This is a genomic window from Aeromicrobium flavum (assembly GCF_007992115.1).
Taxonomy (GTDB): Bacteria; Actinomycetota; Actinomycetes; order Propionibacteriales; family Nocardioidaceae; genus Aeromicrobium; species Aeromicrobium flavum.
In genome coordinates, this window is record NZ_BJZQ01000005.1 from 110545 (window position 1) to 165801 (window position 55257).

54 protein-coding genes (2 of these 54 cut by a window edge) are annotated in these 55257 nt (G+C 70.1%); 22 read left to right on the forward strand and 32 right to left on the reverse strand.

Annotated elements, in window-relative coordinates:
• Both AFL01nite_RS07260 and AFL01nite_RS07265 read left to right on the forward strand, forming a co-directional pair.
• Window positions 1-317, forward strand: the 3' portion of a protein-coding gene (locus AFL01nite_RS07260; RefSeq protein ID WP_146826921.1) for a PadR family transcriptional regulator. The gene continues 7 nt to the left of window position 1, outside the view; the window shows 317 of its 324 coding nt (coding positions 8-324); the start codon falls outside the window, past its left edge; it ends in the stop codon at window positions 315-317.
• The gene (locus tag AFL01nite_RS07265) at window positions 314-1651 is read left to right on the forward strand and encodes a permease prefix domain 1-containing protein (protein WP_146826923.1); all 1338 of its coding nucleotides are present in this window, start codon (window positions 314-316) and stop codon (window positions 1649-1651) included. The genes AFL01nite_RS07260 and AFL01nite_RS07265 overlap by 4 nt, the downstream gene beginning before the upstream one ends.
• 1 nt (window position 1652) lies before the next feature.
• On the opposite strand, the gene AFL01nite_RS07270 is transcribed toward AFL01nite_RS07265, so the two are convergent.
• Window positions 1653-2306 carry a 4a-hydroxytetrahydrobiopterin dehydratase gene (locus tag AFL01nite_RS07270; RefSeq protein ID WP_146826925.1) on the reverse strand — a complete coding sequence of 218 codons (654 nt, stop codon included), beginning with the start codon at window positions 2304-2306 and terminating at the stop codon, window positions 1653-1655.
• 110 nt (window positions 2307-2416) lie between these two features.
• Between AFL01nite_RS07270 and AFL01nite_RS07275 the strand changes: the two genes are divergently transcribed.
• Window positions 2417-2980, forward strand: a complete 564-nt coding sequence (locus AFL01nite_RS07275) for a dihydrofolate reductase family protein (protein ID WP_146826927.1) — start codon at window positions 2417-2419, stop codon at window positions 2978-2980.
• A 4-nt stretch (window positions 2981-2984) separates the two neighbouring features.
• Here AFL01nite_RS07275 and AFL01nite_RS07280 read toward each other — a convergent pair whose 3' ends face one another.
• Genes AFL01nite_RS07280 through AFL01nite_RS07290 form a run of 3 tightly spaced genes read right to left on the reverse strand, consistent with a single transcriptional unit; the run spans window position 2985 to window position 4858 of the window.
• Window positions 2985-4004: an LLM class flavin-dependent oxidoreductase gene (locus AFL01nite_RS07280; RefSeq protein WP_146826929.1), complete on the reverse strand. Its 1020-nt coding sequence runs from the start codon at window positions 4002-4004 to the stop codon at window positions 2985-2987.
• A gap of 27 nt (window positions 4005-4031) precedes the next feature.
• Window positions 4032-4256 (reverse strand): helix-turn-helix domain-containing protein, encoded by a 225-nt coding sequence (locus AFL01nite_RS07285; protein ID WP_146826931.1) that lies wholly within the window; start codon window positions 4254-4256, stop codon window positions 4032-4034.
• Window positions 4256-4858 (reverse strand): DUF2975 domain-containing protein, encoded by a 603-nt coding sequence (locus AFL01nite_RS07290; RefSeq protein WP_146826933.1) that lies wholly within the window; start codon window positions 4856-4858, stop codon window positions 4256-4258. Before AFL01nite_RS07290 ends, AFL01nite_RS07285 begins: the two co-directional genes overlap by 1 nt.
• A gap of 99 nt (window positions 4859-4957) precedes the next feature.
• Between AFL01nite_RS07290 and AFL01nite_RS07295 the strand changes: the two genes are divergently transcribed.
• Together AFL01nite_RS07295 and AFL01nite_RS07300 are read left to right on the forward strand one after the other, a co-directional pair.
• Window positions 4958-5494, forward strand: coding sequence for a GNAT family N-acetyltransferase (locus tag AFL01nite_RS07295; RefSeq protein WP_146826934.1), 537 nt, complete (start codon window positions 4958-4960; stop codon window positions 5492-5494).
• A complete protein-coding gene (locus AFL01nite_RS07300; RefSeq protein ID WP_146826937.1) occupies window positions 5491-5901 on the forward strand; it encodes a DoxX family protein in 411 nt (136 codons plus the stop codon). The genes AFL01nite_RS07295 and AFL01nite_RS07300 overlap by 4 nt, the downstream gene beginning before the upstream one ends.
• Here AFL01nite_RS07300 and AFL01nite_RS07305 read toward each other — a convergent pair.
• The 3 genes from AFL01nite_RS07305 to AFL01nite_RS07315 are packed head-to-tail and all read right to left on the reverse strand — an operon-like array spanning window position 5867 to window position 8185.
• Complete coding sequence (locus AFL01nite_RS07305) at window positions 5867-6487, reverse strand: alpha-ketoglutarate-dependent dioxygenase AlkB (protein WP_146826940.1); 621 nt, start codon at window positions 6485-6487, stop codon at window positions 5867-5869. The two genes, AFL01nite_RS07300 and AFL01nite_RS07305, sit on opposite strands and share 35 nt — an antisense overlap.
• Window positions 6488-6540: 53 nt before the next feature.
• Entirely contained in the window at window positions 6541-7683 is a 1143-nt protein-coding gene (locus AFL01nite_RS07310; RefSeq protein ID WP_146826942.1) for a serine hydrolase domain-containing protein, read from the reverse strand.
• A 10-nt stretch (window positions 7684-7693) separates the two neighbouring features.
• Window positions 7694-8185, reverse strand: a complete 492-nt coding sequence (locus tag AFL01nite_RS07315) for a phosphoribosyltransferase (RefSeq protein ID WP_146826944.1) — start codon at window positions 8183-8185, stop codon at window positions 7694-7696.
• Between the two features lie 17 nt (window positions 8186-8202).
• On the opposite strand from AFL01nite_RS07315, the gene AFL01nite_RS07320 reads away from it, so the two are divergent.
• The 6 genes from AFL01nite_RS07320 to AFL01nite_RS07345 all read left to right on the forward strand — a co-directional run bounded on the left by AFL01nite_RS07320 (window position 8203) and on the right by AFL01nite_RS07345 (window position 13789).
• Window positions 8203-8847 (forward strand): MBL fold metallo-hydrolase, encoded by a 645-nt coding sequence (locus AFL01nite_RS07320; RefSeq protein WP_222593431.1) that lies wholly within the window; start codon window positions 8203-8205, stop codon window positions 8845-8847.
• Between the two features lie 79 nt (window positions 8848-8926).
• On the forward strand, window positions 8927-10465 hold the full coding sequence (locus AFL01nite_RS07325) for a UDP-N-acetylglucosamine 1-carboxyvinyltransferase (RefSeq protein ID WP_146826946.1): 1539 nt from the start codon (window positions 8927-8929) through the stop codon (window positions 10463-10465).
• Window positions 10465-11157, forward strand: coding sequence for a nucleoside/nucleotide kinase family protein (locus tag AFL01nite_RS07330; protein ID WP_146826948.1), 693 nt, complete (start codon window positions 10465-10467; stop codon window positions 11155-11157). Before AFL01nite_RS07325 ends, AFL01nite_RS07330 begins: the two co-directional genes overlap by 1 nt.
• Before the next feature lie 54 nt (window positions 11158-11211).
• On the forward strand, window positions 11212-11973 hold the full coding sequence (locus AFL01nite_RS07335; protein ID WP_246119630.1) for a glycerophosphodiester phosphodiesterase family protein: 762 nt from the start codon (window positions 11212-11214) through the stop codon (window positions 11971-11973).
• Complete coding sequence (locus AFL01nite_RS07340) at window positions 11970-13316, forward strand: MFS transporter (protein ID WP_146826950.1); 1347 nt, start codon at window positions 11970-11972, stop codon at window positions 13314-13316. The genes AFL01nite_RS07335 and AFL01nite_RS07340 overlap by 4 nt, the downstream gene beginning before the upstream one ends.
• An 83-nt stretch (window positions 13317-13399) precedes the next feature.
• On the forward strand, window positions 13400-13789 hold the full coding sequence (locus AFL01nite_RS07345; protein ID WP_146826952.1) for an RNA polymerase-binding protein RbpA: 390 nt from the start codon (window positions 13400-13402) through the stop codon (window positions 13787-13789).
• Here the strand turns inward: AFL01nite_RS07345 and AFL01nite_RS07350 are convergent.
• From AFL01nite_RS07350 to AFL01nite_RS07360, 3 genes are read right to left on the reverse strand one after another with little or no spacing between them, the layout of a single operon-like run.
• Entirely contained in the window at window positions 13779-14504 is a 726-nt protein-coding gene (locus AFL01nite_RS07350) for a polyprenol monophosphomannose synthase (RefSeq protein ID WP_222593432.1), read from the reverse strand. The two genes, AFL01nite_RS07345 and AFL01nite_RS07350, sit on opposite strands and share 11 nt — an antisense overlap.
• The gene (gene lnt / locus AFL01nite_RS07355; RefSeq protein ID WP_146826955.1) at window positions 14501-15961 is read right to left on the reverse strand and encodes an apolipoprotein N-acyltransferase; all 1461 of its coding nucleotides are present in this window, start codon (window positions 15959-15961) and stop codon (window positions 14501-14503) included. The genes AFL01nite_RS07350 and lnt overlap by 4 nt, the downstream gene beginning before the upstream one ends.
• Complete coding sequence (locus AFL01nite_RS07360; RefSeq protein WP_146826957.1) at window positions 15958-17037, reverse strand: M24 family metallopeptidase; 1080 nt, start codon at window positions 17035-17037, stop codon at window positions 15958-15960. The genes lnt and AFL01nite_RS07360 overlap by 4 nt, the downstream gene beginning before the upstream one ends.
• Before the next feature lie 85 nt (window positions 17038-17122).
• Between AFL01nite_RS07360 and AFL01nite_RS07365 the strand changes: the two genes are divergently transcribed.
• Both AFL01nite_RS07365 and AFL01nite_RS07370 read left to right on the forward strand, forming a co-directional pair.
• Complete coding sequence (locus tag AFL01nite_RS07365; RefSeq protein WP_146826959.1) at window positions 17123-18673, forward strand: M20/M25/M40 family metallo-hydrolase; 1551 nt, start codon at window positions 17123-17125, stop codon at window positions 18671-18673.
• Window positions 18674-18749: 76 nt separating this feature from the next.
• Complete coding sequence (locus AFL01nite_RS07370) at window positions 18750-19649, forward strand: 5'-3' exonuclease (RefSeq protein WP_146826960.1); 900 nt, start codon at window positions 18750-18752, stop codon at window positions 19647-19649.
• Here AFL01nite_RS07370 and AFL01nite_RS07375 read toward each other — a convergent pair.
• The 7 genes from AFL01nite_RS07375 to pafA all read right to left on the reverse strand — a co-directional run bounded on the left by AFL01nite_RS07375 (window position 19639) and on the right by pafA (window position 27721).
• Entirely contained in the window at window positions 19639-22359 is a 2721-nt protein-coding gene (locus AFL01nite_RS07375) for a DEAD/DEAH box helicase (RefSeq protein ID WP_146826962.1), read from the reverse strand. The genes AFL01nite_RS07370 and AFL01nite_RS07375 overlap by 11 nt on opposite strands.
• 19 nt (window positions 22360-22378) lie before the next feature.
• Window positions 22379-23221 (reverse strand): twin-arginine translocase subunit TatC, encoded by an 843-nt coding sequence (gene tatC, locus AFL01nite_RS07380; protein WP_246119631.1) that lies wholly within the window; start codon window positions 23219-23221, stop codon window positions 22379-22381.
• A 5-nt stretch (window positions 23222-23226) separates the two neighbouring features.
• A complete protein-coding gene (tatA, locus tag AFL01nite_RS07385) occupies window positions 23227-23448 on the reverse strand; it encodes a twin-arginine translocase TatA/TatE family subunit (protein WP_146826964.1) in 222 nt (73 codons plus the stop codon).
• Between the two features lie 10 nt (window positions 23449-23458).
• Window positions 23459-24421 carry a helix-turn-helix transcriptional regulator gene (locus AFL01nite_RS07390; RefSeq protein WP_146826966.1) on the reverse strand — a complete coding sequence of 321 codons (963 nt, stop codon included), beginning with the start codon at window positions 24419-24421 and terminating at the stop codon, window positions 23459-23461.
• Window positions 24418-25374: a helix-turn-helix transcriptional regulator gene (locus tag AFL01nite_RS07395; RefSeq protein WP_146826968.1), complete on the reverse strand. Its 957-nt coding sequence runs from the start codon at window positions 25372-25374 to the stop codon at window positions 24418-24420. The genes AFL01nite_RS07390 and AFL01nite_RS07395 overlap by 4 nt, the downstream gene beginning before the upstream one ends.
• Window positions 25375-25384: 10 nt before the next feature.
• Complete coding sequence (locus AFL01nite_RS07400; RefSeq protein ID WP_146826969.1) at window positions 25385-26263, reverse strand: FKBP-type peptidyl-prolyl cis-trans isomerase; 879 nt, start codon at window positions 26261-26263, stop codon at window positions 25385-25387.
• Between the two features lie 96 nt (window positions 26264-26359).
• Complete coding sequence (gene pafA / locus AFL01nite_RS07405) at window positions 26360-27721, reverse strand: Pup--protein ligase (protein ID WP_146826971.1); 1362 nt, start codon at window positions 27719-27721, stop codon at window positions 26360-26362.
• 168 nt (window positions 27722-27889) lie between these two features.
• On the opposite strand from pafA, the gene AFL01nite_RS07410 reads away from it, so the two are divergent.
• On the forward strand, window positions 27890-30754 hold the full coding sequence (locus tag AFL01nite_RS07410) for an immune inhibitor A domain-containing protein (RefSeq protein WP_146826973.1): 2865 nt from the start codon (window positions 27890-27892) through the stop codon (window positions 30752-30754).
• Here the strand turns inward: AFL01nite_RS07410 and prcA are convergent.
• The 11 genes from prcA to AFL01nite_RS07465 all read right to left on the reverse strand — a co-directional run bounded on the left by prcA (window position 30739) and on the right by AFL01nite_RS07465 (window position 39448).
• A complete protein-coding gene (gene prcA, locus AFL01nite_RS07415; protein ID WP_146826975.1) occupies window positions 30739-31431 on the reverse strand; it encodes a proteasome subunit alpha in 693 nt (230 codons plus the stop codon). The genes AFL01nite_RS07410 and prcA overlap by 16 nt on opposite strands.
• Before the next feature lie 7 nt (window positions 31432-31438).
• On the reverse strand, window positions 31439-32251 hold the full coding sequence (gene prcB, locus AFL01nite_RS07420) for a proteasome subunit beta (RefSeq protein ID WP_146827089.1): 813 nt from the start codon (window positions 32249-32251) through the stop codon (window positions 31439-31441).
• On the reverse strand, window positions 32251-32445 hold the full coding sequence (locus tag AFL01nite_RS07425; RefSeq protein WP_146826977.1) for a ubiquitin-like protein Pup: 195 nt from the start codon (window positions 32443-32445) through the stop codon (window positions 32251-32253). The genes prcB and AFL01nite_RS07425 overlap by 1 nt, the downstream gene beginning before the upstream one ends.
• 16 nt (window positions 32446-32461) lie before the next feature.
• The gene (gene dop, locus AFL01nite_RS07430) at window positions 32462-33964 is read right to left on the reverse strand and encodes a depupylase/deamidase Dop (RefSeq protein ID WP_146826978.1); all 1503 of its coding nucleotides are present in this window, start codon (window positions 33962-33964) and stop codon (window positions 32462-32464) included.
• A gap of 39 nt (window positions 33965-34003) precedes the next feature.
• Entirely contained in the window at window positions 34004-34234 is a 231-nt protein-coding gene (locus AFL01nite_RS07435; protein WP_146826980.1) for a hypothetical protein, read from the reverse strand.
• Between the two features lie 36 nt (window positions 34235-34270).
• Window positions 34271-34732, reverse strand: coding sequence for a VOC family protein (locus AFL01nite_RS07440; protein ID WP_246119632.1), 462 nt, complete (start codon window positions 34730-34732; stop codon window positions 34271-34273).
• Between the two features lie 19 nt (window positions 34733-34751).
• Window positions 34752-35204: a GNAT family N-acetyltransferase gene (locus AFL01nite_RS07445; RefSeq protein ID WP_246119633.1), complete on the reverse strand. Its 453-nt coding sequence runs from the start codon at window positions 35202-35204 to the stop codon at window positions 34752-34754.
• A gap of 14 nt (window positions 35205-35218) precedes the next feature.
• Window positions 35219-36868 (reverse strand): proteasome ATPase, encoded by a 1650-nt coding sequence (gene arc, locus AFL01nite_RS07450; protein WP_246119634.1) that lies wholly within the window; start codon window positions 36866-36868, stop codon window positions 35219-35221.
• A gap of 103 nt (window positions 36869-36971) precedes the next feature.
• Window positions 36972-37853, reverse strand: coding sequence for a tRNA (adenine-N1)-methyltransferase (locus tag AFL01nite_RS07455; RefSeq protein ID WP_146826984.1), 882 nt, complete (start codon window positions 37851-37853; stop codon window positions 36972-36974).
• A complete protein-coding gene (locus tag AFL01nite_RS07460) occupies window positions 37850-38767 on the reverse strand; it encodes a M50 family metallopeptidase (RefSeq protein WP_146826986.1) in 918 nt (305 codons plus the stop codon). The genes AFL01nite_RS07455 and AFL01nite_RS07460 overlap by 4 nt, the downstream gene beginning before the upstream one ends.
• A gap of 9 nt (window positions 38768-38776) precedes the next feature.
• Window positions 38777-39448: an HAD family hydrolase gene (locus AFL01nite_RS07465; protein WP_146826988.1), complete on the reverse strand. Its 672-nt coding sequence runs from the start codon at window positions 39446-39448 to the stop codon at window positions 38777-38779.
• A gap of 344 nt (window positions 39449-39792) precedes the next feature.
• On the opposite strand from AFL01nite_RS07465, the gene AFL01nite_RS07470 reads away from it, so the two are divergent.
• A complete protein-coding gene (locus AFL01nite_RS07470; protein ID WP_146826990.1) occupies window positions 39793-41583 on the forward strand; it encodes a hypothetical protein in 1791 nt (596 codons plus the stop codon).
• Here the strand turns inward: AFL01nite_RS07470 and AFL01nite_RS07475 are convergent.
• A complete protein-coding gene (locus AFL01nite_RS07475; protein ID WP_146826992.1) occupies window positions 41562-42182 on the reverse strand; it encodes a cation efflux transmembrane domain-containing protein in 621 nt (206 codons plus the stop codon). The genes AFL01nite_RS07470 and AFL01nite_RS07475 overlap by 22 nt on opposite strands.
• Window positions 42183-42267: 85 nt before the next feature.
• On the opposite strand from AFL01nite_RS07475, the gene AFL01nite_RS07480 reads away from it, so the two are divergent.
• From AFL01nite_RS07480 to AFL01nite_RS07495, 4 genes are all read left to right on the forward strand, one after another.
• On the forward strand, window positions 42268-43731 hold the full coding sequence (locus tag AFL01nite_RS07480) for an MDR family MFS transporter (protein WP_222593433.1): 1464 nt from the start codon (window positions 42268-42270) through the stop codon (window positions 43729-43731).
• Window positions 43732-43778: 47 nt separating this feature from the next.
• Window positions 43779-44945 (forward strand): epoxide hydrolase family protein, encoded by a 1167-nt coding sequence (locus AFL01nite_RS07485; protein ID WP_222593434.1) that lies wholly within the window; start codon window positions 43779-43781, stop codon window positions 44943-44945.
• Between the two features lie 104 nt (window positions 44946-45049).
• The gene (gene metH / locus AFL01nite_RS07490) at window positions 45050-48778 is read left to right on the forward strand and encodes a methionine synthase (RefSeq protein WP_146826996.1); all 3729 of its coding nucleotides are present in this window, start codon (window positions 45050-45052) and stop codon (window positions 48776-48778) included.
• 9 nt (window positions 48779-48787) lie between these two features.
• Window positions 48788-49636 (forward strand): PAC2 family protein, encoded by an 849-nt coding sequence (locus AFL01nite_RS07495; RefSeq protein WP_246119635.1) that lies wholly within the window; start codon window positions 48788-48790, stop codon window positions 49634-49636.
• Here the strand turns inward: AFL01nite_RS07495 and AFL01nite_RS07500 are convergent.
• Window positions 49603-50307, reverse strand: coding sequence for a hypothetical protein (locus tag AFL01nite_RS07500; RefSeq protein WP_146826998.1), 705 nt, complete (start codon window positions 50305-50307; stop codon window positions 49603-49605). The genes AFL01nite_RS07495 and AFL01nite_RS07500 overlap by 34 nt on opposite strands.
• Before the next feature lie 131 nt (window positions 50308-50438).
• Here AFL01nite_RS07500 and AFL01nite_RS07505 point away from each other — a divergent pair, with 131 nt between their 5' ends.
• Together AFL01nite_RS07505 and AFL01nite_RS07510 are read left to right on the forward strand one after the other, a co-directional pair.
• A complete protein-coding gene (locus AFL01nite_RS07505; RefSeq protein ID WP_186813861.1) occupies window positions 50439-51575 on the forward strand; it encodes a sensor histidine kinase in 1137 nt (378 codons plus the stop codon).
• On the forward strand, window positions 51572-52225 hold the full coding sequence (locus tag AFL01nite_RS07510) for a response regulator (protein ID WP_146827002.1): 654 nt from the start codon (window positions 51572-51574) through the stop codon (window positions 52223-52225). Before AFL01nite_RS07505 ends, AFL01nite_RS07510 begins: the two co-directional genes overlap by 4 nt.
• Before the next feature lie 11 nt (window positions 52226-52236).
• On the opposite strand, the gene mshC is transcribed toward AFL01nite_RS07510, so the two are convergent.
• Window positions 52237-53460, reverse strand: a complete 1224-nt coding sequence (mshC, locus tag AFL01nite_RS07515) for a cysteine--1-D-myo-inosityl 2-amino-2-deoxy-alpha-D-glucopyranoside ligase (protein WP_146827004.1) — start codon at window positions 53458-53460, stop codon at window positions 52237-52239.
• A gap of 47 nt (window positions 53461-53507) precedes the next feature.
• On the opposite strand from mshC, the gene corA reads away from it, so the two are divergent.
• Window positions 53508-54461: a magnesium/cobalt transporter CorA gene (gene corA, locus AFL01nite_RS07520; RefSeq protein WP_186813864.1), complete on the forward strand. Its 954-nt coding sequence runs from the start codon at window positions 53508-53510 to the stop codon at window positions 54459-54461.
• Window positions 54462-54470: 9 nt separating this feature from the next.
• Here the strand turns inward: corA and AFL01nite_RS07525 are convergent, their stop codons facing one another.
• Window positions 54471-55257: the 3' portion of an undecaprenyl-diphosphate phosphatase gene (locus tag AFL01nite_RS07525; RefSeq protein WP_146827008.1), read on the reverse strand. It continues 47 nt past the right edge of the window; the window shows 787 of its 834 coding nt (coding positions 48-834); its start codon lies off the right edge, out of view — the gene reads right to left on this strand; the stop codon is at window positions 54471-54473.

Genomic DNA, 55257 nt, shown 5'->3' on the forward strand with positions numbered 1-55257 from the left:
TGGGCAAGGACCTCGTCGCCGCCTCCGCGACCCCGATCGTGCTGGGCATCCTGGCCGACGGGGAGTCGTACGGGTACGCCATCCTCCAGCGCATCGCCGCGCTGTCCGACGGCGAGCTCGCCTGGACCGACGGGATGCTCTATCCCCTGCTGCACCGGCTCGAGCGGCTCGGCGCCGTGGAGTCGCGCTGGGACGTCGGCGGCAACGGTCGGCGGCGCAAGCACTACCAGCTGACGCCGGACGGGAAGGCGCTGCTGGCCGAGCAGCGCCAGCAGTGGCAGGTCGTCACGTCGACCCTGAGCCAGGTGTGGGCATGAGCACCGGGATCGAGGCGCAGATCGCCCAGTGGCGCGCGTTCCTCACCGAGCGCCCGGCCGTGTCCCCCGCCGACGCCGACGAGCTCGAGGCCCACCTGCGGGACCATCTCGACGCCCTGACGGCCGCCGGGCTCAGCCCCGACGAGGCCTTCCTCGTCGCCGCCCGCCGGGTGGGGGCCATCGACGACGTGGCCAAGGAGTTCGCCCGCGAGCACTCCGAGCGGCTGTGGAAGCAGCTCGTGCTCGGCCAGCACGACGGGCAGCCCAACGGCTTCGGCACCGCGCTCGCCTGTGCCGTGCTCGCCGCGCTCACGATCGTCTCCCCCGCGCTGTTCGGCTTCGGGATGACCGGCAACGAGCCGTTCTACACGGTGAACGCCGTGCCCGTGGTGCTCGCCTTCGTCACCGGGCTGCTCGCGATCCGACGGTCCGCGAGCCCTCGGCTCATCGCGGCGCTCGCCGTCCCGTTCGTCGTCACCGTCGCCGCCCTCAATGCGTACCCGTTCGAGGACGGCGGCTCCACCCAGGCCCTCTCGGTGCTGCACGGTCTCGTGCTGCTGTGGCTCGTCGTCGGCATCGCGTACAGCAACGGCCACTGGCGATCGACCCGGCACCGGATGGACTTCGTCCGCTTCACCGGCGAGTGGGTCGTCTACATGGCGCTCATCGCCCTCGGCGGCGGCGTCCTCGTGGGACTCACCCTGGGCGCGTTCGCGGCGGTCGGCGTCGACGCGGAGCTCGCCGTCGCGAACGTCGTCCTGCCCGGCGGCGCGGCCGGCGCAGCGGTCATCGCCACCTGGCTCGTGGAGGCCAAGCAGGGCGTCATCGAGAACATCACCCCGGTGCTGGCCCGCCTGTTCCTGCCGCTGTTCACCGTGTTCCTGACGGTGCTCGTCGCCACCGGCGTCGTGCAGCGCGACGTCGTGGGGTCGCCGCGGGGCCTGCTCATCCTCTTCGATCTCGTGCTGCTGGTCGTGATCGCGCTGGTGCTCTACACGCTGTCGTCGCGCGACCGCCTCGCTCCCCCGGGCTGGACCGACCGGCTCATGGTCGTGCTCGTGGCCGCGGCGATCATCGTCGACACGTTCGTGCTGGCGGCGATGCTGGGCCGCATCGGCGAGTTCGGCATGAGCGCCAACAAGGCGGCCTCGCTCGGGCTCAACGTCGTGCTCTGGGTCAACCTCTGCGGCACCGTCGCGCTGCTGGTGCGGTTCCTGCGCGGCCGGTCGCGCCACGACGCGGTCGAGCGCTGGCAGACCTCGTTCCTGCCGGTCTACTTCGCGTGGGCCGCGGTGGTCGCGTTCGCGTTCCCCGTGCTGTTCTCCTTCGCCTGAGTCAGGTGCGTTCGAGCACCGTGCACAGGCAGGCCTTGTTGCCCTCCGGGTCCTCCAGCACCACGAAGGACGGCGACTCGGAGTCGTCGACGACCCGGCCCCCTGCGGCGACGCCGGCCTCGATCCGGGCAGGCAGCTGGCCGGCGGGGATCCAGACATCGAGGTGGAAGCACATGGCGGGCACCCCGTCGCGCGGCGGCGTGGGCTGGAACCACAGCAACGGCACCTGACCCGTCGCGTCGGTGACCTGCTCGCCGTCGAACGCGTCGGTGTCGCCGGTCAGCACCGCACTCCAGAACGGACCGATGGCGTCGGCGTCCACGGCGTTCAGGGCGATCTCGAGCGCGGTCACGCGCCCGGGGTCGCTCTCGAGGCCGCGCTCGGCGGCGAGGTCGCTGATCGTCCGGGCCATAGCGAGGTCCCGATCTGTCACGGCCCCCGTGTCGTGGCTGGTGAGCGTGATGTCGACGTGCGTATAGGTCAGCTTGACGTCGGGGTGATGGTTCGCGTCCTCGGCCGCGGCGCCGATGTCGACGACGAACTCCAGGCCGGTGGCGAAGTCGCCCGTGCGGAACCGGGCATGGAGGCTGTGGACCAGGGGCCGCCAGTCGTCCAGACCGGCAGCGATGATCGTCGGGGTGTCGACGGCGCTCATGGAGCCAATATCGTCCTGCCGTGCCGTCGGCGCCAGCCCAACGACGCCGGAGTCTTCCGCGCCGTCCGTCCGCGGTCCTAAAATCGAACCTCCCGAGCGCGGAGGAACGCATGCGGAACGTGACGTATTCGATGGGAATCTCGCTGGACGGCTACACCGCGGGTCCCGACGGCACCTTCGACTGGGGCGCCCCCAGCGACGAGCTGTTCCGGTTCAGCATCGAGGAGATCCGCCGGGTCGGCATCCACCTGATGGGCCGGAACCTCTACGAGACGATGCGCTACTGGGAGGACCCGGACCACGAGGCGACGTTCGACGCCGCGCAGCGGGAGTGGGCGTCCCTGTGGAACCCCCTGCCGAAGGTCGTCTTCTCCACGACGCTCCCGCAGGTGCAGGGCGCCGCCCGACTTGCTGAGCGCAGCCTCCCCGAGGAGATCGAGCGCCTGCGGGCCGAGCCCGACGACAGCGACATCGCCATCGGGGGCCCGACCCTCGCGGCCGAGGCGGCCCGGCTCGGCCTCATCGACGAGTACTGGATCCGGGTGTTCCCGGTGCTCGTGGGCGGCGGCACGCCGTTCTTCCTGCACGAGGAGCAGCGCGTCGACCTGGAGCTGCTCGACGCCCGCACGTTCGGCCAGGGCGTCCAGTTCCTCCGCTATCGCGTCAGGCGCTGATGCCTCAGCGCCAGCCCAGCGCCGGTGCGACGTGCGTCAGCAGGCTCTCGATCACGTGGGCGTTGTAGCCGACCCCGAGCTGGTTGGGAACCGTGATCAGCAGGGTGTCCGCAGCGGCGATCGCCTCGTCGTCGCGCAGTTCCTCGACGAGCCGGTCGGGCTCCGCGGCGTACGTGCGACCGAAGCGCGCCGAGCCGCCGTCGAGGAAGCCCACCTGATCGGTGCTGCGCGACTCGTGGCCGAAGTACGCGTGATCCTGGTCGGACACCAGCGGGAAGATGCTGCGGCTCACCGAGACGCGCGGCTCGCGCTCGTGGCCGGCGGCCTTCCAGGCGTCGCGGAAGCGCTGGATCTGCTCGGCCTGCAGCTGGTGGAACGGCACCCCCGTGTCCTCGGTCAGCAGCGTCGAGCTCATCAGGTTCATGCCCTGCTCGGCGGCCCACTCGGCGGTCGCGCGCGACCCGGCGCCCCACCAGATGCGGTCGCGCAGACCGGGCGAGTGCGGCTCCAGCGGCAGGCGGCCCGGCGGGTTCGGGAACATCGGCCGCGGGTTCGGCTCGGCGAAGCCCTCGCCCTTGAGCACCTCAATCAGGACCTGCGTGTGCCCGCGAGCCATGTCGGCGTCGCTCATACCCTTGGGCGGTTCGAAGCCGAAGTACTTGTAGCCGGCGATGACCTGCTCGGGTGATCCTCGGCTGACGCCGAGCTGCAGCCTGCCGCCCGAGATCAGGTCGGCGGCCGCGGCGTTCTCGGCGAAGTTCAGCGGGTTCTCGTACCGCATGTCGATGACGCCGGTGCCGAGCTCGATCCGGCTCGTGCGCGCGGCCGCAGCGGCCAGCAGCGGGAACGGCGACGCCAGTTGGCGGGCGAAGTGGTGCACCCGGAAGTAGGCGCCGTCGGCACCGAGCTCCTCGGCGGCCACGGCCAGGTCGATCGACTGCAGCAGCGTGTCGGCCGCCGACCTCGTGGCGGAGTGCGGCGAGTCGGACCAGTGGCCGAAGGACAGGAACCCGATGTTCTTCATGTCCGGGTCAACGTCCCCCGGGCCGATTCATTCCGCCAGGACGAGCAGCTCGCCGATCTCACAGTCCAGCGCGTCGCACACCGCGGTGAGCGTCGTGAAGCGGATCGCCTTCGCCCGGTCGTTCTTCAGCACCGACAGGTTCACCACCGTGACGCCGACCAGCTCGGCCAGCCTCGTCAGGGTCAGCCCCCGCTCGGCCAGCAGCTCGTCCAGCCGGCAGTGCACCCGGTGCGCGTCGTCCTCCGGCGGCATCAGACCAGGCCCGCGGTCTCGCGCTGCAGCCGCTCCCCCGCATGGAACGCAGCTCCCAGGCAACCCACGATGATGGCGACGAACAGGTACAGGAACGAGAACTGCATGCTGACCGCCACGTCGGCAGCCTCTGGGCTCAGCCTCGCCAGCGCGCCGTTGCTGGCCATCGTCGTCGCGATCGAGCTGATGAGCCAACCACCGAGGATCACGAACGAGGTGGCCGTCACCAGCCGTGTGTTCGTCCGCGAGAAGAACTGCCCTGACGCCAGGTTGCGGCAGAACCAGGAGATGCACAGCATCACCGCGATCACCGCGCACGCGGGCACGATCACCGCCCCGAGGGCGGCCGCCAGACTGGCCGGCGGCAGGTCGGAGACGCGGACCGTGACGTGGTCCAGCTCGACCGGAATGCGCTCCCCCACGCCCGGGATTGCGACATCTTGGCGCTGCGCGTCGAGATAGACCTCGACGGGCACGTCGCGGTTCGGGAGGATCTCGGCGATCCGGGACACTGCGTCCACGATCGTGCCGACGATGACCACGACGCTGATCACGACCGCCGTCCACAGGTCCGACCGCGCCGCTCCGAACGGTTGCTTCATGGATCCCCCTCATATCGAGGGTCGATGGTATCGAAACACGATATGCACGAGCGGGTCAAGTGGCAGCGGCGGCGGCCGCCGAACTGCCAGACTGGCCGCATGGCCGTCACCCGCCTCGTCGCCACGACCGACGCCGAGCCGCTGGCGGACGTGCTGCGCCGCAACCGCGAGGCGATGGCCGAGCTGGAGCCGAACCGCCCGGAGGTCTACTTCAGCGCCAAGGGCCAGCGCGCGATCATCCAGGATGCGCTGCGGCGGTACGAGGACGGCGTGTCCTTCCCGCGCGTGATCCTGGGGCCCGACGACTCGGTCGTCGGCCGCATCAACCTCAACGAGATCGTGCGCGGCCCGTCACTCAAGGGCGCCCTCGGGTACTACGTCGACGAGGCCGAGCAGGGTCGCGGGCTCGCCACGACGGCCGTGGCCGAGGTGGTGAACCTCGCCTTCGTGCGACTGGGACTGCACCGGATCGAGGCCGCCACCCGGCTCGACAACACCTCCAGCCAGCGCGTCCTGGAGAAGAACGGCTTCACCCGCTTCGGCGTCGCGCGCGACTACCTGCGCCTGGCCGGCCGCTGGCACGACCACGTGCTCTACGAGCGGATCGCCGGCGACTCCCCTAGCGTCGACGCATGAAAACGATCGCCCGCATCCTGCTCGGCGCCATGCTCACGTTCGCGGGAGTGAGTCACCTGACCTTTGCCCGCGACGAGTTCCAGGCCCAGGTGCCGAAGAGCATCCCGGTGAACGAGGACTTCACCGTGGTCGCCTCGGGCATCGTCGAGATCCTCCTCGGCGCGGCCTTCATGGCCCTGCCGCGACACCGGCGCATCGTCGGGCTGGTGGGCGCGGCGTTCTTCGTGGCGGTCTTCCCCGGCAACGTCGCGCAGTACCTGAACCACGCGGACGGCTTCGGTCTCGACACCGACCGTGCCCGCCTGATCCGCCTGTTCTTCCAGCCGGTGCTGGTGGTCTGGGCGCTGTGGTCGACCGACGCGCTGCAGATCGTCAGCGAACGCCGGCGACGCGGTACTGCACGCTGATCCTGGGCCCGACCGCCCTGGCGGTCTTCAGCACCGCGTGCTCCCACGTGCGCTGACAGCTGCCACCCATGACCGAGAGGTCGCCGTGACCGAGGCTGAAGCCGGTCTGCGCCCCTCCCCCGACCGGTCGCAGGCTCAGCCGGCGCGGTGCGCCGAGCGAGAGGATCGCGACCATCGTGTCCTCGGTACGGCTCTTGCCGATGCGGTCGCCGTGCCAGGCGACCGAGTCGTTGCCGTCGCGGTAGTAGCACAGGCCCGCGGTGACGAACGGCTCGCCGAGCTCGGCCGCGTAGTGCGCCGAGAGCGCGTCGCGCGCCTCCTCCAGTGCCGGGTGCGGCAAGGGCCGGTCGACGCCGTAGAAGCACAGCAGCCGTGGCACGTCGACGACGCGCTCGTACATCTCGCGCCGCTCTCCGCGCCACGGCACCTCGGAGCGCAACGTCTCGAACAGCTCGTCGGCACCGCTGACCCAGCCGGGCAGCGTGTCGACCCACGCGCCGGCGTCCAGCCGGTGGCGCCGGACCTCATCCAGCGGCCCACAGCGCACCCCGGCGTCACCGTCGAGCAGGGATCCCTGGAACCACATGCCGCCAGATTACGCCGCCGCACCGAACATGCGTTCGACTGAACGCCGGCGTGTCACGCGTGGAGGCTGTCCCAGAAGGTCCCCAGGACCTCCGGCGGCTCGGGCGTGCCGAACCCCTGCCGGGTGAGCAGCACGCCACCCACGCCGGAGCCCGGATCGACCCAGAGGCTGGTGCCCGTGCCGCCGTCCCAGCCGAACCGTCCGGGATGCGACGACGGATACCGCGCCGCGAGGTCGATGCCGACCCCGAGCCCCCAGCCCAGGTCCGGCTCGAGGAACTCCTGCGCCATCGCCCGGGCGGTCTCGCCCATCGTGTCGGTGGTCAGCGCGGCGAACGACGCCGCGGAGAGGATCGGCCCTCGCGGCCCCTGGCCGCCGAGCAGCAGCATCCGGGCGAATCTCGCGAGGTCGGCCGCCGTCGAGAGCAGCCCGGTGGCACCGGAGCGGAACACGGGCACGTTCATGAGGCGCGGGTCGCCCGTGGGGGCGACCTCGACGAACTCGCCCCGCCGGTTCGGGAACCAGGAGGACGGCACGCGGTCGACGTCCTGCATCGGCACCGCGTAGCCCGTGTCGTGCATGTCCAGCGGCGCGAAGACCTTCTCGCTCAGCACGAGGTCGAGCCGTCGACGGGTGACCCGTTCGAGCAGGACCGCCAGGACGTCGAAGGAGAACTGGTAGAGCCACCCCTCGCCGGGCTGGTGCCTCATCGGCAGCGAGCCCGCGAGCTCGGCCCAGCGGTCGGGGCGCACCTGTGTGGGCACCCACGACGAGTCGAGGCCCCGGCGCTCGTACTCGGTGGTGAGCGGGTCGGTGGGGGTGGCCTGCACGTCCCAGCCCAGCCCGGAGCTCATCTGCAGCAGGTCGCGAACGGTCGTAGGACGGGTCGCCGGCACGGTGTCGTCGAGCGCTCCCCCGCGGTCGCGCAGGACCCGCCGGTCGCCGAACTCGGGAAGCCAGCGGTCGATCGGGTCGTCGAGCGCGATCAGTCCCTCGTCGACCAGGCGCAGGGTCAGCACCCCGATCACCGGCTTGGTGATCGAGGCGACGCGGAAGATCGTGTCGCGACCCAGCGGTCCGGCAGCGCCGATGTCGACCGTCTGGCGCGGGCCGGAGACCACGGCCCAGACCGCACCGGGAACCGGCATCCGGGCGGCAACGTCGCGCATCGCGCGGGTCGCGTCGGCGGTGGTCATGGTGCGCTCCTCAGGCGTCCAGGACGCCCGTGCGCGACGTGATGACCGGTTCGCTCGACCACGGGAAGTTGATCCACCGGTCGGTCTGCCTCCAGGCGTAGTCCGGCTTCAGGATCGAGCGGGGCTTCTCGTAGATGACCGCCGATCGCACCTCGCCGGCGTGCTCGGAGCAGACGCGCGCCACCAGCTCGAGGGTCTTGCCGCTGTCGGCCACGTCGTCGACGACCAGCACCGACAGGTCGTTGAGCTCGGCGAGGTCGAGGAACGGCGGCAGCAGCGTCGGCTCGTCACGGGTCGTGCCGACGCCGGTGTAGAACTCGACGTTCATGGTGAACAGGTTCTTGCAGTCCAGGGCGTAGGCCACCGAGCCGGCCGGGATCAGTCCGCCGCGGGCGATGCCGAGCACGATGTCGGGGACGAAGCCCGAGTCCGCCACCGCCTGGGCGAGGTCGCGGATCGCGGTCCCGTAGGTGTGCCAGGTCAGGATCTCGCGGTCGTCCATGCGCCCATCGTGGCACGATGACGACCATGCACGTCACCCGCTTCGGCCACGCCGCCGTTCTCGTCGAGGTCGGCACCACCCGCATCCTGCTCGACCCGGGCGTCTTCAGCGATCGCGCCTTCGAGCTGACCGATCTCGACGCCATCGTCGTGACCCACCAGCACCCCGACCACCTGGACCGCGAACGGATCGGCGCACTGGTCGAGGCGAACCCGCAGGCGCGACTGCTGGCCGAGCCCGAGACCGCAGCCACCCTCGACGGCTGGGAGCCGACGGGCGCGGACCTGACCTTCGAGGTCGGAGGGGTGACCCTCACCGGCGTCGGCTCGCAGCACGCCGTGATCCTGCCCTCGCTCCCCCGTGTCGGCAACGTCGGCATCCTCGTCGCCGCCGAGGGAGAGCCGACCCTCTTCCACCCGGGCGACACGTACGAGCACCGCCCCGAGGGGGTCGACATCCTGGCCCTGCCGCTCTCGGCGCCGTGGGCCAAGGTCAGCGAGACGGTCGACTTCCTGCAGGCCGTGGCGCCCCGCACCGCGTTCCCCATCCACGACTGCACCGTGGCCGAGGCCGCGTACGGCATCTACTGGATGCACGTCGAGGACCACGGTGGCGTCGACGACCTCCAGCGCCTGGCCCAGGACGGCGCCCTGCGGCTCTGACCGGTGTGGTGGTGGTGTTCACACGCGCCACGGCTCTCGCGGGCTGGCTTTATCTCACAGAAGATATACGCTGGAGAGCATGACCCAGAGCGACTCCTACCTCGCCCGGATCGGCACCCTGATCCGCGACGCCCGCCAGCACTCCGGCCTCACCCAGGCCCAGCTGGCCGCTGAGCTGAAGACCAGTCAGAGTGCGATCAACCGCATCGAGAAGGGCCAGCAGAACCTCACGCTCGACACCCTCGCCCGCATCGGCTCCGCGCTCGACTCCGAGCTCGTCAGCGTAGCCACCACCACCGGCCCGAGCCACCTGCGCGTCAAGGGCGGCACGACGCTCTCGGGCAGCATCGACGTCAAGTCCAGCAAGAACGCCGGCGTCGCGCTGCTGTGCGCCGCGCTGCTGAACACCGGCACCACGGTCCTGCGCAAGGTCGCGCGGATCGAGGAGGTCAACCGGCTGCTCGAGGTGCTCGAGTCCATCGGCGTCCGCACCACGTGGCTGAACGACCACAACGACCTCGAACTCGTCGTGCCCGAGACGCTCGACCTGGCCAAGATGGACGCCGAGGCGGCGCGCCGCACCCGCAGCATCATCATGTTCCTCGGCCCGCTGATGCACCGCATGGACGAGTTCGACCTGCCGTACGCCGGCGGCTGCGACCTCGGCACCCGCACGGTCGAGCCGCACATGACCGCGCTGCGTCCCTTCGGCCTGAAGGTCGTCGCCTCCGAGGGCAGCTATCACGCGTCGGCCGCCCGCGGCGTCGCGCCGGAGCGCCCCATCGTCCTCACCGAGCGTGGCGACACCGTCACCGAGAACGCCCTGCTCGCGGCCGCCCGCCACGAGGGCGTCACCGTCATCCGCAACGCCAGCCCGAACTACATGGTCCAGGACCTGTGCTTCTTCCTCGAGCGCCTCGGCGTGCAGATCGAGGGCATCGGCACCACCACGCTGCGCGTCACCGGCAAGCGTGAGATGCGCGGCGACGTCGACTACGCCCCCAGCGAGGACCCGATCGAGGCGATGAGCCTCATCACCGCCGCCATCGTCACCAGCTCCGAGATCACGGTCCGCCGCGTGCCGATCGAGTTCATGGAGATCGAGCTGGCACTGCTCGAGGAGATGGGCTTCCGGTACGACCGGTCCGAGGAGTACCTGGCCGAGAACGGCCAGACCCGCCTGGTCGACATCACGACGCACCCGTCGCAGCTGCGTGCGCCGATCGACAAGATCCACCCGATGCCGTTCCCCGGCCTCAACATCGACAACCTGCCGTTCTTCGCCGTCATCGCGGCGCAGGCCGAGGGACAGACGATGCTGCACGACTGGGTCTACGAGAACCGCGCGATCTACCTGACCGAGCTGAACAAGCTCGGCGCCTCGGTCAAGCTGCTCGACCCGCACCGGGTCCTGATCGAAGGTCCGACGCATTGGAGCGGCGCCGAGCTGGTGTGCCCGCCGGCCCTGCGTCCCGCGGTCGTCATCCTGATCGCGATGCTCGCGGCCAAGGGCACCTCGGTGCTGCGCAGCGTGTACGTCATCAACCGCGGCTACGAGGACCTCGCGCTGCGGCTCAACGCCCTCGGCGCCGAGATCGAGACCTTCCGCGACATCTGATGGTCCCGGTCGCCACGCGACGGCGCCGTGAGGTCCTCGGCGCCGTCGCACGCCACCTGCTTCCCCGACGCCCCGGGCATCCCCTGCGGGTCGGGATCGACGGTGTCTGCGGAAGTGGCAAGACCACGTTCGCTGCGGAGCTGGCCGCGCAGGTCGAGGCCCTCGGACGACCCGCGATCGTGGTCGACTCCGACGGGTTCCACCACGTGCGGTCGCGACGACGCCGACGGCTCGACGACCCGGCGCGCGGCTACTACGAGGATGCGTACGACTTCGACGCCCTGCGCGACCGGGTGCTGGTCCCGCTCGGCCCCGGCGGCACGCGTCGGTTCGCCGTGCGCGTCCACGACCTGGAGTCCGACGCGGTGATCACCGATGCGAACACCACCGCGCCCGTCGACGCCGTGATGCTCTTCGCGGCCACGTTCCTCCAGCGCGCCGGCCTCAGGGACCTGTGGGACGAGGTGATCCACCTGCACGTGGACCTGGAGGTCGCCCAGGCCCGCGGCGTCGAGCGCGACGCCGCGGCCCTCGGTGGAGCTGTCGCCGCGACTCGGGCCTACGAGGAGCGCTACCTGGCCGCGTGCCGCCTCTACGTGGCGGAGCAGGACCCCGCCCCCCGGGCGTCGATCGTCGTCGACAACACGGTCCTCGAGGCGCCGCGCCTCCTGCGGCCGAGCGACGACATCTGACGGGTTCGGCGCACCTGCCGCCCCCGCCGTCACCGGTGGCCTAGGTTTGGTCGCGTGAGGACACCGCCGTACCTCGAGCCGCATCCGCCAATCGCGTTCGCCCACCGTGGTGGCGCGATGGTCGAGGAGAACCTCGGGATCGAGAACTCGCTCGCCGCGTTCACGCACGCCTACGACCTGGGCTACCGGTACATGGAGACCGACGTGCGGTGCAGCCGCGACGGCGTCGTCTACGCGTGTCACGACGAGAAGCTCGACCGCCTGCTGGGTCACGACACGGCCATCGCCGACCTCACGTCCGCGGAGATCGACCGGGCCCTGCTCGGCGACCGCGAGCCGATCGTGCGGCTGCAGACGCTCGTCGAGTCCCTGCCCGAGGCGCGCTGGAACATCGACGTGAAGGCCGACGACTCCGTCGACGCCACCACCGAGCTGGTCGACAGCCTCGGCATCCTCGACCGCATCTGTCTCGCCTCGTTCTCGCACGCCCGCCTCGTGCGGATGCGCCGGGCCCTCCCCCGGGTCGTCACCTCCGCGTCGTCCCGCGAGGTCGCCCAGATGGTGCTGACCGGCCGCGTCCCGAAGGCGCCGCTGATCCTCCAGGTTCCGGTCCGGCACGGTCGCGCGCGGGTCATGACGCCGAGGTTCCTGCAGCGCGCCCACCGCACCGGGAAGTTCGTGCACGTCTGGACCGTCGACGAGCCCGCCGAGATGCACCGCCTCGCCGACCTCCGCGTCGATGGGATCATGACCGACCGCACCGACCTGCTCAAGCAGGTGCTGACCGAGCGCGGCCAGTGGAAGGACCCCGCATGAGCAACGACCTCGTCGCGACCCACCGCGATCGCGGCCGCGTCGTCGTCTGGGGGCTGTGGGACTGGGGCTCGGCCGCGTTCAACGCCGTCATCGTCACGTTCATCTTCTCGGTCTACCTCGTCGAGGGCGTCGGCGACGACGTGCCGGGGCCGTTCCGCGCCGCCACGTGGCTCGGGATCTCCAGCGCCGCCGGCGCGATCCTCATCGCCGTGATCGCGCCGGCCCTCGGCCGCCGCTCGGACGCCGGCGGGGCCCGCAAGAAGAGCCTGTTCTGGCTCACCGCCACGGTCGTCGTCATCACCGCGTCGCTGTTCTTCGTCGAGGACGACTGGCACTTCCTGTGGCTCGGCCTCGTGCTCATGGCGGCGGGCTCGGTGATCTTCGAGCTGGCGAACGTCCCGTACTTCGCGATGCTGCGCCAGGTCTCGACCCCCGACGACGTCGGCCGCGTGTCCGGCTTCGGCTGGGCGATGGGCTACTTCGGCGGCATCATCTTGCTGCTGATCTGCTACTTCGGCTTCGTCGCCGGCGACGGCGACACGCGCGGCTTCCTGGGCGTGTCCACCGAGGACGGCCTGAACATCCGGCTCATCGCCCTGCTGGCGGCCGTGTGGTTCCTCGTCTTCGCGATCCCGCTGTTCCTCAAGGTCCCCGAGCTGCCGCCCACGGCGAACCCCGACGAGCCGCGCGCGAGCATCGCCGACTCCTACCGGGGCGTCTGGTCCGACATCCGCCAGATGTGGCGCGAGGACCGCTCCACCCTCAAGTTCCTCGTGGCGAGCGCGTTCTTCCGCGACGGCCTGGCCGGCGTCTTCGCCTATGGCGCCGTGCTGGCGGTGTCGGTCTACTCGATCTCCAAGGACGACGTGATCCTGTTCGGCGTCGCGGCCAACGTCATCTCGGCCGCCGGCGCGCTGCTGGCGGGCCGCTACGACGACGTCGTGGGCCCGCGCGCCGTGATCGTGTTCTCGCTCGTGTCCATGCTGGCCTGCGGCCTCGTCCTGCTCTTCGTCGAGGGCCCGCGGAACTTCTGGATCTTCGGCCTCGGCCTGTGCCTGTTCGTCGGGCCCGCGCAGTCCGCCTCGCGCACCTACCTGACCCGGATCACCACCCCGGGCCGCGAGGGCCAGAACTTCGGCCTCTACGCGATGACGGGCCGCGCCGTGTCGTTCATGGCGCCGCTGATGTTCGCCCTCTCGATCTGGGCCGGGAACCTGGTGCTCGACACCGACACCGACCGCTGGGGCATCTTCGGGATCATGATCGTCCTCGCAGCCGGGCTGATCCTGCTGCTGCTCGTGCCGAAGGACGTCGAGGACCGTGCCCGGCGTCTCACTCGTTGACGGGTGAAACTCCGCTCTCAGGGGAATCTCACGGGATTGGGCTACGTTGGAATGGACGGACACCACCAGAAGGGGGACCGACCATGGCAGAACGAGCCTTGCGCGGAGCGCGGCTGGGAGCCCAGAGCTTCGAGGACGAGCGCGGAGTCGAGATGGCACCGCGTCAGCAGATCGAGTACGTGTGCGCCGATGGCCACACCTTCACCGTGACGATGTCGGACGAGGCCGAGGTTCCGGCCGAGTGGGAAGACCCGAAGACCGGCCAGATGGGCCGCCGCGTCGGCGGTGGCGAGCCGGACCGGAAGGAAGAGAAGGCCGTGCGCACGCACTGGGACATGCTCCTGGAGCGTCGTTCCGAGGCCGAGCTCGAGGAGATCCTCACCGAGCGTCTCGAGATGCTGCGTGGCGGCGAGATCGGCCCGCCGCACCTGCACCGCAAGAGCAAGTCGCGGAAGAAGTCCGTCAGCGCCTAGCGCCGAACGGATTCATCCGCTGGAGGCCCCACACGGTGACCCGTGTGAGGGCCTCTTTCACGATGTCGAAGCTCATCTTCGACTGACCGTGCACCCGCTCGACGAACGTCACCGGCACCTCGGCCACCGCGAGCCCGGCGAGCCGGGTCTGGCGGGTCATGTCGATCTGGAAGCAGTATCCCTGCGACTCGACCGCGTCGAGGTCGATCGCCTCGAGCGTCTCGCGGCGGAACGCGCGGAAGCCCGCGGTGGCGTCCTTGACGCCCAGGTCGAGCATCAGCCGGGCGTAGAGCGACGCGCCCCGCGACAGCGCCTCGCGACGCTTGGGCCAGTTGACGACCGAGCCGCCCGGCACCCAGCGCGAGCCGAGGGTCAGCGGAACCCCCGAACGGGCCGACTCCAGCAGCTTGCCGAGGTCCTCGGGCCGGTGCGAGCCGTCGGCGTCCATCTCGACGAGGATCTCGTAGCCATGGGCCAGGCCCCAGGCGAAGCCGGCACGGTAGGCCGCACCCAGACCCTCCTTGCCCTGCCGGTGCAGGACGTGGATGCGCGGGTCGTCGACGGCCAGCTTGTCGGCGATGTCGCCGGTGCCGTCCGGGGAGTTGTCGTCGGCGACGAGGATGTCGACCTCGGGCTGCTCGCGCAGCACGCTGTCGCAGATCCAAGCGACGTTGTCCGCCTCGTTGTAGGTCGGGATGATGATCAACGTCTTCATGTCCGCCGCTCCGCTCGTAACTTCCATTTACCGAGGGCCCATCCTGCCACGGACATGACGTAGATCACCACCGCCCACCGGTCTCCCCACGTCGTGGCGGGCGTCGTGCCGTGCGCGGCCTGCACCCGGGCGATGACGGTGGCGGGCTCCTTGGCGTCGGCACGGCCCTCGACGCGCCCCTGCGGGTCGACGATGCCGGTGATCCCGTTGGTCGACGCGACCGTGACCCAGCGCCCGGTCTCGATCGCCCGGAGCCGCGAGATCGCCCACTGCTGCTGGGGCTGCACGCCGCGGCCGAAGTCCATGAAGCTGGCGTTGCTGGTCTGCACCGCCAGCACCTCGGCGCCGAGGTCGACCGCGCCGTGGACGGCGCCGTCGTAGGCGATGTCCCAGCAGATCGTCAGCCCGATCGAGAGGCCGTCGAGCGTCATGACGCCCGGCTCGTCGCCGGCCACGATGTCGCGCGGGATGTCGCGGTCGAACCGAGGGACGAGCGACCCGAGCTGCTCACGGAACGGCACGTACTCGCCGTAGGGCACCGGGTACTGCTTGAGGTAGACGTCCTCGCGCGGACCGTTCTCGTCGACGAGCACCGAGGCGTTGTAGGCGGTGTCGTCGGTCGGACCGTTGAGGATGGCGCCGACGAGGATGGGAGCGCCGAGCCGCTTCGACAGGGCCACCACCTCGTCGCGCGCGAACGCGTTCTCGGTGACGTCGAGGTCCGAGCCGTTCTCGGGCCAGATCACCACGTCGACCGGCCGGTCGATGCGCTCGGTCTCCTTCACGTGGAGGCGGAAGATCTCGGCCCGCGGCCACTGCAGGAACGGACCGGGGGTGTTGCCCTGCACCACGGCCACGGTGCGCTCCTCTCCCCCGTCGGCGATCCCCACGGGCAGCGCCAGGCCGATCGCGGGGATCGCGATCGCGGCGGCGAGGGCCACGAGCCGGCGGTCGGTCACCGCCACCACGAGCAGCCCGGCCACCAGCGCCATCAGCCAGGACGTCGCGGGCAGGGCGACGAGTCGCACCCACCCCTCGAGCGGCGTGTCGATCGCCGTGTGGGACAGGCGGCCCCACGGGAACCCGCTGAGCGGAACGGCCCCGCGGACCTGCTCGCCCGCCGCCCACACGGCGGCGGCCCACACGGGCCAGAACGGGGCGCACACCGCGGCGCGCAGCACCCAGGTGATGCCGGCGATGAACAGCGCCTCGATCAGCACCAGCGCGACCCACGCCCACGGGTCGACGGCGTTCATCCACCAGATGAGCGGTCCCATGAAGGCCAGCCCGAACGCCAGGCCCGTCGCCAGCACCCACCGGACGGGAGCGTCCCGCAGCGTGCGGACCACCGCCAGGAAGCCCGCGAGGGTGAGGACCATCAGGCCCGGCACCGCGAGCGGCTCGAACGCCGCCGCGGACGCGGCCCCCAGCAGGGCGGCCGCGAGGACGTGTCTCACAGTCGGACGAGATCGCGCGGGGTGTTGTTGAGGACCTCGACGCCGTCCTCGGTGCACACGACGATGTCCTCGATACGCGCGCCCCACTGTCCCTCGACGTAGATCCCGGGCTCGATCGAGAACGCCATGCCGGCCTCCAGCTCGAGGGTGTTGCCCTCGACGATGTACGGCTCCTCGTGCGTCTCCTGGCCGATCCCGTGGCCCGTGCGGTGGATGAAGCGGTCGCCGTAGCCGGCGTCGGCGATGATCTGGCGGCCGACCGCGTCGACCGACTCCGCGGTCACACCCGGCCGGGCGTACTCGCGCTGCGCCTGCTGGGCCTGCTTCAGCACCTCGAGCATGGCGACGTAGCCCGGGTCGGGCTCGCCCCCGGCGACGTAGTTGCGGGTGGAGTCCGAGCAGTAGCCGGCGGGCGTCGTGCCGCCGATGTCGACGACGACCGGCTCCCCGGCACGGATCACTCGGTCGGAGACCTCGTGGTGCGGGGACGCGCCGTGGGGACCGGACCCGACGATGACGAAGTCGACCTGCTCGTGGCCCTCCTCGACGATGGCACGGGCGATGTCGGCGCCGACCTCTCGCTCGGTGCGACCCGGACGCAGCCACTCCCCCATGCGGGCGTGGACGCGATCGATCGCTGCACCGGCCTCGCGCAGGGCCTGCACCTCGGCGTCGTCCTTGACGGTGCGCAGGTGCGAGACCAGCTCGCCGCCGAGCACCAGCGTCGACTCGGGCAGGGCCTCCTGGAGCGCGAACACGCGCGACGCCCACATCTGGTCGTCGACCGCCACCACGTCGGCGGACCCGACGAGGTCGGCCACGACGGCGTAGGGGTCGTCGGTCTCGCTCCACGTGACGATCGGCATGGTCACCCCGGCCGCCTCGGCCGCCGCCCGCTCGAGTCCGGGGACCACGAGGTGGGAGCCCAACTGCGTCACCACCAGGCAGGTCAGCCGTTCGAGCGGTTTCGCGGCGTACCCGGTCAGGTAGCGCAGGTCGGCCCCGGGGGTCACGAGGAGGGCGTCGATGCCGTGCTGGCCGGCCAGGATGCGGGCGCTGTCGAGACGTTCGGTCACCCCCTGAGGCTATCTGGCGCTCCCGACGAAGCTGTGTGAACGTAGGTCATGTCTGTTCCATCACACCCACAAGGATCGGGGGTCCATGAAAAGGGCCATCATCGCCGCGTCTGCGGTTGTCCTCACCGCCGGCCTCGTCACCGCGTCACCCGCGGAGGCGAAGCCGGGACCGGCAGTACCGAAAGGTCAGACCACCAAGCTGACCAAGGCTGTCCAGGTCAACGGCATCCTGAAGCACCTGCGCCAGTTCCAGCGCATCGCGAACGCCAACGACGGCAACCGCGCGTCGGGCCTGCCCGGCTACGAGGCGTCCGTCGACTACGTCACGCAACAGCTGCGGAAGTCGGGTTACACCGTCAAGAAGCAGGCGTTCACCTTCCCGTTCTGGCAGGACCTCAGTCCGGCCACCCTGACGGTGGACGGGTCCACGGTCGAGACCGCGAGCTTCACCTACTCGGGCGACGGCAGCATCACCGGGCCGATCGTCCCGGCGAACGTCACGCTCCCGCCCACGGCTCCGCCGGGTGAGACCGAGTCCGGCTGCGCGGTCAGCGACTTCCAGCCCGCCCCGGCCGAGCCGGCGATCGCGCTGGTCCAGCGCGGCACCTGCCCATTCGGTGACAAGGTCGACAACGCCGTGGCCGCGGGCTACGACGCCGTGCTGATCTTCAACGAGGGCCAGGAGGGTCGCACCTCGCTGGTCGCCGGAACCCTGGGCGAGCCCAAGTCGGTTCCGGTCGCCGGACTGTCGTACGAGGACGGGGCGGCGCTCGCCACGGCCGAGAACCCGACCGGCACGTTGACGACCGACACCGAGTTCGACCCCGAGGCGACGACGTGGAACGTCATCGCCGACCTGCCGAAGAAGCGACTCAAGAAGATCAAGCACAAGGACCAGGTCGTCGTGGTGGGCGCCCACCTCGACAGCGTCGCGGAGGGTCCGGGCATCAACGACAACGGCACCGGCTCGGCGGGCATCCTCGAGATCGCCAAGCAGCTGCGCAAGACCAAGCTCGACCGCAAGCTGCAGCGGCCGGTCAGGTTCGCCTTCTGGGGTGCTGAGGAAGCCGGCCTGCTGGGTTCGGAGCACTACGTCGCGAATCTGTCCGAGCGCCAGCTGTCGAAGATCTACGCCAACCTGAACTTCGACATGATCGGCTCGCCGAACTACGCGCGGTTCGTCTACGACGGCGACGGCTCCGACGGCGACGCCGGTCCGGCCGGCTCGGGTGCGATCGAGAAGGTCTTCACGGGCTATTTCGACAGCAAGGGCCTGGCCAGCGAGCCGACCGCCTTCGACGGGCGGTCGGACTACGGCCCGTTCATCGCTGCCGGCATCCCGGCCGGCGGCCTGTTCACCGGTGCCGAGGGCGTCAAGACGCCCGAGCAGGTGCCGCTCTACGGCGGAACGGCCGGCGTCGCGTACGACGAGTGCTACCACTCCGAGTGCGACGACATCACGAACGTGAACGTCGACGCCCTCCACGAGATGGGTGACGCCGCGGCGTTCGCGGTCGCCACGCTCGGCCTGTCGAAGCGCGGCCTCTACCCCGACGGCAGCCGCAAGGCGGCCAAGAAGGGCAAGGCCACGGGTCAGGCCCACACCAAGGTGCACTCGCACGCGCCGGTGCGCTGACACCGCCCCTGAGTCGTCCCCGTCACCGTTCGCGGTGGCGGGGACGACCCGCGTCCGACGTGCCATCATGGGCGCCATGTCCTCGCGACTGCTGCTGCTCGACACCGCCAGCCTCTACTTCCGTGCGTTCTACGGCGTGCCCGACTCGATCAAGGCGGCCGACGGCCGCCCGGTCAACGCGGTGCGCGGCATCCTCGACTTCCTCGCCACCTTGCAGGCGCGCTACGAGCCGGCGGCCGTCGTGGCGTGCTGGGACGACGACTGGCGACCGGCGTGGCGGGTCGAGCTGCTCGACACCTACAAGACCCACCGCGTCGCCGATCCCGAGGCCGGGATCGAGGAGACGCCCGACCTGCTCGCCCACCAGGTGCCCCTCATCGCCGAGGCCCTGACCCTGGCCGGTGCCACGGTCGTCGGCGCGCCCGAGGCGGAGGCCGACGACGTCATCGGCACCCTCGTGCACCGCTGGGAGACCGGGATCGACGTCGTCACCGGTGACCGCGACCTGTTCCAGCTCGTCGACGACGCGCGCGACGTCCGGGTGCTCTACACGGCACGCGGCGTCAGCAAGCACGACGTCGTCGACGCGGCCTGGGTGCGCGAGAAGTACGGCATCGAGCCCGGACAGTACGTCGACTTCGCCGTGATGCGCGGCGACGCGTCCGACGGCCTGCCGGGTGTGCCCGGCATCGGCGACAAGACGGCGGCCACGCTGCTGCGCGAGTTCACGGACCTCGACGGCATCCGGGCGGCCGCGGCCGATCCGGGCTCGTCGCTGCGGCCGCGCATCCGCCAGTCGCTGCTGGACTCGGCCGACTACATCGACGCGGCCGTCAAGGTCGTCACCGTGCGTCCCGATCTCGACCTCGAGGACCCCGTGACGGGTGTCATGGACGTCGAGGCGCTGCGGACGTTCGGCGAGCAGTGGAACGTCGCCGGACCCGTCGAGCGGCTGCTCGAGTCCGTCACGACGTGACGCTGGAGTAGGCCACCACCCCGGTGCGCAGCTCGTCCAGCGCCTGCCGCGCCGTGTCCCGCACGGGCCCCGGACCGGACGCGTCGGCGATCTGGGCCACCGTGTCGATGAGCTGCTTCATCGCGCGCACGAAGTCGCCGGCCGCCATCTCGGCGGCGCCGAGGACCAGGTCCAGACTCACGCCCTCGCACCACAGCCAGACCGCGTGCGCGAACCCGAAGTCGGGGCGGCGCAGGAACTTCAGCCGGTGCTCGCGCTCGAGCTGGTCCATCTGCAGCCACAGCAGGCCGAGCGACTCCGCCGCCTGGGCCACGGTCTTCGTCGGGAACCGCGGCGGCGGCGCCTCGTCGGAGTTCCGCGCGGTGTAGGTCAGTCCGCTCGCGACGGCGGCGAACTCCGCCGGCGACAGCCCGGACCAGACGTCGTGGCGCAGCGACTCGCTGACCACGAGGTCCAGCTCGCCGTAGATCCGCTGCAGTCGGCGACCCTCCTGCGTGACCTCGTCACCGTCGAGATAGCCGAGCGTGTCCAGGACGACGCAGACGCGGTCGAACTGGCGGGCCACGCTGTTGGTGCGCTGCTCGACCCGACGGCGCATGCTGTCGGTCTCGCGGTCCAGCGCGATCAGGCGCTCGGCCCAGCGCGCGTGAGCCTCCCGGTCGGGGCACGCGTGGCACGGATGGTCGCGCAGCTCGCGCCGCAGTTCGGCGATGCGCGGGTCCTCGGCGGTCGGACCCTCCCGGTACGCCCCGCGGTACTCGGCGAGGTGTCCGGCCCGATCACGCAGCGACGACGCCAGGTCGCGCCGGGACTGGGCGTCGCGCGGGTTGAACGCCTTCGGGATGCGCATCTGCATCAGGGGGTCGACCGGCGTCGGGAAGTCGACGAGAGCAAGCCGGCGGGCGTGCCGGTTGGCGGTCAGCACCATCGGGCGCGGACCTTCGACGTTGTTCGCATCCGGATCGAGCACCACCGCGAGCCCCGAGAACTTGCCCGCCGGGACGTTGATGACGTCCCCGCGCTTGAGGCGGGTGAGCGACTCCAGCGCCTCCTCGCGCCTGGCGGCGCGGCGCGACTTCGATCCCGCCGACTCCAGGTCGCTGAGCCGGCGTCGCAACCCCATGTACTCCATGAAGTCACCGCGCTCGCACGTCGCGGACTCGCGGTAGCCCTCGATCGCGTCGTCGGCCTTCCGGACCTTCTTGGCCAGGCCCACCACGGCGCGGTCCGCCTGGAACTGGGCGAACGACATCTCCAGCAGTTCGCGGGCACGCTCGCGCCCGACCTGGTGCACCAGGTTGACCGCCATGTTGTACGACGGGCGGAACGACGAGTTGAGCGGATACGTGCGGGTCGATGCCAGGCCGGCGACGTGGCGCGCGTCCAGCCCCGGCTGCCACAGGACGACGCCGTGACCCTCGACGTCGATGCCACGGCGTCCGGCGCGGCCGGTGAGCTGGGTGTACTCCCCCGGCGTGACGTCGACGTGGTTCTCGCCGTTCCACTTCGTGAGGCGGTCGATCACGACCGAGCGTGCCGGCATGTTGATGCCGAGGGCCAGCGTCTCGGTGGCGAACACGACCTTCACCAGCCCGGCGCTGAACAGGTCCTCGACGCACTCCTTGAACGTGGGCAGCATGCCCGCGTGGTGCGCGGCGATGCCGCGGCCGATCCCCTCGCGGAACTCGTGGAAGCCCAGCACCGCCAGGTCCTCGTCGGGCAGGTGGGCGCAGGCGGCGTCGACGTGGGCGTGGATGGCCTCGCGCTCCTCCTGCGACGTCAGGATGAGGCGGGCGGCCAGGCACTGCTCGACCGCCGTGGCGCACCCGGCCCGGCTGAAGATGAAGACGATCGCCGGCAGCAGGCCCTCGGACTCGAGCTTGAGGACGATGTCGATGCGGTCGGGGGTGCGGTGGCGGCTGCGTGGGCGTCGTCCGCCCTTCTGCGGCCGTCGCGAGCGGTTCTTGGAGAACGCCCGGTTCCACTGCGCGTCGTCACGCGCCATCTGCTCGAGGGTGTGGTTGACCTCGGTGCTGTTCGGCTCGAAGAGGTCGAACATCTTGCGGCCCACCAGCACGTGCTGGTGCAGCGGCACGGGACGCTTCTCCTCGACGATCGTCTCGGTCTCGCCGCGCACCTCGTGCAGCCAGGCTCCGAACTCCTCGACGTTGGAGACCGTGGCCGACAGCGACACGATCGACACCGACGGAGGCAGGCCGATGATGACCTCCTCCCAGACCGCGCCGCGGAACCGGTCGGCCAGGTAGTGCACCTCGTCCATGACGACGTGCCCGAGGTTGTTCAGCGTCGATGACCCCGCGTAGATCATGTTGCGCAGGACCTCGGTCGTCATGACGACGATCGGCGCCTCGCCGTTGATCGTGTTGTCGCCGGTCAGCAGGCCGACGTTCTCGGCGCCGTACCGGTCGGTGAAGTCGCTGAACTTCTGGTTCGACAGGGCCTTGATCGGCGTCGTGTAGAAGCACTTGCGGCCGGTGGCCAGCGACAGGTGGACGGCGAACTCGCCCACCAGGGTCTTGCCCGAGCCCGTGGGTGCGGCCACGAGCACGCCGTGACCGTCCTCGAGCGCCTCGCAGGCGCGGACCTGGAAGTCGTCCAGCCCGAACGGATACAGGTCTCGGAAGGCCGCGACGTGCGGGTGCTTCCGGTCCTGGCGGAATCGGGCGTACTGCTCGGCCGGGGTGGACATGCCTCCAGCCTACGGAGGATCAGTCGGCGAGGCCTTCAGGAGCGTCGAGTGGCGAGGCCTGCTCGTCGTCCCAGGACGACTCCGCGCGGCTGCGACGGCGGTCGGTGACCCGGGCGATGATCTCGGACACGAAGTACAGCCCGCTCATCGGGATCGCCAGGAACAGGAACGTCACCGGGTCGACGGTGGGCGTGGCGATCGCCGCGAAGACGAAGATGCCGATGATGATCCACGGCCGGGAGCGGATCAGCTGGGCGCCGCTGACCGCGCCGATCCGGTTCAGGATGACCACGACGACGGGAATCTGGGCACCCACGCCGAACAGCACGATCATCCGCGTCGCGAAGCTGAGGTAGTCGGCGCCGTTGAGCAGGTTCGTCCAGCCCTCCGGCGCGAAGCCCACGAGCAGTTCGATCGCCTTCGGGAACGTCCAGTAGCCGACCCAGGCGCCGCCGATGAACAGCGGCAGGCAGGTGACGGTGAGCAGCGCCGCGGCGCGCTTCTCGTGGCGGTGCAGGGCCGGCAGCACGAACGCCCACAGCTGCCACATCCACACCGGGCTGGACAGCACGAGGCCCGCGATCACGCTGGTCTTGAGCTGGAACTGGAAGGCGCCGCCGATGCCGCTGACGATCAACTCGCTCTCGATGCCCTCGGCCTCGAGGGCCGGCCGGACCTGCTCGTAGGGCGCGGTCAGCCAGTCGAGGATCTCGGGGTAGAAGTTCCAGGCGATCACGACGCCGATCGCGACGGACAGCAGCGCCTTCGTGAGCCGCGAGCGCAACTCCGCCAGGTGGTCGAACAGCGGCATCTCGCCGCTGGGACCCCGCTGGTGCCGGGTCCGCCCGAATCCGAGCGCCACCCCGGTCAGACGGTGGGGTCGTCGCGGCGTTCGGTGGAGGCCGGGTCGATGGAGCGCGGCGTCGAGTCGGCCTTCTTCTCCTCCTGCTCGCTCTCGCGGATCTCGGACTTGAAGATGCGCAGCGCACGGCCGGAGCCGCGAGCCAGCTCGGGCAGCTTGCGGCCGCCGAACAGGAGCAGGACGATCCCCAGGATGATGAGGATCTCGGTGGCACCGAGGTTGGGCATGGGGATCTCCTTAGGCGGAACTGGTTCCATCGTACGCGGCCAGCGCTGAGCGAGCCGCATCCCGTACCTCGTCGGCGAACCCCGCCGGCTCGACGACGCGGGCGTGACCACCGGACCGCATCACGACGCGACGCAGCCACGACGGGTCGCTGCCGAACAGCCGCGCGCGGACCGACCCGTCGGGCCGCTCCTCGAGGACCTCCATGCGGTACTGCTCGAGCAGCCAGTCGGCGCCCGCGTCGACCTCGACCACGACCGACGGGGTGTCGGGGCCCTGCGGGAACAGGTCCTCCAGCCGGGTGCGCTGGCCGGCGTCGGTGGTGACCGGGGCGTCGAGCACGGTGGCGGCGACGATGCGGTCGACCCGGAAGAGCCGGTCGGCCTCGACCTTGTGGCACCACGCCGAGAGGTAGCGGTGGCCGTCCTGGGTGAACGCCCGGTGCGGGTCGACGACCCGCTCGCTCTGCTCGTCGCGCGTGTCGTTGGCGTAGACCATCTGCAGCTGGCGGTTGCCGGCCAGGGCCTCGGCGACGGCCGACTGCACCGCCGGGTCGACCGCGGGCAAAAGCACGTCGACCGACGTGTCGACCTCGGTGCCGGCCGCCTCCGCGAGCTTGGCCAGGGCCGAGTCGACGAGCGCGGCCTGGTCGCCCGCGGCCGACTGCCGCAGCGTGCGCAGCGCCACCATGAGCGCGGCCGCCTCGCTGCGCGAGACCCGCAGCGGGCGCGGCATGAAGTCGGCGTCGCGGATGTGGACGACGCCCTCGTCCTGGAGCGCGGTGACGTCGAAGTCGATCAGCTCGCCGTGGAACTCGCCCCAACCGGTGAGCATCATGATCTCGAGTTCGCGCTGGGCCTGGGCCGGCTTGATGTTGAACTCGCGGGCGAGGTCGGCCAGCGGGATGCCCTGGTTGCTCTGCAGGTACGGGACCATCGCGAGCATCCGGACGACCTGCTTGAGGGACGGATTCATGCGTGGACCTCCGCGATCGCGCGCAGCCGCTCGATGACGGCGGCCCGCAGCTCGGGCGGCGACACGACGAGCACGTCGGGTCCGTAGGACGCGATGTCGCCGGCGATGTCGCCCTGGACGGCGTACGCGACCTCGACCTCGTCGGTGGTGTCGTCGAGGCGATCGACCCGCACGGCGTGCCGGCGCAGGGACTGTCCGCGGCCCGCCGTGACCTGCAGGACGGCCGTGGCGTCGGGCTCCGGCGGGTGGAGCGCCCGCGCGACCTTCTTCAGGTCGGCGTCCTCGGGCACCTCGTACTCCCCCGGGTCGCCGTCGGGCTTCACGTCGCCCACGATGCGCGAGAGGCGGAACAGCCGCGGTCCGCCGCGGTCGCGGTCGAAGCCGCCGACGTACCAGTGCTCGCGGTAGGACGTCATGCCCCACGGCTCGAGGTGGCGCAGGGTGGTCTCGCCCTCGGGCCGCCGGTACTCGAACGCGATCGGCATCCGGCGCCCGGTGGCGTCGAAGACGGCGTCGAACGCGGGCTCGTCGGCGCTGAGACGCGCTTCGGTCATGCGCAGGACGGACGGGTCGATGTCGTTGCCGATGGCCTTGAGCTTCGCGAGCGCCGTCGTGGTCTCGGCCGCCATCCCGGCGTGGTCCCACAGCTGCCCGGCGAGGCCGAGGACGGCGGCCTCCTCGACCGTGAGGTCGATCTGGGGCAGCTCGACCTCGGCCCGCAGGAGCCGGTAGCCGGTGACGCCGCCGAGGGCGTCGTACGTGCCGGTCTCGATCTCCAGGCCGAGGTCGCGCAGCTCCTGCTTGTCGCGCTCGAACTTCCGCTCGAAGGCCACGTCCGTGTCCTCGCGGTACTCCGCGATCGACGACCGGATCTGTTCCTTCGTCAGGTACTGGTTCGTGGCCAGGAGGGTGAAGACGAGGTTCATCAACCGTTCGGTCTTCCGCTGGGCCATGAGCGAAAGACTAGCTGGCGTCGAGCAGGTCCACGACGAAGATCAACGGCCCGTCGGGCTTGCCTTCCTTCTTCGCGTTCTTGCCGAAACCGTCCTCGACCGTGCAGGTCACCACGACGCGGCTGCCGACCGTGTTGCCCGGGATGAGATCGGACCAGCACGGGGCGACCGAGCCCTCGGCGATCGAGATCTGGCGGGGACCGGTGGACCACGACTCGTCGAACACCTGACCGGCGGGGTACTTCTGGCCGACGTAGTGCACGCTGAGCGTCGCGCCCTTGGCGACCGGGTCGCCGGTGCCCTTGATCAGGACCTCCAGGCCGGACTTCTTCAGCGGGGCCGTCTTCTTCGTCTTGACGAACTTCGCCGGGTGCTTGTCCTTGTCGAAGGTCAGCTTCGGCAGCGTGGCGGACGGGGCGACAGCCTTGCCCTTGGCCTCGGTGGGCACCTTGGAGACGAGATCGAAGAGGAAGACCATCGTGTCGTCCTTCTTCATGCCGAGGGACTCGACGCTCTGCAGCAGCGAGGCACCGTCCTTCGAGGGCACCGACACCAGGACGCGCGAGCCGATGTCCTGGCCGACGAGGCCCTTGTAGAAGCCCGGCAGCGCCGTCTTCTTGTTGAGGGTCAGCGTCATCGGCGTCTCGTTCTTGAAAGAGTTGTCGAACTCCTTGCCGGTGCGGCCGTTCACGGCGACGTAGTTGATCTTGATCGTGTCACCGTCGGCGACCTCGTCGCCGCCGCCCTTGGAGACGACCCGCGACTCGGTCTTCGTGGCCGTGTAGTCCTCCTCGACCGTGACCTTCGGGGTGTCGGCCTTGCTGACCTCGATCCCGTCGAGGTCGTTGCCACCTCCGCAGCCGGCGAGGACGAAGGATGCGGTGGTCATGGCAACCACGAGAGCAGTACGACGCACGATGAGGTTCCTCCTGGGGATCGATGCCGTGGCCACACTAACCGGCGATCCCAAGGAACGACTGAGAGGTCACATCGAGTCGATGAGGCGCTGGACGCGGTCGTCCTGCGAGCGGAACGGGTCCTTGCACAGCACGGTGCGCTGGGCCTGGTCGTTCAGCTTCAGGTGCACCCAGTCGACCGTGAAGTCGCGGCGGCGCTCCTGGGCCCGCGCGATGAAGTCGCCCCGGAGCCGGGCGCGGGTGGTCTGCGGGGGCACCGACTTGGCGGCGAACACGTCGAGGTCCTTCGTCACCCGGGCGACGGCGCCCTTGCGCTCGAGCAGGTAGAACAGCCCGCGGTCGCGCCGGATGTCGTGGTAGGCCAAGTCGAGCTGGGCGATGCGCGGATCGGCCCAGGACAGGCCGCGCTGCGTGCGGTACCGATCGAGCATCCGGTACTTGATCACCCAGTCGATCTCGCGCTCGATCAGGCTCAGGTCCTCACTCTCGATCGCCTTGAGCGTACGCTCCCACAGGTCCATCGTGCGGTCGATGGTGGGGGCGCGGAGGCCTTCGCGGTCGATGAACTCGGCCGCCTTCGAGAAGTACTCCGCCTGGATCTCCAGCGCCGACAGCTCGCGGCCGTTGGCGAGCTGGACCTTGCGGCGGCCGGTCATGTCGTGCGAGATCTCGCGGATCGCGCGGATCGGGTTCTCGAGCGTGAGGTCGCGCATCGTGACGCCGGCCTCGATCATCCGGAGCACGAGGTCGGTCGTGGCGACCTTCAGCATCGTGGTCGTCTCGCTCATGTTCGAGTCACCGACGATCACGTGCAGCCGCCGGAACCGCTCGGCGTCCGCGTGCGGCTCGTCGCGGGTGTTGATGATCGGTCGCGAGCGCGTCGTGGCGCTCGAGACGCCCTCCCAGATGTGCTCGGCGCGCTGGCTGACACTGAAGACGGTGCCGCGGGGTGTCTGCTGCACCTTGCCGGCGCCGCAGATGATCTGGCGCGAGACCAGGAACGGGATGAGGACGTCGGCCAGCTTGCTGAACTCGCCGCCCCGGCCGACGAGGTAGTTCTCGTGGCAGCCGTACGAGTTGCCGGCGGAGTCGGTGTTGTTCTTGAACAGGTAGATGTCACCCTCGACGCCGTCCTCGGCGAGTCGCTGCTGGGCGTCGAGCATGAGGCCCTCGAGGATCCGCTCCCCCGCCCGGTCGTGCGTCACGAGGTCGACGATGTCGTCGCACTCGGGCGTCGCGTACTCGGGGTGGGAGCCCACGTCGAGGTACAGCCGCGCGCCGTTGCGCAGGAAGACGTTGCTGCTGCGCCCCCACGAGACGACCCGGCGGAACAGGTAGCGCGCGACCTCGTCCGGGGACAGACGGCGCTGGCCGTGGAACGAGCAGGTGACGCCGTACTCGTTCTCGATTCCGAAGATCCGCCGGTCCATGACGTCAGCCTAGACCCGCGGGTGGCACGGAGTCGGATGTCGAGACGCCGGCCGCACGCGGCGACGCAACAGCCTCTTCCATCTCACGCATTCAAGGCGCAGGATGAGCGGGTGTCCGTGCATCGGTGCACGGCTGCCGGGTCTCGACCCGGTTCGGGGAGGAGAAGCATGACCATGCGCAGAACCACAGGAGCACGCAGGCGTTACCTCGCGATCGTGCCCGCACTGGCGTTGACCACCACCGGGCTCGCGCTCGGCTCGTACTCGGTGGCGGCGACCCCGCCGCCCGCGCCGACCACCGGCGAGGCCCAGAAGGCCCCGGCCGGCTACATCAACTACGTCGCCCCCCAGGTCGAGAGCGCGTTCACGCCGGACAAGCCGGTCGAGCTGGGCGGCAAGGCTGTGTCGAAGCGGTCGGCGAAGCGCCAGCAGCAGGCGCTCATCCGGGCCAAGCAGGTCGACCGCAAGCACAGCCAGGGCAACCCGGTGGCGGCTCGCCAGCTGGCCCGGGTCGAGGCCGAGTCGATCCGCACCGGCCGCAGCCCCAAGTCGGTCTGGTCGAAGCGGTTCAAGAAGGCCAGGACCACGCAGCAGGCGAAGCTGCTCACGATCCTGGTCGAGTTCAACGAGCAGGCGAACGACGACTTCAGCGGCGCGATGGTCCCCGACGGCTTCAGCGCCGAGACCTGCGTGCCGGGCACCGTGCAGAACGGGCCCACGCACAACCAGATCCCCAACCCGGCCGACAGCGAGCTGCCCGACAACAACTCGATGTGGGTCAAGGACTTCTCGCCCGAGCACTTCAACGCGATGCTCTACTCCAAGCGGGGCATCACCGAGCGCGTCCGCAAGGACCTGCGCGGTCCCGACGGGCGGCGCGGCATCGACATCTCCGGCTACACGATGAAGAACATGTACGAGGAGATGTCCAAGGGCGCCTACACCGTCGGCGGCACCGCCACCCCGTGGGTCACGGTCGAGCACTCGGAGGCCTACTACGGCGCCACCGTCTGCCACCAGAACGACGCGGGTGAGTGGGTCTACGGCGCGATCCAGGACATGCAGGGCCACCCCGACAACGAGCGTGGACCCGGCCAGTTGCCGATCGACGCCGTGGCCGCGCTGGCCGAGGCGCAGCCGAACTTCCCCTGGGCCGACTACGACATCGAGGACCAGGGCGACGTCGACGGCGACGGCAACCTGTTCGAGCCCGACGGCGTCATCGACCACGTGGTCCTGGTGCACGCCGGCGAGGACAAGTCCGGTGGCGGCGGCGCCGAGGGCCCGTACGCGATCTGGGCGCACTCCTCCGCCGTTCCCGGGGGCGCTCCCGTTCCCGGCACGAACCTGCGGCTGTCGAACTACATCGTGCAGCCCGAGGACTCCGGGGTCGGCGTGTTCGCGCACGAGTACGGCCACGACCTGGGCCTGCCGGATCTCTACGACACGGCCAGCGGCGGCGACTCCGACGTCGACTTCTGGGACCTGATGGCCTCCGGGTCGCACTCGGGCCCCATCTTCCAGTCGATGCCGACGCACATGGGCCTGTGGGACAAGTGGGTGCTCGGCTGGGCCGATCCCGTGGTGGTCGAGCCCGGCGAGCGGGCCCGCAACATCAAGGTCGGGCAGACGAGCCGGACCCCGAAGGGCACGGCCGACGGCATCCAGATCAACCTGCCGGACAAGGTCGTCACCCGGGCCGAGCCGCACAGCGGCGACAACATGTGGTGGGGCGGCAACGACCAGAACTGGGCGATGAACTCGCTGACCCGCTCCATCGAGGTGCCGAACGCGGCCGACGCCAGGTTCTGGATGTGGAACAACTACGTCATCGAGCAGGACTGGGACTTCGGGTTCGTCGAGGTCTCCACCGACGGTGGGGCGACGTGGACGCCGCAGAAGGTCTACGACGAGGAGGGCACCGAGGTCACGACCCCGGAGGACTATCCCGATCCCAACGGCAACCTCGAGGCGTTCGGCGACCGGCGCTTCGGCCTCACCGGCACCAGCGACGGGTGGCGCCACGACTACATCGATCTCGGCCCCTGGGCCGGCCAGACCATCCAGGTCCGGCTGATGCAGTCCACCGACGCGGCCTTCACCGAGCGCGGCTGGTTCGCCGACGACTTCTCGGTGACCGGCGGCGGCGAGACCACGTTCACCGATGACGTCGAGGGCGGCGCCAACGGCTGGACCGCCACCGTCGGCACCTGGGTCGCGGGCGAGGCGCTCGGCGCGGGCTGGACGATCGACACCGGCACGACGTCGGCCGCCCAGTACTACCTGGTCGAGTGGCGCAACCTCGACGGCTTCGACAAGGGGCTCAAGTACGCGTACGACACGACGTACCAGAAGCTCGGCGGCGAAGGCGCGTGGAAGGTCGAGAAGATCAGGTACAACGCCCCCGGTGCCCTCGTCTGGTACCGCGACACGTCGTACGGCGACTCGAACCACGTGTTGAACAACCTCACGACCCTGCCCAGTGAGGGCGCCAAGGGCGGCCTGCTCATCGTCGACAGCCACTTCGACCCGCTGCGGCGCAGCGGGGCGAACGCGGCCAACGACCCGAGCACGCTGAAGAACCTGCCCTCGCGTCCGCAGTCGTCCAACGCGGCGTTCAACCTGTTCGGGACCTACCCGTTCCGGGAGTGCACCACGAAGGCCGACTTCACCGGCGAGGCCTGCAACCGGTTCGGCAGCCAGCGTCGCGTCACCACCTTCACCGACACGAAGGGGTGGTACCCGGGCATCGAGGTGCGCGGTGAGGACCTGTTCTACCGCGACGCGGACGCGTCGACCGTCGTGCCGTCGCGGGGCAACGCCCCGTACAGCACGCGGGTCGTCGACGAGAACGGCCAGCCGCTCACCGAGCTCTACGGTGAGGACATCGGCCTGGTCACGCCGCTCGGCTCGGGTGACCCGGCCGACGACGGGGTCGCGTTCGGCACCGGGGTGAAGGTGTCGCAGACGATGTCGCGCAACATGGCGGCGCTGCTGCGGATCACCCCGCCGAAGGCTCAGCCCAGGAGCTGAGCGACCTGCGCCTGGCCCAGCCGCTTGAACTTTCGCGGCTGGGTCCGGGTGCGGTCGAGGACGGCGACCTCGAGGTCGTCCGCAGCGATGGTGCGGGCGGGCTCGGTGTCGTTGCCCAGCGCCGTCAACGCGAGGCGCAGGGCCTCGGCCAGCGGGAGCTCGGCCGCGTAGTGCGTGCTGAGGTACTCCTCGACCTTGTCGCTCTGGCCGCCCATCACGCCGTACGCCGGGACGTCGGCGACGGAGCCGTCGTACGTCAGGCGGTAGATCTGGTCGGTGGCGGGTGTGGTGCCCACCTCGGCCACGAAGATCTCGACCTCGTACGGCTTCTCGCCGCCGCTGGAGAAGATCGTGCCGAGCGTCTGGGCGTAGGCGTTGGCCAGCCCGCGTCCGGTGACGTCGCTGCGCGCGTAGGAGTAGCCGCGCATGTCGGCCAGCCGCACGCCGGCGATGCGCAGGTTCTCGAACTCGTTGTAGCGCCCGACCGCGGCGAAGCCGATGCGGTCGTAGATCTCGCTGATCTTGTGCAGGGCCCGCGAAGGGTTCTCGGCGACGAAGATGATGCCGTCGGCGTAGCGGACGACCGCGACGGAGCGGCCCCGGGCGATGCCCTTGCGGGCGAAGTCCGCCCGGTCCTTCATCAGCTGTTCGGGCGAGACGTAGAAGGGGGTGGTCATGGCGCTCCTAGGTCAGCGGGGCGGACGGACCGTCGGGCGACTGCATGCGCCCGCCGATCACGCGGTCGGCGATCTCGGCGGTGGCGGACTCGTCCCACGCCCGGTACCCGTCGCGGGTGATGACCGAGACGAGCGGGAAGATCCGCCGGGTCAGGTCGGGACCACCCGTGGCGGTGTCGTCGTCGGCGGCGTCGTAGAGTGCCTGGATGACGGCGGTGACGGCGTCGGACTCGCTCATGCCCTGGCGGTACAGCTTCTTGAGCGAGCCGCGGGCGAACGTCGAGCCGGAGCCGACGGAGTGGAACGTGCGCTCCTCGTTCTTGTTGCCGGTGACGTCGAACGCGAAGATGCGCCCGCACTCGGCGTCGAGGTCGTAGGCGGCGAACAGCGGCACGACGGCCAGGCCCTGCATGGCCATGCCGAGGTTGCCGCGGATCAGCGTCGCGAGGCGGTTGGCCTTGCCGTCGGTCGAGAGCGTGATGCCCTCGATCTTCTCGTAGTGCTCGAGCTCGACCTGGAACAGGCGCGTCATCTCGACGGCGATGCCCGCGGTGCCGGCGATGCCGACGCAGCTGAACTCGTCGGTCGGGAAGACCTTCTGGATGTCGCGCTGGGCGATGACGTTGCCCATGGTGGCGCGGCGGTCGCCGCCCATCACCACTCCCCCGTCGAACGTCGCGGCGACGATCGTCGTCCCGTGCGTCACGTCGAGACCGGACACGGACCCTCCGGAGGCGTGCGGCAGCAGATCAGGTGCCTGGGTGGCGAGGAACTCGGCGAACGATGAGGAGCCGACGGCGCGGAAGCCGCCATCGAGCATCACTGCCCGCCCTTCTGGACGAAGCTGCGCACGAACTCCTCGGCGTTCTCCTCGAGGACGTCGTCGATCTCGTCGAGGATCGAGTCGACGTCGTCGTCGAGCTTCTCCTTGCGTTCGGCATCGACCTCGGGAGTCTCGACCTGCTCTTCGTCGACGTCGCTCTTGCGCGTCGTCCTGTGCTGTTGCTCGGCCATGTCTCCACCCTATCCACTAGCGACCCGTGATGGCCCGGAAGAGTTCGGTGGACGTCTCGACGCGCGCGAAGAGCCCGTCCACGTGTTCGGCGGTGCCCTTCAGCGGCTCCATCGTCGGCACGCGCTGCAGGGAGTCGTAGCCCGGGAGATCGAAGATCACCGAGTCCCAGGACGCGGCGGCGATGTCGGGCGCGAAGCGCTGCAGGCACCGGCCACGGAAGTAGGCGCGCGTGTCGCGGGGCGGCTCGGTGACGGCGTCGGCGATGACGTCGTCGGAGAGCAGCCGGTCCATGCGGCCCGCGGCCAGGAGCCGGTGGTAGAGCCCGCGCTCGGGACGGATGTCGTGGTACTGCAGGTCGATCAGGTGCAGCTTGGCGTGGTCCCAGTCGAGGCCGTCGCGCTCGCGGTACTGCTCGAGCAGCGCCAGCTTGGCGACCCAGTCGAGCTCGCGCACGAGGCTCATCGGGTCGTCGGCGAGCCGGGTGAGCACGGACTCCCAGCGCTCGAGGACGTCGTCGGTCTCCTCGTCGCTGCCCTCGGTCTCGACGAACTTCTTCGCCTGCTCGAGGTAGTGGCCCTGCAGCTCCAGCGCGGTGATCGTGCGTCCGTCGGCCAGCTCGACCGTCTGCCGCAGCGAGGGGTCGTAGGAGATCTGGTGCAGCGCGCGGACCGGGTCGGCCAGCGCGAGCGGCTCGGGCAGGGCGTCGGCCTCGATCATCGCCAGCACCAGCGAGGTGGTGCCGTGCTTGAGGTAGATGGAGGTCTCCGACAGGTTGGCGTCGCCGATGATGACGTGCAGGCGGCGGTACTTCTTCGGATCGGCGTGCGGCTCGTCGCGGGTGTTGATGATGGGCCGCTTGAGCGTCGTCTCCAGGCCGACCTCGACCTCGAAGTAGTCCGAGCGCTGGCTGATCTGGAACGCGTGGACGCTGCCGTCCTGGCGCTGGCCCACGCGGCCGGCACCGGTGATGACCTGGCGGCCGACGAAGAACGGCGTCAGCTGCTGCACGATCGACAGGAAGGGCACGTCGCGGCGCATCAGGTAGTTCTCGTGCGAGCCGTACGCCGCACCCTTGTTGTCGACGTTGTTCTTGTAGAGGACGATCGGCGCGACCCCGGGCACGCGGGCGGCGAGCCGGGCTCCGCGGGCCATGACCAGCTCGCCGGCCTTCTCCCAGCGGACGACGTCGAGCGGGCTCGTGACCTCGGGGCTGGAGTACTCGGGGTGGGCGTGGTCGACGTACAGCCGGGCGCCGTTCGTGAGGATGATGTTGGCCAGGCCCATGTCCTCGTCGGTGAGCTGCGAGGGGTCGGCCACGTCGCGGCCGAGGTCGAACCCACGCGCGTCGCGCAGCGGGCTCTCCTCCTCGTAGTCCCAGCGCGCCCGCCGGGTCAGCCCGTTCGCGGCGGCGTACGAGTTCACGACATGGGTCGCCGCGACCATCGGGTTCGCCTGGGGCTGCCCCTGGACGGCGATCCCGTACTCGACCTCGGACCCCTGCACTCGTCGGACGCTCACGCCTTCACCCTACGCGGGCGTGCCCGCTGGAGGCCGCGTTCACCGGCCGACCGCGAGCGGAGAGCCGCCGCGGATCTCCCGGGCGGTCTCACTGCGCGGGTCGAAGACGATGTGACCGTCGGCGAACGTCCAGGCCGTCAGGCCCCGGTGCAGGGGCGCGCCCCACACCGCGGCACCGCCGGTCTCCTCGTACCGGGCCTCGATCGTCCGGTACGGGCCGATCTTGGGCGCCCCGCCGCTGCGCGCCCACGCGCCGAGCTCTGTCGTCATGTCGACAAAGAGTCAGCGCCGTGGCCGACCGATACGTCACGCGCCGGCGGAGTCGTCCTCGACGTCGACCATCCACGGCGTCCCGAAGCGATCGATGCACATCCCGAAGGCCGAGGTCCAGAAGGTCGGCGCCAGCGCCATCGTCACCTCGCCCCCGGCGGCCAGCGCGTCGAACACCTCGCGCGCCCTCGTCGCGTCAGGAGCGGTGTACGACACGGAGAATCCCATCTTCGGGCCACCGTCTCCGGTCGGGTCGTCCGATCCCATGAGCAGGTCGTCACCGATGCGCAACGACGCATGCATCACCGAGTCGGGATCGGCGCCGGGCATGCGTGCCTCCTCCGGCACCTCGCTCGTGCGCATGACGGCCGCTTCACCGCCGAACACCTCGCCGTAGTGCGCGAAGGCCTCGGCGCAGGTGCCGCCGCTGAAGAAGAGGTACGCGTTGATCGCCATGTCGATCCCCGATCCTGAGAGGTGGTCGGTCACTCCCAGCATGCAGCCGATCTCCGACAGATCACAAGGTCTTGCCGAGGTGGACCGCGTCGTCGTACCCGGCGTAGTAGCCGAACGGCTCGACGTCGACGTAGCCGGCCGAGCGGTACAGCGCGATGGCCTCGGGCTGCTCGAGGCCCGTCTCGAGGACGAGCCGCGTGATGCCCTGCCGCGCGGCACTGCGCTCGAGCTCGTCGAGGATCTGCCGCGACAGTCCCTGACCGCGGTGGGAGTCGAGCACGAACATGCGCTTGATCTCGCCGTCGGTCTCGCCCGCCGGACCCCCGCGACGCCAGCCGCCCATCGCGACCGGGATCTCGTCGACGTAGCCGATGAAGAAGATCCCGTTGGGGTGGTCGAACTCCGAGGGGTCCATCGGCGAGGCGTCGCCCACCTCGGTGGCGTAGCGCCGGACGTACTCGGCCTGGACCAGCTCGGTCAGCTTCACGGCGTCCGGGTGGTCGTAGCGGACCACGCGCAGTTCGATGGTCAGAGGTACTGTCCCGTGTTCGCGACCGTGTCGATCGAACGACCCGGCTCGTTGCCGCCCTTGCCCGTGATGAGCGTGCGGATGAAGACGATCCGCTCGCCCTTCTTGCCCGAGATCCGCGCCCAGTCGTCGGGGTTGGTGGTGTTGGGCAGGTCCTCGTTCTCCTTGAACTCGTCGACGCAGGCCTGGAGCATGTGCTGGACCCGCAGGCCCTTGCTGCGGTGGTCGAGGAAGTCCTTGATCGCCATCTTCTTCGCACGGTCGACGATGTTCTGGATCATCGCGCCGGAGTTGAAGTCCTTGAAGTACAGGACCTCCTTGTCGCCCCCGGCGTACGTGACCTCGAGGAACTGGTTCTCCTCCGTCTCGGTGTACATCCGCTCGACCGTGCGCTGGATCATCGCGTGCACGCAGGCCTCGCGGTCGCCGCCCCACTCGCGCAGGTCGTCCTCGTGCAACGGCAGGCGCGACGTCAGGTACTTGCTGAAGATGTCGCGCGCGGCCTCGGCGTCGGGGCGCTCGATCTTGATCTTCACGTCGAGGCGGCCGGGTCGCAGGATCGCGGGATCGATCATGTCCTCGCGGTTGGAGGCGCCGATGACCAGGACGTTCTCGAGCCCCTCGACGCCGTCGATCTCGCTCAGCAGCTGCGGCACGATCGTGTTCTCGACGTCGGACGAGACGCCCGAGCCGCGGGTGCGGAACAGCGAGTCCATCTCGTCGAAGAACACGATGACGGGGGTGCCCTCGCTGGCCTTCTCGCGGGCGCGCTGGAAGACGAGACGGATGTGCCGCTCGGTCTCGCCGACGTACTTGTTCAGCAGCTCGGGGCCCTTGATGTTGAGGAAGTAGGAGCGACCCTCCTCCCCCGTCCGCTCGCTGACCTTCTTGGCCAAGCTGGCGGCGACCGCCTTGGCGATCATCGTCTTGCCGCAGCCGGGCGGGCCGTAGAGCAGGATGCCCTTCGGCGGCTTCAGCTCGTGCTCGACGAAGATCTCGGGGTACAGGTACGGCAGCTCGACGGCGTCCTTGATGATCTCGACCTGGTTGCCGAGGCCGCCGATGGACGTGTAGTCGATGTCGGGCACCTCTTCGAGGACGAGCTCCTCGACCTCGGACTTCGGGATGCGCTCGTAGACGTACCCGGCGCGGGTGTCGAGCAGCAGCGAGTCGCCGGCCCGCAGCTTCTCCTCGCGCAGCGTGTCGGCCAGCCGCACGACCTTCTCCTCGTCGGCGTTGCCGAGGACGAGCGCGCGCTCGCCGTCGGCCATCAGCTCCTTGAGCATGACGACCTCGCCGACCTGCTCGAAGTCGAGCGCGGCCACCACGTTCATGGCCTCGTTGAGGATGACCTCCTGGCCCTTGCGCAGCGCGTCCTTGTCGACGGCGGGGCTGACGTTGACCCGCAGCTTGCGGCCACCGGTCATGACGTCGACGGAGTCGTCGCCGTTGCGCTGGAGGAAGGTGCCGAATCCGGTGGGCGGCTGCGCCAGGCGGTCGACCTCCTCCTTGAGGGCCACGATCTGGTCGCGGGCCTCGCGCAGGGTGGACGTCAGACGCTCGTTCTGGGCGGCCGTGCTCGCAAGACGCGCCTCGGCATCGGCGAGGCGGGCCTCGACGTACCTGTCGGTGTGCTCACTACCGGTCATGTGCACCTCCTGGAGGGATTGATCCGACCCTACCCGTCGGAACCGTCCGTACCAGTCCATCTTGCGCCTCAGATGTTTCGATCGTGTTGAGGCGAGACCCGCGTCAGTCCAGGTCGGCCGGGCGCGGTCCGACGTAGTCGGGCCCGTACGCTCCCGGAGCGGGTCGGCGGGTCTTCGGCATGGGGCGCTGCCCGGGGGCCAGGCGGCGTGCGGTGACCAGGAACGCCGTGTGCCCGTTCATCTTGTGGTTGGGCCGGACGGCGAGGCCCTCGAGGTGCCAGTCACGCACGAGGGTCTCCCACGCGTGCGGCTCGGTGAATCCGGCCGACTCGCGCAGCGACTCGACGAAGCGGGACAGCTGGGTGGTGGTGGCGACGTAGCCGCACACGATGCCGCCGGGCACCAGTCGCTGCAACGCCAGCGGGATGCACGTCCACGGATCGACCATGTCGAGGATGATGCGGTCGACCTCGGGCCCGTCGGCCGCGTCGCGGAGGTCGCCGACCGTCAGCGACCACGTGTCGGGCGACCCGCCGAAGACCTGCTCGACGTTCTTGCGTGCGGTCTCGGCGAAGTCCTCGCGCATCTCGTGCGACTCGAGGCTGCCCTCGGAGCCGATGGCGCGCAGCAGATAGGTGGAGAGGCTGCCGGAGCCGGCCCCCGCCTCGACCACGCGGGCGCCCGGGAAGATGTCGGCCTGCACGAGGATCTGGGCGGCGTCCTTGGGGTAGATGATCGCGGCGCCGCGCGGCATCGAGACGACGTACTCGAACAGCAGCGGGCGGAACACCTGGTACGGGTGCTCGAGCGAGGTGTCGACCACGATCCCCTCGGGGAACCCGATGATGTCGTCGTGGCGGATCTGACCCTTCTTGGTGCTGAACTCCTTGCCGACCTCGAGCCGGATGTTGTGCTTGCGGCCCTTGGGATCGGACAGGCGGACCCACTCGCCCTCGACGAAGGGGCCGGTACGTTGAAGATTCATCCGGCCTCACGATAGGCGCGGTCCACCGTGGACGCGAAGAGGGTGCCCACCACGGCCCCGCGGTCGTCGACGAGGGCGTAGGCGTTGGAGGGATTCTCGGCCATCGCGACGAGCAGGTCGCGGCCGGCGAGCTCGACCGAGATCGGCACGGCACCGACCGGCGGCTCCTCCTCGCGCATGAGCCCCTGCGCCGTCAGCGACCCGAGGCGCGCCAGCACCACCCCCTGCTTGAGGGCGTAGGACGCGCCCTGCCACAGGAAGAGCGCGACGGCCAGCAGCAGCAACGCGCGGCCGATCGCGAAGGTGTCCTCCCCGAACATCATGGCGACCGAGATCGCGACCAGGGCCAGCGCGGCGAGGCGTCCGATCCAGCCGGCGATGCGGACGCCCTTGGCCTCGCTGCCGGTGAGCGCCCAGATCAGGGCGCGCAGCACGCGACCGCCGTCGAGCGGCAGGCCCGGGAGCATGTTGAAGATCGCGATGAGGACGTTGATGAAGCCGACGGACCAGAGCACCGATCGCGTGGCGCCGTCGCTGGCCTGGGCTCCCCACAGCGCCGCCATCCCGATGACGAGCGAGGCGAGCGGGCCGACGATCGACGTGGCGAGCTCCTGCCACGGATGGCGCGAGTCGCCCTCGATGTGCGTCTCGCCGCCGAGCAGGTGCAGCTCGACCATCGGCACGCGCATGCCGAACCAGCGCGCGGCCGCGAGGTGGGCCAGCTCGTGCAGGAACACCGAGACGTAGAGGCTCAGCACGAACACGACGGCCGTCAGGTAGGGGTTCGGCCCGGCGCCCAGCGATTCGAACTGGGGCGCGAAGACGATCACGAGGATCACGCCCATCAACAACAACGACGGGCGTACGCGGATGTCCGCGCCCGCGATGCGCGCGACGCGCCAGCCACCAGCCATGCGTACAACCTACTGGTGTGCGTGCCCCAGACCCGCCAGTCGCGCCAGGTCGGCCAGGTTCACGCCGTCGAGGCTCTTCACCACGGCCCGGAAGGGCGCCTCCGGGACCGTCACGGCGTGCGGGACGGCCACGACGAAGCAGCCGGCGGCGTTCGCCGACGCGGCGCCCGTGCGGGAGTCCTCGATCGCGATGCAGTCCGCCGCGCGGACGCCCAGCATCTCGGCAGCCGTCAGGTACGGCTCGGGGTGTGGCTTGCCCTGGGTGACGGAGTCGCCGGTGACGACCGCGTCGAACCCGAGGGCCTCCACGACGGGCTCGGCGATGTAGGCGTACGACATGGTGACGAGGGCCTGCGGCACGCCGGCCGCGCGGAGCTCCTCGACCAGCTCACGGGCGCCGGGACGCCACTCCTGCTTCTCGCGCAGCGCACTCGCGACGCGGCCGCCGAGCCAGTCGACGATCTCCTCGGGCGTCATGTCGCCGCCGATGCGCTGCTTGATGTAGCGCGCGGCGACGAGCAGGTCGCTGCCGACGAGGTGCAGGGAGTCCTCCTCGGTCCACACGACGCCGTGGTCCTCGGCCAGCTGGTGCTCCCCCGAGATCCACATCGGCTCGGTGTCGACCAGGGTGCCGTCCATGTCCCACAGGACGGCTTTCGGGAGCTTCTGGAGCGAATTCATGCTCTGACCTGCAGTTTCTCGAGGAATGGCGGTGCACGAACTGGCCACACACGCGGCCGGTGCGACTGTCGGTGCGCCTCTCCACCGTAGATCGAGGGTCGCTGACCTTGATGTGCACGGTGGCGCACGACCCATCCACGACTTCCGTCCCAGCAGCATCTGTGTCCACAGTTTGCCTGCAATGTCGGGGCAAACGTGGACACGGCCGAGGGTCCGTGTCAGCCTGATCGCCGTGACGTTGCGAGCCAACGGGCTGCTTCACGGCTGAAGGGTCACTGGCCGTGTCTCATGCTCGGTGCCCACTGAGAGACGCGAGGATGGCGAGTATTCCGATGACGGCCACCATGCCTGACCACGAGGCGGAGAAGACGCAGCCTCGCGTGACACCTGGCGGTGTCCGGGGACAGTCACGAGGAGCCGGTCCGCGCCACACACCGCGCAGCGAATGGCTCCTCGCGGGTGGGTTCAGTGTGCTGCTCGCGGTCGTGATGACGTGGCCCCTGGCCCGTGACGCCGGCCGGGTCATCCCGCACGACCTCGGCGACCCGCTCCTGCAGGCGTACAGCCTCGGTTGGCTGGGTGAGTCGCTTCGCAGCGATCCGGGCGGCCTGTGGGGTTCCAACAGCTTCTGGCCCGCCCCCGACTCGTTCCTGTTCACCGACACCCTTCTCGGCTACGGACCGTTCGCGATGCTGATCACCGGGTACACGAGCGCCCTGGTCGTCTACAACGTCCTGTTCATCGGCACGTTCGCCCTCGCGTTCTTCGGGATGTACGTGTTGCTGCGGCAGCTCGGGGCCCGGTGTGCTGGGTCGGCCGTGGGCGCCGCCGTGTTCGCCTACAGTCCGTGGAAGCTCGCACACCTCGGCCACCTGAACATCCTCTCGGCCGGCGGGATCGTGCTCTCCCTGGCGTTGTTCGCCCGCGGACACGGCTGGTCGCTGCGTCACGGATTCCGGCCCGAACGTCAACAGCCGGGCTGGGTCATCGCCGGTTGGCTGGTCGCCCTGTGGCAGTTCAGCATCGGCGCTGCTCTCGGCCTGGCCTTCATGTACGTGCTGCTGGTGATCGCGGTGATCGTCGGCGGCTGGTGGCTCCTCAAGCGACCTGCGGTGCGTCGATCGATCATCGTTGCCGACGGCGCGGGCGGGACGATCTTCGCCCTCGGCGTGCTGTGGATCGCGAGCAAGCACGCGGCTGTCGCCGATGCGTATCCCGAGGTCGTGCGACCTTACGACTACGTCAAGTTCTTCAGCCCGACCATGCAGGGCTTCATCACTGCTCCGTCGGAATCGCGGCTCTGGGGTGCCGCGCACGAAGCGGCCCGCGCCGACATGACGTGGGCTCCCGAGCAGACCCTTCTGGTGGGTTTCACGGCTCTGGTGTTGGCGGTCGCGGGCCTGACCTGGTCGGTCTGGAGCGGGCGGCAGCGGATCGGGCTCGCTCTTGGCATCGCGATCACGACGGCGCTCGCGCTGGGGCCGAACTTCTACCACGACGGAGCGTGGACCTGGCAGGTGCTGTACGACTACGCACCCGGGTTCGACTCGGTTCGGTCGACGGGACGAACGGTCCTCTATCTCACCATCATCCTGGGCATCCTGGTCGCCGGGCTCCTGACCAAGGCAGCCGACACGGCTGACGAACTGGCCACCGTGATCCAGCGAGGGCGCGACAGCCGAGGCCCGATCCTGAGAGCGCCGCGGCGGGTCCATGCGCTGCTGTTCCTCCCACTGGCGCTGGTGTTGTTCGAGGGTCTGTCGTCTGCCCAGAACTTCGAACCCCGGCAGGCTCCCGTGGCCGTGTCCCGGTTGGAAGGTCCGGCACTGTTCCTCCCGTCAGACGGACGCGACACGAATGTGCAGTTCTGGACGATCGACGGGTTCGTGGACATGGCGAACGGCAGCGCTGCCTTCACGCCGGCGAAGCTGGAGAAGCTTCGCGACACCTCGAAGCTCTTCCCGTCCGCGAGTTCGCTCCGTGACCTACGCGGTGCAGGGATCAAGACGGTCGTCGTCATTCCCGCCTGGCTTCCCGGAAGCGAATGGTCCTCCCTGGACACCACGATCGATCCCCCCGGTGTCGATGTCGAACGGACCGGCGAAGCAGTGATCTACCACCTCGACGCTGACTGACGCTCCTCCTCGCTGACCTCCCAGACCTCGTGGGCGGCATGCAGCGCCAGGCCGATGATCAGGCAGCCAAGGACCAGGTCGGGCCACCCGGATTCGCTCCACAGGGTGACGCCGGCCATGGCGATGATCGCCACGTTGACCAGCACGTCGTTGCGGGCCGACAGGAACGCCGCCCTGCTCAGCGAACCGCCGTGATGCCGGACGCTGACGAGCAGCCAGGCGCTCAGGCCGTTCACGAGGACGGCCCCGAGGGACGCCAGGACGACCGGGACGACCGCGGGCGCGACGGGCTCGGAGAACCGCTGCGCCGCCTGCCAGGCCGCCACGGCTGCCGGCCCCACGATGATCAGTGCCATCGCCTTGCCCATCACGGCGCGCCGGGCCAGCGGCCACCCCAGGGCGACGAAGATGAGCAGGTTGACGGCGGTGTCCTCGAGGAAGTCGACGCTGTCGGCCAGCAGCGAGACCGACCCGGCCGCCAGGGCGACGGTGAACTCGACGAAGAAGTACGACAGGTTCAAGCCGGCCACGATCAGCACGGCGCGGCGGAGACTCCGTGCGTCGACGGAGTGCGGAAGCCGCTGGTCGTCTGCGCCCATGGTGATCCGAACCTACCCGCAGCGGTGAGAGTGATCACTGTGACCGGTGGGAACACGGGACGCTCCGGTCTGGTTGAGGACCTTCGTGACCATCGACACCGCCGCGCCCCCGACGCCGACCACCGACCGCACCGGCCGCCTCATCGCGCTCCTCGTTGGCTCGGCGTTCGTCGTGATCCTCAACGAGACGATCATGAGCGTCGCGCTGCCCGAGCTCATGAGGGAGTTCGACGTCCCGGCGGCGACGGCGCAGTGGCTCACGACCGCCTTCCTGCTGACGATGGCCGTCGTCATCCCGATCACCGGCTTCCTGTTGACGCGCTACCCGCTGCGCCGGGTGTTCATGGCCGCGATGATCTCGTTCACCGCGGGCACGCTGCTCGCGGCGCTGGCGCCGACGTTCGCGGTGCTGGTCGCGGCGCGTGCCGTCCAGGCCGTCGGCACCGCGCTGATGATGCCGCTGCTGATCACCACGATCCTCAACGTCGTCCCGGCGCACCGGCGTGGCCGCATGATGGGCACGGTCTCCATCGTCATCTCGGTCGCCCCGGCCATCGGCCCGACGATCTCGGGCATCGTGCTCGACCAGCTCGACTGGCGCTGGATGTTCTGGCTCGTGCTGCCGATCGCGCTGGTCTCGCTCGGCCTCGGTGCCGCCTGGGTGCGCAACGTGACCGAGCCGATCGACGTCCCGATCGACGTCCTGTCCGTGGTCCTGTCCGCCTTGGCGTTCGGCGGCCTGATCTACGGCCTGAGCAGCATCGGCGAGGCCGCGGCGGGCGACGTCCCGGTCTCCCCCGCCGTCCCGCTCGTGGTCGGCGCAGCCGCGTTGGTCCTCTTCGTCCTGCGGCAGCTGTCGCTGCGTGAGCGCGCCCTGCTCGACCTGCGCACCTTCGCCCACCGCACCTTCACGATCGCCGCCGGCCTGGTCGCCGTCAGCATGATGGCGCTCTTCGGCACCCTGATCCTGCTCCCGATCTACCTGCAGAACGTCCTCGAGCTCAGCACCCTGGACACCGGTCTGGTGCTGCTGCCCGGCGGACTGACCATGGGCCTGCTCGCCCCGTTCGTCGGCCGCCTCTTCGACCAGCACGGCCCGCGCCCGCTCGTGGCTCCCGGGGCCGCGCTCACCGCGGTCGCTCTGGGCCTGATGTCGATGTTCGACACGGACACGAGTCAGGGCACGGTCGTCGCGATCCACGTGCTGATGAGCGTCGGCCTCGCGCTGATGTTCACGCCGCTGATGACGTCGGCGCTCGGCTCGCTGCCGCAGCACCTGTACTCGCACGGCAGCGCGACCGTCTCGACGTTGCAGCAGGTCGCCGGCGCCGCCGGCACGGCGCTCTTCGTGACGGTGATGACCCGTCGTTCGGTGGCCGACCTCGAGTCCGGCTCGTCGGTGGTCGACGCCACGGCCGCCGGCGTGCACGCCGCACTGTTCTACGGAGGTGCGATCTCCGCGGTGGCCGTCGTCGTCGCCCTCTTCGTGCGCGGCCCGAAGTCCGCGGCGCCCGTCGCCGAGGACGTGGCAGAACCCGTCTCGCTCTGAGGTCATTCGGGGGGAGCCCTGCGCCCCGCCGCTTGTAGTGTCGGCAGATGGCCGCCGTGCGCGAGTTCACGATCGACATCCCCGACTCGACCCTGGTCGACCTGCGCGGGCGCCTGCGGCGGACGCGACTCGCGCGCCGGGTCGGCACGGAGTGGGACGCCGGCACCGATCCCGACTACCTCGCGGCGTTCGTGTCGGCGTGGGCGGAGTTCGACTGGCGGCCCACCGAGCACACGATCAACCAGATTCCGCAGCGCCTGATTCGCGCGGGCGGCGCCGACATCCACGTGCTTCACGCACCGGGGCGGGTGGCCGCCGGTCAGGCGGCACTGCCGTTGGTGCTGACGCACGGGTGGCCCAGCTCGTTCTTCGAGTTCCTGTCCCTGATCGGGCCGCTGACCGACCCGGCGGCCCACGGTGGGGACGCCGCCGACGCCTTCGACGTGGTCATCCCGTCGCTTCCCGGCTTCGGGTTCTCCTCGCGACTGCCGCAGGGCCCGACCGAGCCGTCGCGCATCGCCGCGGTCTGGGTGGAGGTGATGGAAGCGCTCGGGTACACGGCGTTCGGTGCCTACGGCGGCGACATCGGCTCACACGTCACCAACTTCCTCGGCGCGCACCACCCGGAGCGTGTGGTCGGACTGTTCACGCACCATCCGAACCTGCACCCCGTCCTCGACCCGGACGTCCCCCTGTCCCCAGCCGATGTGCGGTACCTGGCGCAGCGAGGCAACGACGCCGGCGCCCACGACGACGGCTATGCGGCGATCCAGGCCACCCGCGGCGACTCGCTCGCCGCGGGACTCTCTGACTCCCCCGCCGGACTGGCGGCCTGGCTGCTCGAGAAGTACCGCGAGTGGAGCGACTGCGACGGAGACCTCGAGTCCTCGATTGACCGACGCACCCTGATGAGCATCGCCACCCTGTACTGGGCCACCAACACCATCGGCACCTCGTTCCTGCCCTACCGAGATGACGACGCCACTCCCCCGCTGCCGCCCGTCACCGTGCCGGCCGGACTGATCCTCACCCCCGAGGACGCCGTGTACCCGCGCGAGTTCGCCGACCGGACCTACCGCGACATCCGACTGTGGCGCGGACCCGAGTCCGGCGGGCACTTCCTGGCCCTCGAGCAGCCCGGACGCCTCATCCGTGACCTGCGCGACTTCTTCCGTCCACTCCGCGGCGGTCGCCTTTCGTGTCAACGGGACTGACGTATGCTCGTGGCCACAGTTCGGATCCTTCCCGAAGCCCAGGCGAGCCCGCCGCCGGCTGGAAGATCCCAGCAGCCCCCATGTTGTAAACGCTGAGGATTTCCATGACCGATTTCGTTCCGCAGTTCCGCCCCGACGCCACCGACGCCCTCACCGAGGCGATGGCGCGGCGGATCCTCGTGCTCGACGGCGCGATGGGAACCGCGATCCAGCGCGACCGTCCCGACGAGGGCGGCTACCGGGGCGAGCGGTTCGCGCAGTGGTCCTGCGACGTCCAGGGCAACAACGACCTCCTCACCCTGACGCAGCCCGACATCATCGCCGGGATCCATCGTGAGTACCTCGAGTCCGGTGCGGACATCATCGAGACGAACACGTTCAACGCCAATGCGATCTCCTTGCGCGACTACGACATGGTCGACCTGGCGTACGAGCTGAACTACGCCTCGGCGCAGCTCGCGCGGTCTGCCGTGGAAGCGGTCCAGACCCCCGACCATCCCCGGTACGTCGCCGGCGCCCTCGGCCCGACGACGCGCACCGCGTCCATCTCCCCCGACGTCAACGACCCCGCCGCCCGCAACGTCACGTGGGACGAGCTGGTCGACGCCTACCTGACCGCCGCGCGCGGCCTCCTCGACGGTGGCGCCGACCTGCTGATGATCGAGACGATCTTCGACACACTCAACGCGAAGGCCGCGATCTTCGCCGTCGAGACGCTCTTCGAGGAGACCGGCCGTCGCTGGCCCGTCGTCATCTCGGGCACCATCACCGACGCGTCCGGACGCACCCTCTCGGGCCAGACCGTCGAGGCGTTCTGGAACTCGGTGCGGCACGTCAAGCCGCTGCTGGTCGGCCTGAACTGCGCCCTCGGCGCCGACGAGATGCGCCCCTACATCGCCGAGCTCTCGCGCATCGCCGACTGCCACATCTCCTGCTACCCCAACGCGGGCCTGCCGAACGCGTTCGGCGAGTACGACGAGTCGCCCGACCAGACCGCGGCGATCCTGCGCGAGTTCGCCGAGAGCGGCTTCTTCAACGTCGTCGGCGGATGCTGTGGAACGACCCCGGCCCACATCGCCGAGATCGCCCGCAGCGTCGACGGACTGACCCCGCGAGAGGTGCCCGAGATCGCGCCCGCCCTGCGCCTGTCAGGCCTCGAGCCGCTGACGGTCACCGAGGAGTCGCTCTTCGTCAACGTCGGCGAGCGCACCAACATCACCGGCTCGGCGAAGTTCCGCAATCTCATCAAGGCCGAGGACTACCCGGCCGCGCTGGCGGTGGCACTGCAGCAGGTCGAGAACGGCGCGCAGGTCATCGACATCAACATGGACGAGGGCATGATCGACGGCGTCGCCGCGATGGACCGGTTCTGCAAGCTCATCGCTGCCGAGCCCGACATCAGCCGGGTCCCCGTCATGGTCGACTCCTCCAAGTTCGAGGTCATCGAGACAGGCCTGAAGGCCATCCAGGGCAAGTGCATCGTGAACTCGATCTCCATGAAGGAGGGCGAGGAGCGCTTCGTCGAGCACGCGCGGCTCTGCCGCAAGTACGGCGCCGCGATCGTCGTCATGGGCTTCGACGAGGAGGGCCAGGCCGACAACCTCGAGCGCCGCCGGCAGATCGCCGGGCGCGCGTACCGGATCCTGACCGAGGAGGTCGGCTTCCCGGCCGAGGACATCATCTTCGACCCCAACGTGTTCGCCGTCGCCACGGGCATCGAGGAGCACGCGCGGTACGGGCTCGACTTCATCGAGGCCACCGCGTGGATCAAGGAGAACCTGCCGGGCGCCCTGGTCTCCGGCGGCGTCTCGAACGTCTCCTTCTCGTTCCGCGGCAACAACACGGTCCGCGAGGCCATCCACGCCGTGTTCCTGTTCCACGCCATCAAGGCCGGCATGGACATGGGCATCGTCAACGCCGGTGCGCTGGTGCCGTACGACACCGTGCCTGCCGAGCTGCGCGACCGCATCGAGGACGTCATCCTCAACCGTCGCGAGGACGCCGCCGAGCGCCTGCTCGAGATCGCGTCCGACTACGCCGGCACGACCGAGAAGTCCGAGGCCACCGCCGAGGAGTGGCGCTCGCTGCCCGTCGGCGAGCGGATCACGCACGCGCTCGTCAAGGGCATCGACGCGCAGGTCGAGGAGGACACCGAGGAGCTCCGCCAGCTCATCTCCGACCGCGGCGGCAAGCCGATCGAGGTCATCGAGGGCCCGCTGATGGACGGCATGAACGTCGTCGGCGACCTGTTCGGCGCGGGCAAGATGTTCCTGCCGCAGGTGGTCAAGTCCGCCCGCGTCATGAAGAAGGCCGTCGCGTACCTGATCCCCTTCATCGAGGCCGAGAAGTCGCCCGACGACGTCAGCAACAGCAACGGCACGGTCATCATGGCCACCGTCAAGGGCGATGTGCACGACATCGGCAAGAACATCGTCGGCGTCGTCCTGCAGTGCAACAACTACGACGTGATCGACCTCGGCGTCATGGTGCCCGCGCAGAAGATCCTCGACGCCGCGCGCGAGCACCACGCCGACGCGATCGGCCTGTCCGGCCTGATCACGCCGTCGCTCGACGAGATGGAGAACTTCGCCGCCGAGATGGCGCGCCAGGAGTTCGACATCCCGCTGCTGATCGGCGGCGCCACCACGTCGCGGGCCCACACCGCGGTCAAGGTCGACCGCAAGTACCCCGGCCCCGTCGTCTGGGTGAAGGACGCCTCGCGCTCGGTGCCGGTCGTGGCCGCGCTGCTGTCCGACGAGCAGCGTCCCGGCCTGCTCGCCGATCTCAAGACCGACTACGACGCCCTGCGCGAGCGCCACGCCTCCCGGGGCGACGCACGGACGATCCTGCCCCTGCCGGCCGCCCGCGCGGACGCGACGCCGATCGACTGGTCCGCGTACACGCCTCCCGTCCCGAACGCTCTCGGCGTGCACGAGTTCGGTCCGTACCCGCTCGGCGAGCTGCGCGAGTACATCGACTGGCAGCCGTTCTTCAACGCGTGGGAGATGAAGGGCTCGTTCCCGGACATCCTCAACTCCCCCACCCACGGTGAGGCGGCGCGCAAGCTCTACGAGGACGCGAACGAGATGCTCGATCGCATGATCGCCGAGGACTGGCTGACCGCCCGCGGCGTGGCCGGGCTCTTCCCGGCGGCGCGCGACGGCGACAGCACGATCGTGTACACGGACGAGTCGCGCACGACCGAGCTGACGCGCTTCGAGCACCTGCGCCAGCAGACCGAGCACCGCAAGGGCGTCCCCCACCGCTCGCTCGCCGACTTCATCGCCCCGGTCGACTCCGGCCGCCCGGACTATGTCGGCGCCTTCGCCGTCACCGCCGGGCTCGGCAGCACCGAGAAGGTCAAGGCATTCAAGGCCGAGCTCGACGACTACTCGGCGATCATGGTCGAGGCCCTGGCCGACCGCCTCGCCGAGGCCTTCGCCGAGCGCCTGCACGAGCGCGTCCGCACCGAGCTGTGGGGCTACTCCCCCGACGAGAAGCTCAGCAACACCGAGCTGATCAAGGAGAAGTACGACGGTGTCCGGCCCGCCCCGGGCTACCCGGCGTGCCCAGAGCACACGGAGAAGCGCACGATCTGGTCCCTGCTCGAGGTCGAGGAGCGCACCGGCATCGAGCTGACCGAGTCCATGGCGATGTGGCCGGGCGCCTCCGTCAGCGGCCTGTACTTCTCGCATCCGCAGTCGCAGTACTTCGTGCTGGGACGCATCGGGCGCGACCAGGTCCAGGACTATGCCGAGCGCAAGGGCTGGACCATCGCCGAGGCCGAGCGCTGGCTGTCGCCGAACCTCGGCTATCGCACCGAGGATGAGTAGGCTGAAGGGGTGACCGACGCCCAGATCCCCGTCCTGAGGAACCCGTGGATGGTGGCCGCGTTCGAGGGCTGGAACGACGCCGCCGACGCGGCCACGAGCACGGTCGACCACCTCATCGAGGAATGGGACGCCGAGGTCTTCGCCGAGCTCGATCCGGAGGAGTTCTACGACTTCCAGGCGGTGCGCCCGGTGATCGCCCCGTCGGAGAACGGCGTGCGCGAGATCGTGTGGCCGACTCCCACGCTGTACTTCGCGCGGCCGCCGCGGATGGACCGCGACGTGCTGCTGCTGCGCGCGGTCGAGCCGAACTACCGCTGGCAGACGTTCTGCTCCTCGGTGGTCGAGCTCGCCCAGCGTGCGGGCGTCCAGGAGCTCATCACGCTCGGCGCCCTGCTGGCCGACACCCCGCACACGCGCCCGGTCCCGGTCACCGGCTCGACCAACGACCCGGTGCTGATGGAGCGGCTGTCGCTCGACCAGTCCCGGTACTCCGGCCCGATCGGCATCACGACGGTCCTGGGCGACGTCGCCGCCCGTGCCGGGCTGGCCACGGCCGGCATCTGGGCGGCGGTGCCGCACTACGTGGCCGAGCCGCCCTGCTACAAGGCCACGCTGGGACTGCTCGGCGCGGTCGAGGACGCCGTCGGCGTCGGCCTGCCCCAGGGTGTGCTGCGTGAGATGGCGGAGGCCTGGCAGCGCGGCGCCGACGACCTGCTCGGACAGGACGAGGACCTGCTGGAGTACGTCCAGTCCCTCGAGACCGAGCACGACGCCGGCGACCTCCCCGAGGCCTCCGGCGACGCGATCGCCCGTGAGTTCGAGCGCTACCTGCGCCGTCGCGGCGACGACATCGCCTGACCGCCTCGGACCGACGCGAGCTCATCGTCGCGCGTCTCCCGCCACAGCGACCACCCGATCAGGCCCCACACGAGCATCCGAGGCCACATCCCGAGAGCCTGGGTCGACACGGCGACGAGGGCGACGCTCAGCGGCAGGTCCAGGGCCAGCACCCAGGCCGCCGCGCGCGGCTGGAACCGGGCCCGGAGCAACCCGATGCCCAGGGTGATGCTGGCCGGGATCCCGATCAGCATCCCGAGCAGCATCACCAGGTAGCCGGTGTCGACGACGCCCAGCCAGTACACCGCGAACTGCGCCGCACACATGACCGCGTAGCTCAGGATCGACAGCCGCCAACCCCACCGCTCCGTGCGGCCCAGGCGGGACGGGCGACGGCTCCACGTGGCGAGCAGGCAGGCACTCACCGCCAGCAGGGCGATCAGGTTGAACTTCCCGTAGGTCAGGTAGACGGTGTCCGCGCTGCCGAAGTCCAGCAACCACGGCTGCAGGGCGTCCAGCGCCGGCCGGGCCCACCACGAGGCGAGCGGGTTGTCGAGGTCCGTACGCCCGTCGGCGGTCTGCATCCGGGCCAGGGCGTTGAGCGGCGCGAACACCAGGCTGGCGACGGCAAGGACGACGGCGGCCACGCCGCATCGGCGGATGGTCGTGTCGGTGAACGATGGTCGCTGCATGGTGAGCTCCTCAGGTTCGATTGCCTCAGACGCTAGGGCGGGGCGACCCTGCGGGGCATCGGCCCCGCGGTCGTCTCGGCTCCACCCTCGGGTTGATTCCGACGGGTCCCCCACCGGCGTAATCTCCGAGCATGGAGGGGAGACGCCCCCGTCTGACGCGCGGTGACTGGCTGCTGCCGGCCGTGCTGGCGGTCGTGGGCGTCGGCGAGGTCTTCACCGTCGACGACCTGCCCCGCCTCCCGGGTCTCGTGGCGGTGCTCCTGCCGTGCGCGCTCCTCGTGGGCCGCCGCCCCCTCCCGCTGGTGTTCGCCACACCGGCGGTCGGCGTCGTCATGCTCAGCAGTCATCTCGGCCTGCCCGACGACGCGCTCACCACTCCCCTGCTCGTCGTGTTCGCCGGCTGCTTCGCACTCGGTCGCCACGAGCGCGTCGCGGCCAGGGGCGCCCTGGTCCTGGTAGCTCTCAACACCGCGTTCCACCTCCTCGGCGCGTGGCGGGTGCCGCTGTTCGGCGACGTGCTGTGGGCGGGCGGTCTGTCCTTCCTCCCCTGGTTCTTCGGGCGACTCGTCCTCGCCCACGCGCGCCAGAGCGAGCAGCTCGCCGAGCAGGGCCGCCGACTCGTCGAGGAGCAGCGTCAGGTCGCCGAGCGGGCCGTCGCCGACGAGCGTCGTCGGATCGCGCGCGAGCTGCACGACGTGATCGCCCACGCGGTCAGCGTCATGGTCGTCCAGGCGGGTGCGGCGCGCGAGCTCGTCGGCTCCGACGACGTGGCGGCGGACGCGGCGCTGGACGAGGTGCAGCGCGCCGGTCGCGGCGCGCTCACCGAGACCGGCCGGCTGCTCGGACTCCTGCGCGCGGAGGAGGACTGCGAGGTGACACCTCAGCCGTCCGTCGACGACGTCGCCCGCCTCGTCGAGGACTTCCGCGGCTCCGGCCTCGACGTCTCCCTCGCGATGCGTGGCAGCACCGCGGGGCTGCCGGCCGCGCTGGAGCTCTCCGTCTTCCGGATCGTGGAGGAAGGCCTCACCAACGCGCTCAAGCACGCGCCCGGTGCCCGCGTGCACATCGACGTCCGGCGCGAGAACGACGCGGTGGAGGTGGCGATCACGAGTGACGGCGGCGGTCCGCGGGTCGCGCCGTCCGGCGGACACGGGCTGGTCGGGATGCGTGAGCGCGTGGCGATGTTCGGTGGCTCGCTCTCGACCGGGCCCACCGACACCGGCGGGTACCTCGTGGACGCGCGCCTTCCGGTGGGCGAGACACCATGACGAGCGTGGTGCTGGTCGACGACCAGGAGCTGATTCGCGCCGGGTTGCGGGTGATGCTGGAGGCTCACGGCGTCGAGGTGCTCGGAGAGGCGGCCGACGGGCGGGCCGGTGTCGACCTCGTCCGGCGGGCCCGGCCGGACGTCTGCCTGATGGACCTCCGGATGCCGGGACTCGACGGGATCGAGGCGACCCGGCTGCTCGTCGCCGAGGGCACGACGACGCGCATCCTGGTGCTGACGACCTACGACCTCGACGAGCTGGTGCACGCCGCCCTGCGGTCGGGCGCCGCCGGCTTCCTGCTCAAGAGCACCCCGGTCGCGCGTCTGGTCGACGGCATCGACGTCGTGGCCTCGGGCGACGCCCTGCTGGCGCCATCACTCACGCGCCGGCTCATCGAGCAGCACCTGGCAGCACCGTCACCGGGACGTGCCGCAGCGTTCACCACCGGCCTGACCGATCGCGAGCGCGAGGTGCTCGAGCTCGTGGGCCGTGGGCTGTCGAACGACGAGATCGCCGCCGAGCTGTTCGTGTCCCACGCGACCGTGAAGTCGCACGTCAACCACGTGTTCGCCAAGCTCGGCGTCACGAGCCGGGTCCAGGCCGTCGTGCTCTGCTACGAGCACGGGCTGGTGGTACCGGGCCGCGCCTGATCCGGCGAGGGTCAGAGCTCGATGCCGAGCAACGCGTCGACGGCGGCGCGCACGGTGGCGGACGACTCGGTGTCGTCGCCCCGGGACGCCGTCCAGGCATCCACGGCCTTGAGCGCGGCGGGCGCGTCCAGGTCGTTCGCGAGCGCCCCACGGAGCTGGTCCACGAGCTCTCGACCGGACGGACCCGCCGACCGGTCCGCGGCGGCACGCCAGCGGGCCAGGCGATCCTCGGCGACCACGATCTCGTCACCGAACCACTCCCAGTCCTCGCGGTAGTGGTGCGAGAGCAGGGCGAGGCGGATCGCCATCGGGTCGTGGCCCTCGGCGCGCAGCTTCGAGACGAGCACCAGGTTGCCCTTGGACTTGCTCATCTTCTCGCCCTCGTACCCGACCATCCCGGCGTGCACGTACGCACGGGCGAAGGGCTCACCGGTGGCGACCTCGGCCTCGGCGGCCGACATCTCGTGGTGCGGGAAGACCAGGTCCGATCCTCCACCCTGGACGTCGAAGCCGGTGCCGAGGTGGTGCAGCGCGATCGCCGAGCACTCGATGTGCCAGCCCGGCCGGCCGCGTCCCAGCTCGGTGTCCCAGGCGGGCTCACCCGGACGCTCGGCCTGCCACAACAGGCAGTCCAGCGGATCCCGCTTGCCGCTGCGCTCGGGGTCGCCGCCGCGCTCGCCGAACACCCGCAGCATCGTCGCCGTGTCGAAGCCGGAGACCTCGCCGAAGCTCGGAGCCGAGCGGACGTCGAAGTACAGGTCGTCGTCGACACGGTAGACGGCGCCCGTGAACTTCAGCCGGTTGATCAGGTCCACCACGAGCGGGATCGACTCGACCGCCCCGACGTAGTGCTCGGGCGGCAGCACCCGCAGGGCCGTCATGTCCTCACGGAACAGCTGGGTCTCGCGCTCGGCGAGGGCGACCCAGTCCATGCCGGTGGCGGTGGCCCGCTCGAGCAGCGGGTCGTCGACGTCGGTGACGTTCTGCGTGTAGTGGACGTCGAGGCCGCGATCGAGCCACGCGCGCTGCAGGAGGTCGAAGGCCAGGTACGTGTTGGCGTGCCCGAGGTGGGTCGCGTCGTACGGCGTGATGCCACAGACGTAGAGACGGGCGGCGGACTCGGGATCGACCGGGACGGCCCGGCCGGCGGCGGTGTCGTGCACCTGGACCGGTGGTCCGTCACCGAGCCCGGAGTCCGAGAGTCGTGGGATCGGTGGGCGGGACCAACTCTGCATGTCGTTGAGCCTATCGGGACGCGGAAGTCCACAATGAGCAGGTGATCATGGACTGTGCGCTCTATGTCGGCGGCGTGCGCGAGGAGACCGACAACGACCCGCACACGCTGGACGACACCCTGGCTCGGCTCGGGCAGGGCGACTTCCTGTGGGTCGGCGTCGTCGACCCCACGCACGAGGAGATGGAGCGACTCGGGGACGCGCTGGGGATGCACCCGCTGGCCGTCGAGGACACGCTCGGCGCGCACCAGCGACCCAAGGTCGAGCGGTACAGCGACCACGTCTTCATCTCGATGCGCAGCGTCTCGTACAGCGACGACGACATCACCACCAACGAGGTCAACCTCTGCCTCGGCGCGAACTACCTGCTGACGGTGCGCCACGGGGGTCCGTCACTGGGCGAGGCCCGGCACCGGGCCGAAGAGGCCACCGAGCGGCTCGAGCGCGGACCGATCGCGGCGCTGCACGCGGTGGTCGACGCGATCGTCGACCACTACGAGGACGTGGCGGCCGAGCTGGTCACCGACGTCGAGGAGGTCGAGAACTCGGTCTTCTCCCCCGACCGCACCGAGGACTCGCGCCGCATCTACCGGCTCAAGCGCGAGACGCTCGAGTTCCGGCACGCCGTCGCGCCGTTGCGCGATCCGATCAGCCGCTTCGCGGTCGTGGCCGAGCCCGAGGAGCTGCGGCCCTACTTCCGCGACATCGCCGACCACCTGCACCGCGCGCTGGACGCCATCGACTCGATCGACAGCCTGCTCGGCAACGCGCTGAACGCCCACCTGGCGCAGCTGAGCGTCCAGCAGAACGAGGACATGCGCAAGCTCACCGCGGGCGCCACGCTGTTCGCGATCCCCACCGCCGTCGCCGGCGTCTACGGGATGAACTTCGAGCACATGCCCGAGCTCTCGTGGACCTACGGCTACCCCGCCTGCGTCGCCGCCATGGGCGCCGTCTGCTTCGCGGTCTACCGGCGTTTCAAGCGCTCCGGCTGGCTGTAGGGAGGCGGGTCAGGCGGCGACGGCGCCGTTCAGCACGCCGGCAGCCAGCAGCAGGAGCACCACGGCGCCGAGGGCGACGCGGTAGACCACGAACGGCGTGTAGGAGTTCTTGCTGACGTACTGCAGCAGCCAGTGGATGACGGCGAGGCCCACGACGAACGACACCACCGTGCCGACGATCGTGGGCATCGTGCCGTAGGCGTTCTCGCCGCCGGGGATGTCCTTGAGCTTGTAGATGCCGGCGCCGACGACGGCCGGGATCGCCAGCAGGAACGCGTACCGCGTGGCGGCCCGGCGGTCGTAGCCGAGGAGGAGCCCCATCGAGATCGTGGCGCCCGAGCGCGAGACACCCGGGACCAGCGCGCACGCCTGCGCGAGGCCGAGCAGGATCGCGTCGCGCATCGCGAGGTCCTCGATCGGCTTGACCTTGCGGCCGACCCGCTCGGCCAGCCCGAGCACGAGGCCCAGCACGATCAGCATCGTGCCGATGAACCACAGGTTGCGGAACTCCCGGTCGATGAGGTCCTCCAGCAGCACGCCCAGGATCACGATCGGCAGGGAGCCGATGATGATGAACCAGCCCATCCGCCACTCGGGAGCCTGCCGGGCCTCGGCGCTGACGACGCCGCGCACCCAGCCCGATCCGATGGTCCAGATGTCGCGCCAGAAGTAGAGGATCACCGCCAGCTCGGTGCCGATCTGGACCACGGCGGTGTAGGCCGCGCCCGGGTCCTCCCAGCCGAGCAGCTGGGGCACGATCGCGAGGTGCGCGCTGCTGGAGATGGGCAGGAATTCG

Bases quoted from the DNA above. Each gene is read 5' to 3' on its own strand.
- AFL01nite_RS07265 (WP_146826923.1), top strand. From the start codon at position 314: ATGAGCACCGGGATCGAGGCGCAGATCGCCCAGTGGCGCGCGTTCCTC.
- AFL01nite_RS07270 (WP_146826925.1), bottom strand. From the start codon at position 2,306: ATGAGCGCCGTCGACACCCCGACGATCATCGCTGCCGGTCTGGACGAC.
- AFL01nite_RS07275 (WP_146826927.1), top strand. From the start codon at position 2,417: ATGCGGAACGTGACGTATTCGATGGGAATCTCGCTGGACGGCTACACC.
- AFL01nite_RS07280 (WP_146826929.1), bottom strand. From the start codon at position 4,004: ATGAAGAACATCGGGTTCCTGTCCTTCGGCCACTGGTCCGACTCGCCG.
- AFL01nite_RS07285 (WP_146826931.1), bottom strand. From the start codon at position 4,256: ATGCCGCCGGAGGACGACGCGCACCGGGTGCACTGCCGGCTGGACGAG.
- AFL01nite_RS07290 (WP_146826933.1), bottom strand. From the start codon at position 4,858: ATGAAGCAACCGTTCGGAGCGGCGCGGTCGGACCTGTGGACGGCGGTC.
- AFL01nite_RS07295 (WP_146826934.1), top strand. From the start codon at position 4,958: ATGGCCGTCACCCGCCTCGTCGCCACGACCGACGCCGAGCCGCTGGCG.
- AFL01nite_RS07300 (WP_146826937.1), top strand. From the start codon at position 5,491: ATGAAAACGATCGCCCGCATCCTGCTCGGCGCCATGCTCACGTTCGCG.
- AFL01nite_RS07305 (WP_146826940.1), bottom strand. From the start codon at position 6,487: ATGTGGTTCCAGGGATCCCTGCTCGACGGTGACGCCGGGGTGCGCTGT.
- AFL01nite_RS07310 (WP_146826942.1), bottom strand. From the start codon at position 7,683: ATGACCACCGCCGACGCGACCCGCGCGATGCGCGACGTTGCCGCCCGG.
- AFL01nite_RS07315 (WP_146826944.1), bottom strand. From the start codon at position 8,185: ATGGACGACCGCGAGATCCTGACCTGGCACACCTACGGGACCGCGATC.
- AFL01nite_RS07320 (WP_222593431.1), top strand. From the start codon at position 8,203: ATGACGACCATGCACGTCACCCGCTTCGGCCACGCCGCCGTTCTCGTC.
- AFL01nite_RS07325 (WP_146826946.1), top strand. From the start codon at position 8,927: ATGACCCAGAGCGACTCCTACCTCGCCCGGATCGGCACCCTGATCCGC.
- AFL01nite_RS07330 (WP_146826948.1), top strand. From the start codon at position 10,465: ATGGTCCCGGTCGCCACGCGACGGCGCCGTGAGGTCCTCGGCGCCGTC.
- AFL01nite_RS07340 (WP_146826950.1), top strand. From the start codon at position 11,970: ATGAGCAACGACCTCGTCGCGACCCACCGCGATCGCGGCCGCGTCGTC.
- AFL01nite_RS07345 (WP_146826952.1), top strand. From the start codon at position 13,400: ATGGCAGAACGAGCCTTGCGCGGAGCGCGGCTGGGAGCCCAGAGCTTC.
- AFL01nite_RS07350 (WP_222593432.1), bottom strand. From the start codon at position 14,504: ATGAAGACGTTGATCATCATCCCGACCTACAACGAGGCGGACAACGTC.
- AFL01nite_RS07365 (WP_146826959.1), top strand. From the start codon at position 17,123: ATGAAAAGGGCCATCATCGCCGCGTCTGCGGTTGTCCTCACCGCCGGC.
- AFL01nite_RS07370 (WP_146826960.1), top strand. From the start codon at position 18,750: ATGTCCTCGCGACTGCTGCTGCTCGACACCGCCAGCCTCTACTTCCGT.
- AFL01nite_RS07375 (WP_146826962.1), bottom strand. From the start codon at position 22,359: ATGTCCACCCCGGCCGAGCAGTACGCCCGATTCCGCCAGGACCGGAAG.
- tatA (WP_146826964.1), bottom strand. From the start codon at position 23,448: ATGCCCAACCTCGGTGCCACCGAGATCCTCATCATCCTGGGGATCGTC.
- AFL01nite_RS07390 (WP_146826966.1), bottom strand. From the start codon at position 24,421: ATGAATCCGTCCCTCAAGCAGGTCGTCCGGATGCTCGCGATGGTCCCG.
- AFL01nite_RS07395 (WP_146826968.1), bottom strand. From the start codon at position 25,374: ATGGCCCAGCGGAAGACCGAACGGTTGATGAACCTCGTCTTCACCCTC.
- AFL01nite_RS07400 (WP_146826969.1), bottom strand. From the start codon at position 26,263: ATGACCACCGCATCCTTCGTCCTCGCCGGCTGCGGAGGTGGCAACGAC.
- pafA (WP_146826971.1), bottom strand. From the start codon at position 27,721: ATGGACCGGCGGATCTTCGGAATCGAGAACGAGTACGGCGTCACCTGC.
- AFL01nite_RS07410 (WP_146826973.1), top strand. From the start codon at position 27,890: ATGACCATGCGCAGAACCACAGGAGCACGCAGGCGTTACCTCGCGATC.
- prcA (WP_146826975.1), bottom strand. From the start codon at position 31,431: ATGACCACCCCCTTCTACGTCTCGCCCGAACAGCTGATGAAGGACCGG.
- prcB (WP_146827089.1), bottom strand. From the start codon at position 32,251: ATGCTCGATGGCGGCTTCCGCGCCGTCGGCTCCTCATCGTTCGCCGAG.
- AFL01nite_RS07425 (WP_146826977.1), bottom strand. From the start codon at position 32,445: ATGGCCGAGCAACAGCACAGGACGACGCGCAAGAGCGACGTCGACGAA.
- AFL01nite_RS07435 (WP_146826980.1), bottom strand. From the start codon at position 34,234: ATGACGACAGAGCTCGGCGCGTGGGCGCGCAGCGGCGGGGCGCCCAAG.
- AFL01nite_RS07440 (WP_246119632.1), bottom strand. From the start codon at position 34,732: ATGCTGGGAGTGACCGACCACCTCTCAGGATCGGGGATCGACATGGCG.
- arc (WP_246119634.1), bottom strand. From the start codon at position 36,868: ATGACCGGTAGTGAGCACACCGACAGGTACGTCGAGGCCCGCCTCGCC.
- AFL01nite_RS07455 (WP_146826984.1), bottom strand. From the start codon at position 37,853: ATGAATCTTCAACGTACCGGCCCCTTCGTCGAGGGCGAGTGGGTCCGC.
- AFL01nite_RS07460 (WP_146826986.1), bottom strand. From the start codon at position 38,767: ATGGCTGGTGGCTGGCGCGTCGCGCGCATCGCGGGCGCGGACATCCGC.
- AFL01nite_RS07465 (WP_146826988.1), bottom strand. From the start codon at position 39,448: ATGAATTCGCTCCAGAAGCTCCCGAAAGCCGTCCTGTGGGACATGGAC.
- AFL01nite_RS07470 (WP_146826990.1), top strand. From the start codon at position 39,793: ATGCCTGACCACGAGGCGGAGAAGACGCAGCCTCGCGTGACACCTGGC.
- AFL01nite_RS07475 (WP_146826992.1), bottom strand. From the start codon at position 42,182: ATGGGCGCAGACGACCAGCGGCTTCCGCACTCCGTCGACGCACGGAGT.
- AFL01nite_RS07485 (WP_222593434.1), top strand. From the start codon at position 43,779: ATGGCCGCCGTGCGCGAGTTCACGATCGACATCCCCGACTCGACCCTG.
- metH (WP_146826996.1), top strand. From the start codon at position 45,050: ATGACCGATTTCGTTCCGCAGTTCCGCCCCGACGCCACCGACGCCCTC.
- AFL01nite_RS07500 (WP_146826998.1), bottom strand. From the start codon at position 50,307: ATGCAGCGACCATCGTTCACCGACACGACCATCCGCCGATGCGGCGTG.
- AFL01nite_RS07505 (WP_186813861.1), top strand. From the start codon at position 50,439: ATGGAGGGGAGACGCCCCCGTCTGACGCGCGGTGACTGGCTGCTGCCG.
- AFL01nite_RS07510 (WP_146827002.1), top strand. From the start codon at position 51,572: ATGACGAGCGTGGTGCTGGTCGACGACCAGGAGCTGATTCGCGCCGGG.
- mshC (WP_146827004.1), bottom strand. From the start codon at position 53,460: ATGCAGAGTTGGTCCCGCCCACCGATCCCACGACTCTCGGACTCCGGG.
- corA (WP_186813864.1), top strand. From the start codon at position 53,508: ATGGACTGTGCGCTCTATGTCGGCGGCGTGCGCGAGGAGACCGACAAC.